This is a genomic window from Agromyces sp. NPDC004153, from assembly GCF_053603635.1.
Genome location: NZ_JBSGFY010000001.1, coordinates 2,189,558 through 2,245,159 on the forward strand (window position 1 = coordinate 2,189,558; position 55,602 = coordinate 2,245,159).

Here is a 55,602-nt window from a genome sequence, read left to right on the forward strand (position 1 = left end):
GAGGCGCATGATGGAGCACGTCGACGGCAACGCCATCGCCGGCCCGCTCGCCGAGTTCTTCAGCTTCGACGTCACGATGGCGACCGGCCGCTGCGTCGGGTGCGGCTCCGTCGCCGAGCTCGCCCGGGCCATGGTCTACCGCAGCGGCGCCGGCACGGTCGTGCGCTGCAGCACGTGCGACACCGTGCTCGCCACGCTCGTCGAGGCCGACGACCGCGCCTGGATCGGCCTCAGGGGCGTGACCGCGATCGAGGTGCGACGGACGCCATCGGAGGGCTGATACTCCACGGGGGAGCACGCCATGTGGATCGGCTGGATCGAGTTCGACCTGCTCCTCGGCGACGTGCACTCGCTGAAGGACAAGCGCGCCGTCATCCGCCCGATCCTCGCCGACCTGCGCCGCGCCACCGAGGCGAGCGTGGCCGAGGTCGCCGAGCAGGACCTGCACCGGCGCGCCGTGCTCGGCGTCGGCGTCGTGGCATCCGGAGCCGAGCGCGTGACCGACACGCTCGACCGCGCCGAGCGGCTCGTCGCCTCGCGGCCCGACGTCATGCTGCTGTCGGCGCGTCGGCGGCTGCGCCGGAGCGACGACGACTGAGCGGATGCACTGCGTGCGCCGGGATCCGGCTCAATCCGGCGTGCCGTCGAGTGCTCTCACGAGGTCGTCGCGGGCGACGAGGAACTGCGGCGTCCCGAGGTAGTCGGTGTGCGTGGCGATCCGCCACAGGTAGCTCGTCGGGGCGGATTCCGTGGCCCCGCGGTCGATCGGATTGCCGGCCGGGGTGCCGTCGGGACTGCGGTCGATGCGGTACGCGTACACCGGGAAGCCCAGGTAGTCGGTGCGTCGCCAGAGGCTGCGCCAGCGCGGCACCTCCTGGTCATGGGCACCCAGCAGGGCCGTGAGCGTGACGTCGTTGCGCTGCGCAGGGCGAGGCAGGGGTTCCGCGAACTCCCGGAGCACCTGGCGGCGCCATGGATCGCTGCGCCAGAGCGATGGCCCGATGAGGCCGGGAACGCCGAGGATGGTCACCCCTCGTCCGGCCGGACCGGGCAGGATCGCGCCGCGCTGCGGCGTCACGTCCTTCACGGTCTCCACCGCCACGCCGAACACGGATGGGAAGAAGCGGCTGAAGTACGCCCGGAGCTGCGTTCCGTAGGAGAGCAGCGCCATGCGTTCGAGGACCAGCGTGCCCTCCAGCGGGCCGGTCTTGATCCGCTCGCCACGCAGCGCGAGGAGCGTCGCGGCGCAGATCGTCGAACCCATCGAGTGGGCGGTCAGGATCACCCCGCGCGGCCGCTTCGTGTCCGTGTCGTCCAGCCACGATTGCGTGCGCGCGGCGAGCTCGGGCACCACGCGCTCGCCGTAGCACGGGGGAGCGAACGGGTGCCCGGCGCGGGGGAAGAACGCGACCACGTCCCAGAACACGCCGAGCGGGCGTTCGCTGCTCGACGCCGCGTGGGTCGCGACGGCAGCGACGGCGGCCAGGGCGACGGCGACGAGCACCGCGGTGGAGCCCGCCGCCAGCTCGGGAGGCAGGGGCTCGAACCCGACCACGACGGCGAGGCTGAAGAATCCGACGGCGGCGAACACGGCGAGCCACGCGAACAGGGGCTCGCCCCGGTGCAGCAGGTGCGAACTCCGTCGTACGGTCACGCGTCGGCGCACCCGTGGCCTCGGGTAGGTCAGGCGAGGGGCGTACGTCTCCGGATCCGTGGAATCGGGCCGCTCGACGCCGCCGACGGCCGCCACATCGCCCTCCTCATCGTCGGGCTCGGAGAGCGGAGGCAGGGAGAACCTCACGAACCGCAGCAGGTTCGCCGCGAGCGCGACGACCACCAGGACCAGCAGCAACGCCGCGATGATGGTGAGCACCACTGCGAACCACTCGTACGCGTCGGGCACGTTCCACAGGTCGGTCGGCAGAGGGTCGCCCGGGGTCCGCCAGATGTCCTCGGTCGGAGCCTTCTCGGCGGGCGTGCCCAGCCAGGAAGCCACGCCCAGCACGAGCAGGCTCGAGAGCGCCATCGACGCGAAGAGCGACAGGATCATCACGACCCCCGCTCCCTGCCCACGCCAGGCCTCGTAGAGATGCTTGCGCGGCCCGAACCACGCGAGGAGGAGGTGGACGAGCACCAAGGCGACCGCGACGCCGACCAGTGCCCATCGCCACACGACGCCGTTGCCGTCGAATGCCCATGCGGGAACCTCAGCGTGACTGGCGAGCAGCGCCGCGCCTCCGAGGACGAGGAGGATCGAGCTGACGCGGCGTCGCCAGGGACTCCGGTTCCTCCATCCCAGTCCCGCGAGGGCGAGGAGCAGCGCCAGCACGATGAGTGCGATCGGCGTGCCGATGAGGCCGAGGAATCCCGGGTCATCGTCCGAGGTGGGTGTGACGAACAGGAACGCGAGGATCATCCACGCGGCATAGCCGGCGATCGACAGTACGAGGCAGGCCATGGCGGCTCCGCGCTTCCAAGCGGTGCGGGGGTCGGCCGCGGAGTCGGTATCGGCGGCGGCGGTGCGAGATGCGCGCTCCGCGAGCCGTCCCGGCATCGTGTCGGTCTTGTCCGACGTGTGCGACGCGAGCGCGACGAGGATGACGATCGCGAGCATGAGGATGACCGCGCCGATACCGAACCAGAACGGCACCGGGTGACTCCACGCGCTCTGGACGCAGCCCCACGTGATCGTCGCCGGGTACCCGCGCCAACAGCCTGCGACGTCGACGTACGCGGCATCCAACGCGAGCACGAACAGTACCAATGTGATCGACGCGGCGACGTGGAGCCATTCCGACGTCTGCCCGATGCGTGCGACGGACCAGAAACCGCGCGTCGCGAGGAGCGGGATGCCCTTCTCCTGCCCCTTCTCGTCGAGGCCTGCTCCGAACTTCTTGACTCGTTCCTCGAAATGCACGCGTCCTCTGCGTCCGATCGCATAGAGCACCAGGATCGTGGCGATCGGCGCGAGTCCGAGGAGTGCAGCGCGACTGTCGCGGTCGATCTCGCGGAGCCCGTCGAAGACCGCGGGCAATGCCGCGCAGACCTGCGTGGTGCCGCGGAAGCACTGGATGGCGACGAGGTCGATGGCGACCGAGCAGAACGCCATCACGGCGATCAGCGTGAGCAGCAGGCCGAAGACCCGGACGGTCGCCGCACCGGCGTCGCCGTTCCAGCTCTTCGACCCCGCGCTGTCCTGCGGCCCGATCCACCGGGTCCAGTAGGCGAGGTTCGCGAGGGCGTACGGAAGCAGGAGGAACCACCCGACGTGCACGAACGCCCGGCCGATGGCTGCGAGCGCGCCGCCGCCCGTCCGCGCCTGGGCGCCCCACGAGAACGCCTCGATCCTCGTGATGCCCCGTGCGGGGCGCGCGCCCCTCCGGTACCAGAACGATCCGAGCTCATCGCCGACTTCGCGCTCGACGTTCTCGGGCGTCGTCTCGAGCATCTCGGCGGGCGGAGTGTTCTGGACGCCGTGGACCCTGATCTCGAGGATCTCGGGCCCGCGAGCCTTCGCGAGCATTCCGAACATCGCCCCTCCCCCCAGAGGTCGGCCGCAATGGCGCGGGCCTGAGCAGATGGTATTCCTGAGGAATGCTGGCGGAGCACCCCCCGAATGGGGGCGCGGTCAGGCGAGGGTCGGCGCGAGGATGAGCCACCACGCCGGGAACGCGAGCCAGGAGAGTCCGACGAGCGACCCGCCCACGATGTAGAGCGTCGTCTGCAGGGCGGACCCCGCCGGCGAGACGTACCCGAGGCCCGCCACGATCCCGCCGGCGACGAAGGCGACGACGATCGCGACGGCGAGGATCGACACCCACGCCGGGACCGCGCCGGCGGCGTGGGCCGCACTCCCGGCGAACGCGATCCACGCGAACGCGACGAGCGCCGCGCCCACCGAGACGACGGCCTGCGCCTGCAGGCCGAGGCTTCCCGCGAGCATGAGCAGCGTCACGATCGCGATCGCCGCGGCTCCGGCGCAGGCGACGACCGTGAGCACCCACAGCCACGGCCCGGCCCTGACGTAGGTCGCGAGCAGGATCATCGCCACGACCCACGGCGCCGCGCCGATCACCGCGAGCCAGTCGTTCACGGGCCCGAGCCAGGCCCATCGCGACGGCTCGGATGCCGACGATCCCCCGAGCAGGAAGAACAGCGCGAGGGCGACGACCGCGGCGAGGCTGATGAAGCCCTGCACGCCCGCCCAGATGCGCACCTGGTCCGTCGAGATCGACGGTTCGATGGCGACGTCCACGATCCACCCCCTTCGGGAACCGATCGGGTCCATCGTCCACCCGATCCGGCGGTCGGCGCAGCCCTAGGCCACGACCTCCCCGTCCTTCCAGACGCGCGCGACGAGCGGCACACCCGGACGGTAGGCGAGGTGCACGTGGCTCGGCGCGTCGAGCAGCACGAGGTCGGCCGGACCGCCCGGGCGGATCGCCCCGACATCCGTGCGCCGCAGCGCCGCCGCACCGCCCGCAGTGGACGCCCAGAGCGCCTCGGCCGGCGTCATGCCCATGTCGCGCACGGCGACCGCGATGCAGAACGGCATCGAGCTCGTGAAGCTCGAGCCCGGATTGCAGTCGCTCGCGAGCGCCACCGTCACGCCCGCGTCGATGAGGCGCCGCGCGTCGGGGAACGGCTGGCGGGTCGAGAACTCGACGCCCGGCAGCAGGGTGGCGACCGTGTCGGATGCCGCGAGCGCTGCGACCTCCGCATCGTCGAGGTAGGTGCAGTGGTCGACGGATGCCGCGCCGAGCTCCACCGCGAGACGCACCCCGTCACCCGCGCCGAGCTGGTTGCCGTGCACCCGCACGCCGAGGCCCATGGCCGCGCCCGCCTCGAGCACCCGCCGGGACTGCTCGGCGGTGAAGGCGCCGCGCTCGCAGAATGCGTCGATCCACTTCGCATGCGGCGCGCAGGCGTCGAGCATCTCGCCGACGACGAGGTCGACGTAGGCGTCGGCGCCCGTGCCGGGGCCGCCCGCCGGGTCGGCGTAGTCGGCCGGCACGACGTGCGCGCCGAGGAACGTGACCTCGTCGGTGACCTCGCGCGCGAGGCGCACGATGCGCTCCTCGTCGCGCACCGAGAGGCCGTAGCCCGACTTCACCTCGAACGTCGTGGTGCCCTGGGCGTGCAGCTCGGCCACGAACCCGGCGAGGCGGGCGCGCAGCTCGTCGTCGGTCGCGGCGCGGGTCGCGGCCACGGTCGAGCGGATGCCGCCCGCCTCGTAGCGGCGCCCGGCCATGCGGGCGGCGAACTCCTCGGCCCGGTCGCCGCCGAACACGAGGTGGGTGTGACTGTCGACGAAGCCGGGGAACACGGCACGGCCGCCCGCGTCGACCACCTCGACGTCGGCGTCCCACAGCGATCGGTGCTCCTCGCCGTCGCGGCGATCGGCACGCTCGTGCCGAAGCTCGTCGTCGTGCGACGGCACGTGCGCAGCCGGTCCGATCCACGCGATGCGGCCGTCCTCCACGAGCACGGCCGCATCGTGCACGATGCCGAGCGGGCCGCCGTCGCGGTCGGGAGCCGGGTCGTTCGTCACCAGTTCGCCGACGTTCGTCAGCAGCATCCGCTTCACTGCACCGCCATCGGTCATGCGTGCCCTCCCGATCGTCGCGTCGATGCCGGGCGAACCGAGACCCGTCATGCGTCCATCATGGGCACGCGGAGGCCGCGCTCGCGAGCCACCTCGACGGCGCGGTCGTAGCCCGCGTCGACGTGCCGCATGACGCCCGTGCCCGGGTCGTTCACGAGCACGCGCGCGATCTTCTCAGCCGCGAGGTCGGTGCCGTCGGCGACGACCACCTGGCCGGCGTGGATCGACCGGCCGATGCCGACGCCGCCGCCGTGGTGGATCGACACCCAGGTCGCGCCCGAAGCCGTGTTGAGCAGCGCGTTGAGCAGCGGCCAGTCGGCGATCGCGTCGGAGCCGTCGGCCATGGCCTCGGTCTCGCGGTAGGGCGACGCCACCGAGCCCGAGTCGAGGTGGTCGCGGCCGATGACGACCGGCGCGCTGAGCTCGCCCGAGGCGACCATCTCGTTGAACTTCAGGCCCGCGAGGTGGCGCTCCTTGTAGCCGAGCCAGCAGATGCGGGCCGGCAGGCCCTCGAAGTGCACCTTCTCGCCGGCCTGCGTGATCCAGCGGCGCAGGTGCTCGTCGTCGGGGAACAGCTCGAGGATCGCGCGGTCGGTCGCGGCGATGTCGGCCGGGTCGCCCGAGAGCGCGGCCCAGCGGAACGGGCCCTTGCCCTCGGCGAAGAGCGGGCGGATGTACGCGGGCACGAAGCCCGGGAACGCGAAGGCGCGGTCGTGCGGGAGACCGCCGAGCTCCGCCTCGCGGCGGATCGAGTTGCCGTAGTCGAACACCTCGGCGCCCGCGTCCTGGAAGCCGACCATCGCGTCGACGTGCTTCGCCATGCTCTCGCGGGCGCGGGTCGTGAAGCCCTCGGGGTCGGATGCCGCGAGCTCGTGCCACTCGTCGACCGAGACGCCCTCGGGCAGGTACGACAGCGGGTCGTGCGCGCTGGTCTGGTCGGTCACGATGTCGATCGCCACGCCGCGCGCGAGCAGCTCGGGGAACACGGTGGCGGCGTTGCCGACGAGGCCGACGCTGAGCGGCGTGCGCGCGGCCTTCGCGGCGAGCACGCGCTCGATCGCGTCGTCGAGGTCGTCGGTCAGCTCGTCGAGGTAGCCGTGGTCGACGCGGCGCGCGAGGCGCGACTCGTCGACGTCGACGATGAGTACGACGCCCTCGTTCATGGTCACGGCGAGCGGCTGGGCGCCGCCCATGCCGCCGCAGCCGGCGGTGAGCGTGAGCGTGCCGGCGAGCGATCCGCCACCGTGCTCATCGAGCCCGCCCTTCCGGGCGGCGAGGTCGCGCGCGATGGCGCCGAAGGTCTCGTAGGTGCCCTGCAGGATGCCCTGCGTGCCGATGTAGATCCAGGAGCCGGCCGTCATCTGGCCGTACATGGTGAGGCCGAGCTGCTCGAGGCGGCGGAACTCGGGCCACGTCGCCCAGTCGCCGACGAGGTTGGAGTTGGCGATGAGCACGCGCGGCGCCCACTCGTGCGTGCGGAAGACGCCCACGGGCTTGCCCGACTGCACGAGCAGGGTCTCGTCGGGCTCGAGGTCCTCGAGCGTGCGGACGATCGCGTCGAACGACTCCCAGTTGCGGGCGGCCTTGCCCGTGCCGCCGTAGACGATCAGGTCGCCGGGGCGCTCGGCCACCTCGGGGTCGAGGGTGTTCATGAGCATGCGCAGCGGCGCCTCGGTCTGCCAGCTCTTCGCGGTCAGCTCCGAGCCGCGGGCGGCGCGGACGGTGCGAGCGGGGGCGGGGGGTGCATCGGTCATGCCTCGATCCCACCGCACGCCGAGCGCTGCGACAACGGATGCCGCGGGGTGCCCGTCCGGGATCCCAGACGAGCCGAATCGCTCGGGCTGAGCTCGGTGAGCCGATCGCGCCGAGCGCCTGGTCGGCGCTGCCGGGTCAGCCGAGCGAGATGCCGCGCGCGGCCATGAACGGGACCGCGTCGATCGCGGCGCCGTCGAGGTGCACCTCGTAGTGCAGGTGGCACCCGGTGGAGGCGCCCGTGCTGCCGACCGCGCCGATGAGCTGGCCCGCGGTCACGGTCTCGCCGGCCGCGACGAAGACGCCGCCGTCGGTCAGGTGCCCGTAACCGGTCTCGACGCCCGAGCCGTGGTCGATCTGGATCCAGTTGCCGAGGCTCCCGTTCGGCCCGGCGAAGTTGACGACGCCCGAGGTGGCGGCGTAGACCGCCGTGCCGCACGCGGCGGCGAGGTCGGTGCCGCGGTGGAAGTCGTTCACGCCCGGCAGCGGCTTGACCGGCCGAGGGCCGAAGTCGGAGGTGATGCGACCGACGACGGGGAGCGCCCAGCCCTGGTCGCTGAGCTGGCCCGCATCGGCGGGCAGGTTGAGCAGGAGCGAGACGCCGCTCGACGCCAGGCGGCTGTCGGATGCGGCGTCGGCCTGCAGGTCGGCGAGCTCCTGGCGCGCGTCGGCCAGCGCCTGCTCGGCGGCCTCGACCTCGGCCTCTGCGGCTTCGACCGGCACCTCGTCGACCGCGGCCCATGCGGCGTCGGCGCGCTCCTGCGCCGCCGCGGCCTCCTCGGTGCGCTTGTCGGCGATCGCGAGGAGCTTCTCGACGTCACCGGCGATCTGCTCGACCCGCGCCACGCCGCCGAGCCCGGCGAGCAGGTCCTTGCCGGCGCCGAACGCGGCTGGGATCGACGAGAGCGTCGCGCCGTCGCCCTGCGCGGCGGCGAAGTACACGCGGCCCGCGGCGTCGGCCTTGGCCTTGGCGTCGTCGGCGAGGCCCTGCATGCGCTCGGCGACGGCCTGCGCCTCGGCCCGCATCGATCGGGCGTCGGCGAGCGCCGCCTCAGCGGCGCGGAGCTGCGACGTGGCGAGCTGGATGCGCGCCTGCGCCCCGGCGAGCGCGGCCGACTGCAGGCTGTTCGTGCCGGCGGTCGACGCGGCGGCCCGAAGCGTCGACCTCGTCGTGGTCGTCGTGGTCGTCGTGGTCGGCGAGGTGGTCGGCGTCGCCGTCGAGCTCGGCGTCGGCTCGGGAGTCGGCGTCGGGATCGGCTCGGGAGTCGGCGTCGGGGTCGGCTCGGGCGTGGGCGTCGGGGTCGGCTCGGGCGTGGGCGTCGGCTCGGGCGTCGGAGTCGGGGTCGGCTCGGGCGCGGGGGTCGGCGCCGGTTCCTCGGTCGCCGGCTCCTCGGTCGTGGGAGCCGCCGGTTCCTCGGTCGCCGTCGAGTCGGTCGGCGCCGTCGGCTCGGTCGTGCTCGTCGTCGTGTCGGTCGTGGTCGTCGTGTCGGTGGTCCCGGTCGCCGGGAGCTCCTCCGCGTAGGAAGGCGCAGCACCCAGGACGCTCAGCAGCACGACGGCCGTGGCCGCGGCGAGCGTGACGCCACCCCGGCGAGCGCTCCGTGCATACCACGGGCGCTGTCGGCCGGGTTCTGAACAGGTCGGCGTCGGCGTCATCAGGTTCCGTTTCGGGTGTCGGCCCGGGGAGCCGATCCCGTCCAGTCTGTCATCGCCGCCCGAGGGAGACAACCGTTCTCCAGCGTCCGTACAGCCCACGTTCGGGGTACATGAGCAAGCCTCACGTCGCCGGGGATGGTGCCCGGCAGGCATCACACCAGTTCGCCGGCCTCCCGCGACGCCCGCGCGACGACCTCGCCCGAGGCCACGAGCCCCGTGATCGCCTCGATCTCGGGGGACAGGAACCGGTCGGGACCGGGCACGGCGCCGACGCCGGCCACGAGCTCCACGACCGCCCCGGTGGCGGCGCCCGGCCGCAGTGGAGCGCGCAGCGAGAGGCCGCGCGAGGCGGTCATGACCTCGATCGCGAGCACGCGCGCGAGGCCGTCGATCGCGCGGCGGAGCTTGCGGGCGGCGGCCCACCCCATCGACACGTGGTCCTCCTGCATCGCCGACGACGGGATCGAGTCGACCGACGCCGGCACCGCGAGGCGCTTGAGCTCCGACACGATCCCGGCGGCCGTGTATTGGGCGATCATCAGTCCCGAGTCCACGCCGACCTCGTCGGCGAGGAACGGCGGCAGCCCCTGGTTGCGAGCGCGGTCGAGGAACCGGTCGGTGCGCCGCTCGCTCATCGACGCGACATCCGCCACCGCGATCGCGAGGAAGTCGAGCACGTACGCGACCGGCGCGCCGTGGAAGTTGCCGTTCGACTCGACGCGGCCGTCGGGCGTGAGCACCGGGTTGTCGATCGCGCTGGCGAGCTCGGCGTCGGCAACGGATGCCGCGTGGGCGAGCGTGTCGCGCGCAGCGCCGTGCACCTGCGGGGCGCAGCGCAGCGAGTAGGCGTCCTGCACGCGCGTGCACTCGGGTCCCTTGTGGCTCGCCACGATGGGCGACCCGGCGAGCATGGCGCGGAGGTTCGACGCGGCGAGCGCCTGGCCGCGCTGCGGGCGCAGGGCGTGCAGGTCCTCGGCGAACACCGCGTCGGTGCCCATGAGGCCCTCGACGCTCATGGCCGCCGCGACGTCGGCGGTCGTGAGCAGGCGACGCAGGTCGTCGATCGCGAGCGCGAGCATGCCGAGCATGCCGTCGGTGCCGTTGATGAGGGCGAGGCCCTCCTTCTCGCCGAGGCGGAGGGGGGTGATGCCGGCGGCGGCGAGTGCCGTCGCGGCATCCGTCGGCTCGCCATCGGCCGTGCGCACGTCGCCCTCGCCCATGGCGACCAGCGCGCAGTGCGCGAGCGGCGCGAGGTCGCCCGAGCAGCCGAGCGAGCCGTACTCGCGCACGACGGGCGCGATGCCGGCGTTCAGGATCGCCGCGTAGGTCTCGGCGGTCTCGCGGCGCACGCCCGTGCGGCCGGTCATGAGCGTCGAGAGGCGCAGCAGCATGAGCGCGCGCACGACCTCGCGCTCCACCTCGGCGCCCGATCCCGCGGCGTGGGAGCGGACGAGGCTCGCCTGCAGCTGCGCGCGGCGGTCCTCGGCGATGAAGGTGGTCGCGAGCGCGCCGAAGCCGGTCGAGATGCCGTAGTGCGGCTCGGGGTCGGCGGCGAGGCTCTCGACGATCGCGCGGCTCGCGGCCACGCCCTCGAGGGCGGCCGGGTCGAGCTCGACGGATGCCCCGTGCCGGGCCACGGCGACGACGTCGTCGATCGTGAGGGGTCCGGTGCCGACGGTGACGGATGCCGCGATGCGGGCGGGTGCGGGCGCGATGGTGCTCATGCCTCCGATTCCACACCGCACCCGCGCGCGCGGGAACGCCGAGGAGTACGCTGGCGTCCGGGATCCCGGACGAGGAGGTCGCATGGAGCCCGGCTCGAAGGTGCCCGCCGCCGACCAGACGCTCGCGATCCTCGCCCACCTGGCCGCGCAGCGCGGGCCCGTGCCCGCCGCGACCATCGCGCAGGCGCTCGAGATCCCGCGCTCGACCGTCTACCACCTGCTCGCGGTCATGCAGGAGCGCGGCTTCGTCGTGCACCTGCCCGAGGAGCGCCGGTACGGGCTCGGCATCGCCGCGTTCGAGCTGTCGAGCGGGTTCAGCCGGCAGCAGCCGCTCTCCCGGCTCGGACGGCCGCTCGTCGCGACCCTCGTCGACCGCCTCGGCGAGTCGGGGCACCTCGCGGTGCTGCACGGACGCGACGTGCTCTACCTCGTCGAGGAGCGCGCGCCACGGCGTCCCTCGCTCGTCACCGACGTGGGCGTGCGCCTGCCCGCGCACCTCACGGCCACCGGGCGGGCCATGCTCGCCGAGCTGCCGCCGGCGCAGCTGCGCGCGCTGTATCCCGACCGGGCGGCGTTCGCCGAGCGGCATCCCGAGGGCGAGGCGGATGCCGCGGAGTGGAGCTACGGGCGCCTGAAGCGCGTGCTCGCCGACGTGCGCGCCCGCGGCTGGGCCGCCGAGGACGGCGAGGTCACGAGCGGACTCGCCTCGGCGGGAGCGGCGGTCGTCGACCACCTCGGCTGGCCTGCCGCGGCGATCGCGGTGACGTTCCCCGACGACGCCGCGACCGGGCTGCGCGAGCGCGCCGTGGAGGGCGTGCGCGAGGCGGCGGCGACGCTCTCACGGCGGATCGGCGGCATCCGCTGATCGGAACCGGTCAGGCCTTCGGTGCGAGCCAGCGCCGCAGCATCCGCGTGACGAGGGGCAGCACCCAGTACGTCATGATCGGCGTCAGCACGAGCGTCGTGCCGAGCGCCCTGAACCAGATCGGCAGCTCGCCCCATCCGGGCACGGGCGCCACGAGGTAGGCGAACAGCAGGTTCACCGGGAAGAACCCGAGCCAGATCGTGACCGCCTGCTTCCAGCGCGGCGGCGCAGGCGGCAGGTCGGATGCGTCGGCGCCGTGCCCCGCGGCATCCGCCACCGGCACCGAGCCCGTGGCCGGCTCGTCGAACCAGCCCTCGATGCCGGTGCGCCGCCGGCTGCGCTCGGAGTGGACGAAGCCCTCGCCCATCGACAGCCACCAGCTGCGCTCGGGCGACCGCTCCCACGCGTCGAGCGTCTCCTCGTTCGCGAAGCGGTAGAGCATGTGCCACACGGTCGACGTCTCGCCCGCGCGCACCCAGCCCGAGCCGAGGAAGCCCGGATATCCGTTCGCGAGGTTGACGCCGGTCTGCACCCAGGCGGTGGCCTCGGAGATCCGGGCCGGGTCCACCTCGCGCCGGATCGACACGGTGATCGGTTCGCTGGCCATGCATCCATCCCACCCCATCGCGGTTTCGGAGTGGTAACGGGCGGCCCTACCCGACCAGTCGGCGCGCTCCGACGAGCACGCGTCGGGAGCCGACGAGCGCGAGGGCGAGCAGCGCGAGCGCGACGACCGCGGGCAGCGGGGCGAAGCCCGCGACGAGCAGGGTCGCGACGGCGCCGACGGCGGCCACGGTGTCGACGACGGTCGCGACGACGGATGCCGCACCGCCGGCCCCGCCGCGACGGCGACCGCGCTCGAACCGTGCGAACACGAGCACGACAGGCACGACGGCGGCGGCCCCTGCGGCGAGCCAGAGCGGACGCGTCGCCCACCACTCCACGCTCAGCGGATCGGGCAGCGGCGTGCCGAACGTCGCGTGCGCCGCGAGGGAGAGGCCTGCGAGGGCGACGAGCACGGGCATGTGCCAGAGGTACACCGTCATGGCCCGCTCGCCGACCGCGGAGATCGGGCCCGAGGCATCCGCGCGGTCGACCCACGCACGGATGCGCGGCCGTGCGAGCTGGAACAGCGCGAGCTGCGCGACGCCGAGCACCACGAGGGTCACGTTCGGCGGGTTGAGGTTCTCGTACATGTCGACCGGGTACGGGCCGGCCACGGTCAGCACGGCGAGGACGCCGAGCGCGGCGCCGGCGGTGCCCCACAGCGCGCGGGGGCGGAACCGGTCGAGCCCGCCGTCGGCGAGGTGGAAGCCGAGCTGCTGCACGAGCAGCCACACGAGCACCAGGTTGAGCAGGCCGATGGCGTCGACGCCCGTCGAGAGGCGCACGACGTCGACGGCGACGACCGCGGCGAGCAGCACGACGGGGGTGAGCAGCCGCGCCCGCTCGTGCGCGCGCACCATGACGGGCACGAGCGCCGAGGTCACGAGGTAGACGCCGAGGAACCACAGCGGCTGGCCGATGCGGAACCCCGCCGTGGCGACGAGGTCCTCGGTCAGGCCGGCGAGCCGGAGCACGACCAGGCCGCTCGCGACGACGGCCACCACGGCGATCGCCGGGCGCACGAGCCGCCCGATGCGCGAGCGGACGTACTCCGACGCCGACGCCCCCTTCGCGCGCATCGACCGCCAGTGGTGGAAGCTCGAGAAGCCGCCGGCGATGAAGAAGAGCGGCATGATCTGCACGACCCAGCTGACGGGGCCGAACCAGGCCTGCCCCTCGAGGGCGTTCTGCAGCACCGGTCCGTCGGGACCCATGCTGACGCCGAACATCATGGCGTGCAGGCCGAAGACGACGACGAGCAGGGCGATGCGGATCGCGTCGACGCTCGTGTCGCGGGCGACTCCGGTGCGCCCGGCGGCGGGCGCGCCGCCGTGGTGGGATGCCGCTGCGGGCGTGCCCGCCGGGCGGCTGAGCGTGTCGGTCATCACCGTGCTCCATCCGGGCGGACCATCCGCCCACGATCAGAGACGGTAGGGATGCGGCACCCCCGGCCACATCACACGGGGGTGCCGTTCCGACCCCTACCCCGGTACCGCCCGGGGGCCCGGCGGATGGGCCGACGGTACGAGGAGGGGAGGGGCGGCCGCCGTTACGCGCCGGGCTGCACGAGCCCGGTGTCGTACGCGAGCACGACGGCGTGCACGCGGTCGCGCAGGCCGAGCTTCTGCAGGATCTTCGACACGTGCGTCTTGACGGTCTGCTCGGCGATGAAGAGCGTCGACGCGATCTCGGCGTTCGACATGCCCCGGCCCACGAGCGTGAGCACCTCGCGCTCGCGCTCGGTGAGACCCGCCAGCCGGGTCTCCGACGTGCGCGGCGGCGGTGCCGACCGGGCGAAGTCCTCGATGAGGCGCCGGGTCACGCTCGGCGCGAGCAGCGCATCGCCGGCGGCGACGACGCGAACGGCGGCCACGAGCTCCTCGGGCGTCGCGTCCTTCAGGAGGAACCCGCTCGCGCCCGCCCGCAGCGCCTCGTAGACGTACTCGTCGATGTCGAACGTCGTGAGCATGAGCACGCGCGGCACGTGGTCGGAGCCGCGCGCGGGCGCCTGCAGGTCGCGGGTCGCCTCGATGCCGTTGCGATGCGGCATCCGCACGTCCATCACCACGACGTCGGGCCGCAGCTCGCGCGCGAGCGCGACCGCTTCGACGCCGTCGGCGGCCTGCCCCACCACGTCGATGCCGGGCTGCGCGGCGAGCACCGCCGCGAACCCGGCACGCACCATCGCCTGGTCGTCGGCGACGAGCACCGTGATCGTCACGTGGTTCCTCCGTCCGACCCGAGCGGGAGGGTCGCAAGCACACGGTATCCCCCGCCCGGCCGCTCGCCGTACTCCGCTCGGCCGCCGAGCAGCGCCGCGCGCTCGCCGATGCCCACGAGGCCGTGTCCGCCGCCGCGCGCGTCGGGACCCGGGGCATCCGTGGCCGGCTCGTTCTCGACCCCGACCACGAGGTCGCCCGCGAGCACCTCGACGGTGACGTGCGTGACGGCGCCCGGGGCGTGGCGCACCACGTTCGAGAGCGCCTCCTGCACGATGCGGTACGCCGTGGTCGCGGTGAGCCCCGAGGCGGGCAGCGCGTCGCCGAGTTCGAGGGTGACGGGCACGCCCGCGCGTTCGACGGAGCCCACGAGGGCGGGCAGGTCGTCGAGGCCGGGCTGCGGCGCCGTGTCGGCGGCGGCGTCCTCGTTGCGCAGCACGCCGAGCAGCTGGCGCATCTCGGTCATGGCGGTGCGAGCGGATGCCGCGATCTCACCGAACTCGGCCGTCGCCTCGTCGCTCAGCCCCGCCAGGCGGTAGGGCGCGCTCGTGGCCTGCACGTGGATGATCGACAGCCCGTGTGCGACGACGTCGTGCAGCTCGCGCGCGATGCGATTGCGCTCCTCGACGAGCACGCGGCGTTCCTGCTCGGAGGCGGTGGCCGCCCGCTCGCGGAACAGCTCCACGCCGATGGTGCGGCGCTGTGCCACGAGCACGGCCACCGCCAGCGCCGACAGCGTGATGGCCGCGGCCGTCACGACGTTGGCCGCGGCGCCCGCGTCGACGAACGCGAACGGCGCGGTCACGACGACCCCGGCGACCCACGCGGCGAAGCCGAGCCACCACGGCAGCATGAGGCCGAGCACGATGAGCAGGGCGGCCTGCGACAGGATCGACGTGACGGGCCAGGGCCAGGGCGCGGCATCCGACGACGCGGAGAGGAGCGCGAACGCGAGCAGGCCGACGGTCGAGAGCGCGGCGCCGAGCCACGGCAGGCGCACGGCGAGCGGGACGGCGCCCGCGAGCGCGAGGCTCGTGGCGAACGCGGCGAGGAGGTGCACGCCGTATGCGGTTGCGGCGATCGGCACCGAGACCGTCACGAGCACGACCGCGAGCAGCGAGGTCGCGAGCCAGGTCCACGCGCGGAAGCGGCGGTCGCCGGAGGGTGGTGCCTGCATTCGGAGGTCCATGGTGGCAGCAGCCTGTCACGCGGGCGGCGGCGCGGCATCCCTCCGCGGAGCGATCCTGCGGCCGTACGCCGGTAGGGTCCGCGTGCCGATCCGGGTGCGCGGTCGTCAGCGCTCGGTCGAGGGCGTGACGATGCCGTCGACGGCGGTGTCGGGCTTCATCGCGGCTGAGGCGAGCCGGTCGGCGTTCCGTCGCTCGCGATTCTTCCGGATCATGCGGTCGTCGCGGAGCGGGAGCTGCAGCCGCTCCTCGGCGTCGATGCCGTTGCGCAGCTGCCGGGCGCGCTCGACCTCGGTGTCGAGCACGGCGCCGAAGAGCAGGGCGAGGTTCGAGAGCCACACCCAGAGCAGGAACGCGACGGCGAACCCGAGCACGCCGTAGGTGCGCTCGTAGGTGCGCACGCCCAGCACGTACGCCGTGAAGAGCGCCGTCGTCGCGAGCCACGTGAGCAGCGCTCCGCCGGCCCCGACGCTCATCCAGCGGATGTTGCGCCGCTTCACGTTCGGCGTCGACCAGTACAGCAGGGCGATGATGACGGCGACGAGGAATGCCACGACGGGGAGCTTCAGGAAGTCCCACCAGATCACGAGGCCCTCGTCGACGCCGAGCGAGCGCGCCAGCGCATCGGCGACCGGACCGCTCACGACCATGAGCACCGCCACGATCGAGCCGAGCAGGACGATCCCGACGGCGACGCCGATGAACATGGGCCGCGACTTCCAGAACGGGCGTCCCTCGTCGATGCCGAGGATGCGGTTCATGCCGCGCCCGAACGTGCCCAGGTAGCCCGACACCGTCCACAGGGTGAGCACGAGCCCGGTCGCGAACGCGAGCGCGGCGTGCGACGCGTCGAGCAACTGCTCGATCGGATCGTCGACCGCCGTCGCGACCTCGTCGCCGGCGAGGTCGCCGATCACGTCGAGTGCGGTGCGCGCCACCGACTCCGCGCTGCCGAAGATGCCGATGAGCGCGAAGGCGCCGAGCAGGGCGGGGAAGACCGAGAGCACCGCGTGGTAGGTCAGGGCCGCCGCGAGGTCCCAGCTCTGGCTGATGCGGAACTCGTGCAGCGTGCGACGGAAGATCGTCTGCCAGTCGTCGCGCGTCAGCTCGACGGGGGAGTCGGCACGGGAACTCATCTCGCCTCCTCGGGCTGGACGGATGACGCTCGTGCCGAGCCTATGTCCGCGGATGCCGCGGTCGGCAGGGGTTGCGCGACCGCGCTCGCCCGGTCAGCCGAGGTGGGCGTGCAGGAAGGCGGCGACGCGCGGCCGGAGTGCGTCGTCGAGGATGCCGATCGAGTGCGCATCGCCCGGCACGACGACCAGCTGCGCTGGCACGCCCGCGGCGCCGAGCGTTGCGATGAAGCGCTGCGACTGCCCGAGCGGCACGACCTCCTGCTCGGCGTGCCCGATGAAGAACGGCGGGTCGCTCGGGTCGACCCGACTCGTCGGCGAGGCATCCGCCGACTGCGGGCATGCGTCGAGGCCGGCGCCCGGGTCGCAGCCGAGGTACTCGCCGACGATGCCCTCGAGCCACGGCGAGGCGCCGTCGGCGGCGAGCTCGGCCGCGCTCAGGCCGACGGGACCCGACAGCTCGGCGACGGCGGCCACGCGCGACCCCTCGTCGAGCGGGCCTTCGCCCGTGGTGCCGAGGAGCGCGGCGAGGTTGCCGCCGGCCGACCCGCCGAACGCGCCGATGCGCGCGGGGTCGATGCCGAAGCGCTCGACCTGCTCGGGCGAGCGCAGCCACTCCACCGCGAGCGCCACGTCGTCGATCGCGGCCGGGAACCGCGCGTCGGGCACGAGCCGGAAGTTGACGGATGCCGCGACGAAGCCCTCGCTCGCGAGCCACAGGCACACGTTGCGCCAGTCGGCGTTCGCCTTGTCGCCGCGCGCCCAGCTGCCGCCGTGGATCGACACGACCGCCGGACGCTGCTGCTCGAGCGCGTCGGCGGCGGGCAGGCAGACGTCGAGTGTGAGGAGCGTGCCGTCCTCGCGCGTGCCGTACTCGAGGTCGGCCTCGACGTCGAGGCCTGCGGGCGGGGTGAACCTGCGGATGCCGATGATCTCCGCGCTCGCGACCTCGCTGGCCGCGTCGGGACCCGTGGGGTCGATCTCGCGCAGCTGCGTGTGGAAGCCGGAGAGCGCGACCACGCCGGTGATCGCCGCGATGGCGGCGAGCGCGGCTGCGACGATCCGCCTGGCGCGGATGCCGGAGCCGCCTGTGATTCGGGTCGAGGTCACACCGGGCTCCGGGTTCAGGGGTGGAGTGATGCTAACCCACGATCCGGCGATCGCAAACGCGTGATCCCCGCCCGGATCCGCGGCCTGCTCGGGGCTTTCCCAGCCGCGATCCGGTATCGTTGCCGAGTCGGTTCTGGACACCGCGCCACGGTGCGGATGGGTTTGTGAGTCCTGAGGGCCGGATTCGAGGGCGGCTTGTCCTCGGAAGTCACCGTATGTGAACGGCCCCGGTCGACGATGTTCCGGGTTCTCAGCCATGCCGAGCGCACTCCTGCGCCCGGCCGGCTGCCATGTACTCAGTACAACCCAGGAAGCAAGATCGTGCCCAAGAACAAGAAGCCCGCCGGCGGACGACCCGCCAAGAACTTCGATCCCTCGTACGCGAAGGGCGGCCGCAAGGGCGGCCCTGCCGCGCGCAACGGCTCGTCGACGCAGAAGCCCGGATCGCGCAGCGCCGGCCACCGCGGCTACCGCCCCGAGGAGGAGGCCCCCCGCAAGGAGCGCTGGTCCCGCGAGGAGCGCGTCGCCACCGGCCGCACGCCGCACCGCGCCGTGCGCGATGGTCGCCCCGTTCGCGACGAGCGGCCCGCGCGGGACGAGCGCGCGCCGCGCACGCACTACCGGGAGGACCGCCCGACTCGTTCGCACGACCGCGATGACCGCGCGCCGCGTCGGTTCGAGCGCGACGAGCGTCCTGCACGTTCGTACGACCGGGACGAGCGTGCGCCGCGCCGGTTCGACCGGGATGAGCGTGCGCCGCGTCGGTTCGACCGTGACGACCGTGCGCCCCGTCGCAACGACCGCGACGAGCGGGCCCCGCGTCGCTTCGACCGTGACGACCGCCCCACGCGTTCGTACGACCGCGACGACCGCCCCACGCGTCGCTTCGACCGTGACGACCGACCCGCTCGCTCCTACGACCGCGACGACCGTGCGCCGCGCCGCTTCGACCGCGACGACCGCGCCCCGCGTCGCTTCGACCGTGACGAGCGCCCGGCTCGCCGCGAGTTCGACCGGCCCGGCTTCCGCGACTCCGAGCGTCGCGCATCGAGCTTCTACCCCTCCCGCGAGGCGGAGGCCCGCTTCACGCCGCAGGACGACGTCGTGCTCGAGCGCCTCGAGGCCGAGGCGATCCAGGCCGACGCCGTCGAGGGTGTGACCTTCGCCGACCTCGGGCTCGGCGGCAATGTCGTGCGCGCGCTCGCCGAGCTCGGCGCCGAGTCGCCGTTCCCGATCCAGGCGGCGACGATCCCGGTCGTGCTCGAGGGCCGTGACGTGCTCGGCCGCGGCCGCACGGGCTCGGGCAAGACCATCGCCTTCGGCGCGCCCACGGTGGAGCGCCTCATGCAGCTGTGGGCGGCCTCCGGCAAGTCGGGTGGCAAGCGGCAGATGGGCCGCAGCCCGCGCGCCCTCATCCTCGCCCCGACGCGCGAGCTCGCCCTGCAGATCGACCGCACGGTGCAGCCGATCGCGCAGAGCGTCGGCCTGTTCACCACGCAGGTCTACGGCGGCGTCCCGCAGGGCCGCCAGGTCGGCGCGCTCCAGCGCGGCGTCGACATCGTGATCGGCACGCCCGGTCGCATCGAGGACCTCGTGGAGCAGGGCCGCCTCGACCTCAGCCAGGTCGTCGTCACCGTGCTCGACGAGGCCGACCACATGTGCGACCTCGGCTTCCTCGAGCCGGTGCAGCGCATCATCCGGCGCACCTCCGAAGGCGGCCAGAAGCTGTTGTTCTCCGCGACGCTCGACACCGGCGTCGCCGCCCTCGTCGAGGAGTTCCTCGTCGACCCGGCGGTGCATGAAGTGGCCGGCGAGGACCAGGCGTCCTCGACGATCGACCACCGCGTGTTCGTCATCGACAACCGCGACAAGCGGGACATCGTGGCCCAGCTCGCCCAGCGCGACGGCAAGACCCTCGTCTTCTCGCGCACCCGCGCGTTCGCCGAGGACCTCACCGACCACCTGGAGGACTACGGCATCCGCGCGGTGGCACTGCACGGCGACCTCAACCAGTCGCGCCGCACGCGCAACCTGCAGCAGCTCACGAGCGGCCGGGTCGACGTCCTGGTGGCCACGGATGTCGCGGCACGCGGCATCCACGTCGACGACATCGACCTCGTGATCCAGGCCGACGCGCCCGACGAGTACAAGACCTACCTGCACCGCGCCGGCCGCACCGGCCGCGCCGGCAAGGAAGGACGCGTCGTCACGCTCATCCCGCGCAACCGCCAGCGTCGCATGGCCGACCTCCTCGGCCGCGCCGAGATCGACGTCGATTTCGAGGACGTGCAGCTCGGCGACGAACTGCTCACCGACCTCGACGCCGTCGAGGTCGCGCCGGTGGAGACCGAGCTCGAGCCCCAGGAGGTCGTCTCCTAGGAGACCCGCGCCGACCGGCTCGAACAGGCCCGCGACCCGCCAGGTCGCGGGCCTTCTCGCGTGTCGCACGCGGGGCTACCATGAGCGCACGCGCGATGCCGTGCACGACTGGGCGTGGGCGAGGGCGCGAGGTGTGGAGGGCATCGACATGAGCGACGACCAGAACGCGCAAGCCGGATCGCCGGACTCGCCGACGCCGGGCGCGTCGCCGGGCGCACCGACGGCGGGGGCGTCGCCATCGCCCGGCGGTTCACCGACGGTGAGCCGCGCGATGCTGCTCTGGGTCGGCGCCGCGGTGGTCGTCCTCTCGTTCGTCGCGGCATTCCTCGGGTCGTGGCTCGCGCGATCGGCCGATGCGGACCAGGCCGCCGCCACCCCGACGCCCACCGCCGAGGAGGTCGACGAGGCCGCGTACGAGGAGGCGATCGAGGAGATCCTGCCCGCCGGCTCGGCCGTTCGCGCCGGCACCGGAGTACCCGAAGCAGGCAAGGGCTACGAGGGGGACGTCTACATCGACATCTCGAACTCCGACGTCTACCTGTTCCAGGACGGCGAGTGGACGCTCGTCGGGAACATCCGCCAGAACGCCGCCGAGAACCTGACCGGCGCGCAGGGCCCGCAGGGCGAACAGGGAGCCCAGGGCGAGCAGGGCGCCCAGGGAGAACAGGGCGAGTCCGGTACGCCCGGTACGCAGGTGAGCCTTGGCCTCGGCGTGCCCGATCCCGAGACGTGCACGACCGACGGCGACATCTACATCGACACCGAGACCGTGCAGTTCTACTCCTGCATCTCGGGCGACTGGATCCTGTTCGGGCCGCCCACTACGCCGACGCCGGCGCCCGAACCCACGGTGGAGCCGACGGAGCCGCCCGCCGAGGGCTGATCCGACCCCCGGCTCGCCGGTCGGCGCCCGCCGAGTGGCGCCCTGCCCGAGCCTGGGGCATAATTACTGACTGAACGGTCGGTTGCCAATTCCGAGCTCGAGCTGCCGCTCGGCCGGGAGGACCCGTCGGCGAATACGCTGGGCGGGCGAGCGTTCCCGGACGATGCAGTCAGGAGTGAGCATGGCGGAGGCCTTCCTCGTCGGCGGGGTGCGCACCCCCGTCGGACGCTACGGCGGTGCGCTCGCGAGCGTACGGCCCGACGACCTCGCCGCACTCGTCGTCGGCGAGCTCGTGCGTCGCACCGACCTCGACCGCGCCGGCGAGCTCGGCGCGATCGACGAGGTCATCCTCGGCGCGGCCAACCAGGCCGGCGAGGACAACCGCAACGTCGGGCGCATGTCGGTGCTGCTCGCCGGACTGCCCGACGAGGTGCCCGGTATCACGGTCAACCGGCTCTGCGCGTCGGGCATGTCGGCCATCACCATGGCTTCCCAGGCGATCCGCGCGGGCGACGCCGACCTCATCATCGCGGGCGGCGTCGAGTCGATGACCCGCGCGCCGTGGGTGCAGGCCAAGCCCGACCGACCGTGGGCGAAGCCGGGCGCCGCGTATGACACCTCGATCGGCTGGCGCTTCCCGAACCCGCAGCTGCTCGCCCGCGAGAAGGCGACGTACGCGATGCCCGAGACCGCCGAGGAGGTCGCCCGCGTCGACGGCATCACGCGCGAGGACGCCGACGCGTTCGCCCTGCGTTCCCAGCAGCGCGCCGCCGCGGCGATCGCCGCCGGCCGCTTCGAGCCCGAGATCGTCGGCGTGCAGACCCACAGGGGCGAGGTGCTCGTCGACGAGGGCCCGCGCCCCGAGACGACCCTCGAGGTCCTCGCCGGGCTGCGTCCCGTGGTGCACGGCGGCTCGGTCGTGACGGCGGGCAACTCGAGCGCGCTCAACGACGGTGCGTCCGCGATCCTCGTCGCGAGCGGCGAGGCGGTCGAGCGCTACGGCCTCACGCCGCGCGCCCGCGTCGTCGTCGGCACGAGCGCCGGGCTCGCGCCCGAGATCATGGGCCTCGGGCCCGTGCCCGCGACCGAGAAGGCGCTCGAGCGATCGGGCATCGACCTCGACGACATCGGCTCGGTGGAGCTCAACGAGGCGTTCGCGACGCAGTCCATCGCGTGCATGCGCCGGCTCGGCCTCGACGAGGCGCGCGTGAACGCCGACGGCGGCGCGATCGCCCTGGGGCATCCGCTCGGCTCGTCGGGCTCTCGGCTCGTCGTGACGCTGCTCGGTCGCATGGAGCGCGAGGGCTCGCGCTACGGCCTCGCGACGATGTGCGTGGGCGTCGGCCAGGGCACCGCGCTCATCGTGGAGCGCGTGTGATGGCCGAGGTTCCCCCGCTGTCGGATGCCGCGGGCGGGCCGCTGCGCGTCGAGCGGTTCGACGACCGCGTGGTCGCCACGCTCAACCGGCCCGAGAAGCGGAACGCGATCGACCAGGCCACGATCGACGCGCTGCACCTGCTGTGCGCCGAGCTCGAGGCGATCCCGCGGATCCTTATCCTCACGGGCGCCGGCGGCGTGTTCGCGTCGGGCGCCGACATCGGCGAGCTGCGGGAGCGCCGGGCCGACGACGCGCGGCGGGGCATCAACGCGAACGCGTTCGTGCGCGTGCACGAGCTGCCCATGCCCGTCATCGCCGCCCTCGACGGCTATGCGCTCGGCGGCGGCGCCGAGCTCGCGTACGCGGCCGACATCCGCATCGCGACGCCGCGCCTGCGGATCGGCAACCCCGAGACGGGGCTCGGCATCATCGCCGCGGCCGGCGCGAGCTGGCGCCTGAAGGAGATCGTCGGCGAGGCGCGGGCGATCGAGCTGCTGCTCACGGGGCGGGCGATCGGCGCCGACGAGGCGCGCGACCTCGGCCTCGTGACCGAGCTGCACCCGGTCGACGAGCTCCTGCCCGCGGCGCACGCGATCGCCGACCGGATCGCCGCGAACGACCGGGCCGCGACGATCGCCACGAAGCGCGTGTTCCGTGCGCCGCGCGCGGACCACCCCGCCGTCGACCTCGAGGCGCAGGCCGAGCTGTTCGAGAGCCCGGAGAAGTTCCGGCGCATGACCGAGTTCCTCGAGCGCCGGTCGAAGGACCGCAGGCACTCCGAATCCAAGCCGACCGAGAGGACCCAGCGATGAGCGAGACCTCGACCGGAGCCCCGTCCGACGTCGGCGTGCTCGGCGGCGGGCGCATGGGCGCGGGCATCGCGCACGCGTTCCTGCTGGCGGGTTCGCGCGTGACGGTCGTCGAGCGCGACGCGGCTGCCGCGGGCGCGGCGTCGGCGCGCGTGCTCGAGTCCGTCGCGGCATCCGTGGCCCGCGGCACCGCCGACGACGACGAGGCGGCGATCGCCGCGCGATTCGCCACGAGCACCGACGTCGCGGACTTCGCCCGCGCGGGCCTCGTGATCGAGGCGGTGCCCGAGGACCTCGAGCTGAAGATCGACGCGCTGACCCGTGTCGAGGGGGTGCTGCCGCCCGAGGCCGCACTCGCGTCGAACACCTCGTCGATCTCGATCGACCAGCTCGCCGCGCTGCTCGACCGGCCCGACCGGTTCCTCGGCATGCACTTCTTCAACCCCGTGCCCGCGTCGTCGCTCGTCGAGATCGTGCGCGGCGATGCCACCGAGGGCACGCTCGTGGCCGAGGCGCGCGAGTGGGTGCACGCCATCGGCAAGACACCCATCGTCGTCGCGGACGCCCCGGGCTTCGCGTCGTCGCGGCTGGGGGTCGCGCTCGGACTCGAGGCGATCCGCATGCTCGAGGACGGCGTGGCCAGCGCCGAGGACATCGACGCGGCCATGACGCTCGGGTACAAGCATCCGGTGGGTCCGCTGCGGCTCACCGACATCGTCGGCCTCGACGTGCGGCTCGGCATCGCCGAGTACCTCTCGTCGACGCTCGGCGAGCGATTCGCGCCGCCCGCGCTGCTGCGCCGCATGGTGGCCGAGGGCAAGCTCGGCCGCAAGACGGGCGAGGGCTTCTACCTGTGGGATGCGCCGTGACGCGCGTCGCCGCCATGCTCACCGCGCCGCTGCGCCAGTTCGCGCGGCTCCGCACCAGTCGTAATGGCGCAGCGCGCGCCGAAGTGGCGCACCGCGCGCCGGGAGGAATGCAATGACCGAGACGATGACCGAGATCCTGCCGAGCTACGTCCAGGGCCAGTGGTGGACTCCGGATGCCGCGGCCGCCGCATCGGCGACCGAGGTGCGCGACGCGTCGACGGGCGACGTGATCGCCCGCGTGTCGACCGAGGGGCTCGACCTCGCGGGCGCGCTCGAGTACGCCCGCACCGTCGGCCAGGCGAGCCTCGGCGAGCTGACCTTCCACCAGCGGGCGGTGCTGCTCAAGCAGTTCGCGCTCGCGCTCACCGAGCGCAAGGCCGAGCTGTACGAGCTGTCGAGCCGAACCGGTGCGACGAAGCAGGACTCCTGGGTCGACATCGACGGCGGCATCGGGGTGCTCTTCACGTACTCGGGCAAGGGCCGCCGCGAGATGCCGAACAGCAAGGTCTACATCGACGGGAACGTCGAGAACCTGTCGAAGGACGGCTCATTCCTCGGACGGCATATCTACACCCGGCTCCCCGGCGTGGCCGTGCAGATCAACGCGTTCAACTTCCCGGTGTGGGGCTCGCTCGAGAAGTTCGCCCCGGCATTCCTCGCCGGCGTCCCGACGATCGTGAAGCCCGCGACCCCGACGGGCTACCTCGCCGAGGCGATGGTCCGGATCCTCGTCGAATCGGGCCTGCTGCCCGAGGGCTCGCTCCAGCTCGTGTCGGGCAGCGTGCCCGACCTCTTCGACCACCTCCGCCTCGGCGACCTCGTCGCGTTCACGGGGTCGGCGTCGACCGCAGAGCGGCTGCGCGCCCACGACTCCGTGCAGACGGGCGGCGTGCGGTTCACGAGCGAGACCGACTCGATCAACGCCTCGATCCTCGGCACCGACGCGGTGTCGGGCACGCCCGAGTTCGACGCGTACGTGAAGCAGCTCGTCGTCGAGATGACCACGAAGGCGGGCCAGAAGTGCACCGCCATCCGCCGCGCGATCGTGCCCGAGGCATCCGTCGACGCGGTCATCGACGCCGTGCGCGCCCGCATCGCCGAGCGCGTGGTCGTCGGCGACCCACGCGCCGAGGGCGTCACGATGGGCCCGCTCGCGTCGATCGCGCAGCGCGACGAGGTGCTCCGCCAGGTCGGCAGGCTCGAAGAGGCGGGCGGCGAGCTCGTCATCGGGTCGACGGATGCCCCGAGCGTCATGCACGCCGACGGCAGCACCGGCGCGGCATCCGACGGCGCCTTCGTCGCGCCCATGCTGCTGCGGTTCGCGGATGCCGCGAGCCCCGCGCTGCACGAGGTCGAGGCGTTCGGACCGGTCGCGTCGATCGTCGGCTACGGCTCGCTCGACGAGGCATCCGGGCTCGTGGCCCGCGGCGGCGGATCGCTCGTGACGAGCGTCGCGACGCACGACCCGTCGGTCGCCGTCGCGCTCGCGTCGGGCATCGCCGCGTACAACGGTCGCGTGCTCTTCCTCGACCGCGACGACGCGCGCAGCTCGACGGGCCACGGCTCGCCGCTGCCGAACCTCGTGCACGGCGGACCGGGTCGCGCCGGCGGCGGCGAGGAGCTCGGCGGCATCCGCGCCGTGCTGCACCACATGCAGCGCACGGCCGTGCAGGGCTCGCCCGAGATGCTCACCGCGCTCACCGGCGTGTGGCACCAGGGCGCGGCGTCGCAGCCGGGCGGCGTGCACCCGTTCCGCAAGTCGCTCGCGGAGTTGCGCATCGGCGACCAGGTCGTCTCGGCGTCGCGAACGGTGACGCTCGAGGACATCGAGACGTTCGCGGAGTTCACGGGCGACACGTTCTACGCGCACATGGACGAGGAGGCCGCCGCGGCGAACCCGTTCTTCCCCGGCCGCGTCGCGCACGGGTACCTGCTCGTGTCGTGGGCCGCCGGACTGTTCGTCGACGCCGCGCCCGGCCCGGTGCTCGCGAACTACGGGCTCGAGAACCTGCGGTTCATCACGCCGGTGTCGCCCGGCGACTCGATCCGCGTCGAGCTCACGGCGAAGCAGATCTCGCCGCGGGAGACCGACGAGTACGGCGAGGTGCGCTGGGACGCGGTGCTGAAGAACCAGGACGACGAGATCGTCGCGACCTACGACGTGCTCACGCTCGTCGCGAAGGAGCAGGCGCCGCAGCCGGCGTAGCGAACGCAGGCCAAGGGACGCGCGTCAGCCGCGCAATGCGAGCACGAACGGGAGCACCGCAGTCGCGCCCCGCTGCCGAAGCGTGCGCGCGGCGACGGTCAGCGTCCAGCGGCTGTCGGCCTGGTCGTCGACGAGCAGGATGCCACCGTCGGGCACGTCGATCGCGTCGGCGGTGAACCGGTCCCAGACTCCGGCGAGCCGGAACGCGCTGTTGCCGCCGGGCCGACCAGCGGGGCCGCCGTTCGCGGGCGCGAGCGCACCGAGGTACGGCATGCGCCCGACCTCGGCGATGCCGCGGGCGAGCGAGTCGACGAACTGCGGCCGGGACCGCGAGGGGATCGAGGCGACGGCGACGGGCCGCTCGGCCCAGCCCCAGTCGGCGAGCACCCGAACGCACGCTGCCAGCACTTGCGGCGGAACCGGTGCGTCGGGCGTGCCGGGCGCGAGCAGCTCGCGCATGGCCCCGCCCCATCCGAGGTCGGTCAGCCGGGTGAGCGCACGGCCCTCGTCGGCCTGCTCGCCGGCCGGGATGCGCCCCTTCACCGGGACGCCCAGCCGGTCGGCGCCCGTCGGCCAGGCGCGACGCGGGTCGACGGGCACGCCCACCCGGTCGAGCGCGCCGGCGGCCGCCTCGGCGGCCCCGTCGGCCAGGCCGCCCGGGTACCAGGCGCCGGCGCAGGTGTCGCACCGGCCGCAGGGCATCGCCGTCTCGTCGTCGAGCGAGCGCTGCAGGAACGCCATGCGGCATCCGTCGGTCTGCTCGTACTCGATCATGTGCCGCTGCTCCGCCTCGCGCTCCTGGGCGATGCGCGCGTAGCGCTCGGCGTCGTAGCTCCATGGCTGGCCGGTCGCGACCCAGCCGCCCTGCACGCGTCGCACGGCGCCGTCGACGTCGAGCACCTTGAGCAGCAGCTCGAGCGGCGTGCGGCGGATGTCGACCCGCGCCTCGAGCGCCGGCGTCGACAGCGGGACGTCGGACAGCTCGTCGATCACGCGGCGGGCGCGCTCCTCGTCGGGCATCGACGCGGTCGCGAAGTAGTGCCAGATCGCCGGATCCTCGTTGCCGGGGAGCAGGAGCACGTCGGCGCGTTCGGTGGCTCGGCCGGCTCGCCCGACCTGCTGGTAGTACGCGACGGGCGACGACGGCGCCCCGAGGTGCACAACAAAGCCGAGGTCGGGCTTGTCGAATCCCATGCCGAGCGCGCTCGTGGCGATGAGGGCCTTCACCTCGTTGCGCTTGAGCAGGGCCTCGGACTCCTCGCGCTCGTCGGGATCGGTCTGGCCCGTGTACGTCCGCACGTCGTGCCCGCGCTCGCGCAGGAGGCGCGCCGTGTCGTTCGCCGCCGACACGGTCAGCGTGTAGATGATGCCCGAGCCGGGGAGGTCGTCGAGGTGGCTCAGCAGCCAGGCGAGGCGGGTCGTGGAGTCGGGCAGTCGCAGGACGCCGAGGCGCAGCGACGAGCGGGCCAGCGGGCCGCGGATCGTGAGCACCTCGCTCCCGCCGAGCTGCTCCGCGACGTCCGCCACCACCCGGCTGTTCGCCGTCGCCGTCGTCGCGAGGACCGGCACGTCGGCCGGGATGCGGGCGATGAGGTCGCGGAGCCGCCGGTAGTCGGGCCGGAAGTCGTGACCCCAGTCGCTGATGCAGTGCGCCTCGTCGACGACGAGGAGGCCGATGCGTCGCACGAGCGCGGGCAGCTGCTCCTCTCGGAACGAGGGGTTGTTGAGCCGCTCGGGCGAGACCAGCAGCACGTCGACCTCGTCGGCGTCGAGCCGGCGCAGCACGTCGTCCCACTCGTGGGGGTTCGTCGAGTTGATCGCCACGGCCCGCACGCCCGCTCGCTCGGCCGCGGCGATCTGGTCGCGCATGAGGGCGAGCAGCGGCGAGACGAGCACGGTCGGGCCGCCGCCCCTGCGGCGCAGCAGCGCGGTGGCCACGAAGTAGACCGCCGACTTGCCCCACCCGGTGCGCTGCACCACGAGGGCGCGCCGTCGCCCGTCGACGAGCGCCTCGATCGCCTCGAACTGCCCGTCGTGGAACTCCGCGTCGGGCCGGCCCACGAGCTCGCGGAGCGCGGCGAGGGCGTCGGCGCGCGTGGCATCGGTCGCGACGAGGGGGCTCATGCGTCCACTCTCGCCGATGCGGCCGACATCCGCGGGTGCGTTCAGTCGCCGCGACGGATGAACCGGGCCACGAGCTCCCCGATGAGCACGGCCGTGGCCGCCGGCCCGCGCGACGGCGCATCCGGCAGCATCGAGGTGTCGGCGACCCGCAGCCCGGCGACGCCGCGGACGCGGCCGGCCCCGTCGAGCACCGCGTTCGCGTCGTCGGCCCCACCCATCGGCACGCTGCCGCAGAGGTGGATCGCGGTGCCCAGGTGCGCGAGCATCCAGGCGTCGAGGGCCGCGTCGTCGTCGAGGTTGGCGTCGTCGAGCTCGGTGAGGCGCTCGAAGAGGTGGGCGAATGCCCGCGAGCGCAGCAGCGCCACGGCCGTGCGGATGCCGAGCCGCAGGCGCTCGCGGTCGTGCGGGGTCGAGAGGTACCGGTAGTCGATCCGCGGGTGGATGTCGGGGTCCGCGGATTCGAGCGTGATCGAGCCGCGCGCCGCCTCGCGCTGCAGGCCCACGAGCAGCACGAGATCGCGGCCGTGGGCGACCTGCTCGCGTACGCGGCGCAGCGAGGTCCCGCGCAGCGCGCGGGCGGTCGCGAGCGGATGCCGCAGCGCCGACCGCGCTCCACCGGCGACGGCGCTCGACGAGCCGGTGAGCAGGTGGCCCATGGTCGTCACGCACGCCATGATCTCGAGGTCGCCCGCGGCATCCGCGTCGGAGGAGGCGAAGTTCAGCGCGGTCGTGAACGTCTCGGGGGCGGTCGGGTCGACCACGTCGCGTCGAGCGCGCCAGCCGACGGAGAGGTCGGGGTGGTCGGTGAACGCGCGCCCCACGCCAGGTGCGTGAAGGACGACGGGCACGCCGACGCCCTCGAGCTGCGCGGCCGGGCCGATGCCCGACACGAGCAGCAGGTGCGGCGTGCCGATGCCGCCCGCGCTGAGCACGACCTCGTCCGCCTCGACGACGTGCGGCGCGTCCACGGCGCCACCGTGCCGAGCGCCCGACTCGACGACCTCGACCCCGATCGCTCGCGCTCCGTCGAACACGACGCGACGCACGCGGCATCCGCCCCGCACCTCGAGGTTCTCGCGGTCGCGCACGGGCGACAGGTACGCGAGCGCGGTGTTCACGCGCACCCCGTCGACGACGTTCTGCGGCACCGGGCCGACGCCCGCCGCGCCCGGTGCGTTCTTGTCGGCCTCCTCGGCGAACCCGAGCTCGACCGCCGCGGCGGTGAACGCGCGGGCCACCGGATTCCGCTGGGGGGCGCGGCGCACCGGCATGGGCCCGGCGTCGCCGTGGAACGGCCCGGCGCCGAGGTCGAGGTCGCGTTCGAGCTCGCGCAGCACGGGGAGGACGCGCTCGAACGACCAGTCGGGACCCGCGACCTCCGCCCAGCGCGCGAAGTCCTCGGGGCGCGCCCGCACGAAGTAGCCGCCGTTGATCGTCGACGAGCCGCCGACGATGCGGCCGCGCGCGATCGTGTACGGCAGGTCGGGCGTGAGGTGGCCGAGGTACGACCAGTTCGCCGGATGCCCCGGCATCGCGCCCTGCACGGTCGACGCGTCGAGCAGGTCGGCCGGGAACTCCTCGACGGTTCGCGGTGCCGGGCCCGCCTCGAGCAGCACGACGTGGTGCGACGGATCCTCGCTCAGCCGGGCGGCGAGCGCCGCGCCCGCGGCCCCGGCGCCCACGACGACCGTCGTGCGGGCGGGCCGTCGGCCGTCCGTCACGCGTGCGAGTCCCGGTGCGCGCGCACCACGTCGGTGTCGATCCGCTCGTCGATGAGCCGGAACGCCTCGTCGAGCAGGTCGAGCAGCTGCGCGTCGGCGTCGACGAGCCACTGCTCGTAGGCCGCGAGGCAGACCCCGAGGCAGGTCCACGCCATGGTCTGCGGGATGAGGTCGTCCTCGGGGAGTCCCAGCCGGCGGGCGACGTGCTCGGCGACGACCTGGCGCCACGACGCGTACCGCAGCGTCGAGTGCGCGAGCAGCGTGGGCACGTGCAGCAGCAGGTCCATGCGGCGGCGGTGGTACTCCCACTCCGACTCGGGGAAGCGGTTGAACTCGAGGATCGAGCGGCGCAGCTGCTCCATGAGCGGCAGGTCGTCGGGCAGCGACGCGAGGTGGCTGCGCATGCGGGCAAGGAGCACGTCGAAGTCGCCCCACGGCACGTCGTTCTTCGAGGGGAAGTAGCGGAAGAAGGTGCGGCGTCCGATGCCGGCCTCCCGGGCGATGTCGTCGACGGTCGTCGCGTCGAAGCCGCGCTCCATGAACATCCGCAGCGCCACGTGGCTGAGGTCGGCGTGCGTGGTGGACGGGGCGCGGCCGAGTCGTGGTCGCGTCGCGGCATCGTCGCCGGCGAACACCATCGCGGGAACCCCCTTCCCTAACGGCACTGAGTGTCATTAGTATCGCAATATCACGAGAGATCGCCAACGACGGCGATCGCACATGAGGAGCATCCCATGAGTCGAAGTGAAGAGCTCGTCGCACCGCAGGGTGAGGTCGAGGACGTGATCGAGACGGATTCCCTCGTCGAGGAGGTCTCGATCGACGGCATGTGCGGCGTGTACTGATCCCGCCATGACCGCCGTCGCACCCGACACCGCCTGGCAGCTCCACCCGCAGGTCTCGGTCCGGCCCGAGCCGTTCGGCGCGCTGCTCTACCACTTCGGCACCCGCAAGCTGTCGTTCCTGAAGGACCGCACGCTGCTCACCGTCGTCGAGGGGCTGGCGGATGCCGCAACCGCGCGCGAGGCGTGCGAGGCCGCCGGCGTGGCGCCCGAGCACCTCCCCACCTACCTGCGCGCGCTCGGCACGCTCGCCGAGTCGCGGATGCTCGTGGAGCGGGCCGCATGAGCATCGTCGAGGCGCCCGCCACCGGCATCCGCCCTGCAGCACCGCCGCCCGCGGCGATGCGACTGGTCGACCACTTCGAGCTCGGGCTCGACGCCCCCATCTGCCTCACCTGGGAGCTCACCTACGCGTGCAACCTGTCGTGCGTGCACTGCCTGTCGAGCTCGGGCCGCCGCGACCCGGGCGAGCTGAGCACCGAGGAGTGCAAGGCGGTCATCGACGAGCTCGAGCGCATGCAGGTGTTCTACGTGAACATCGGCGGCGGCGAGCCCACGGTGCGCAGCGACTTCTGGGAGCTCGTCGACTACGCGACGGCCCACCACGTCGGCGTGAAGTTCTCGACGAACGGCGTGAAGATCACGCCCGAGGTGGCCGCCCGGCTCGCCGCGAACGACTACGTCGACGTGCAGGTCTCCCTCGACGGCGCGACCGCCGAGGTGAACGACTTCGTGCGCGGACCGCGGTCGTACGAGACGGCGCTGCGCGCCATGCAGCACCTGTCCGATGCGGGGATGCGCAACTTCAAGCTCTCGGTCGTCTGCACCCGGCAGAACATCCCGCAGCTCGACGAGTTCAAGGCGATCGCCGACCGCTACGGCGCGCAGTTGCGACTCACGCGCTTGCGTCCCTCGGGGCGCGGCGCCGATGTCTGGGACGAGCTGCACCCGACGCGCGAGCAGCAGCGCGAGCTCTACGACTGGCTGGTCGCCCACGGCGACGACGTGCTGACGGGCGACTCGTTCTTCCACCTCTCGGCGTACGGGCAGGCGCTCCCCGGGCTCAACCTGTGCGGCGCCGGGCGCGTGGTGTGCCTCATCGACCCGATCGGCGACGTCTACGCCTGCCCCTTCGCGATCCACGAGGAGTTCCTCGCCGGCAACGTGCGCGGCGAGGGCGGCTTCCAGTCGGTGTGGCGCGACTCGTCGCTCTTCGCCGAGCTGCGCTCGCCGCAGTCGGGCGGTGCGTGCAGCTCGTGCCAGTTCTTCGACACGTGCAAGGGCGGATGCATGGCCGCGAAGTTCTTCACCGGCCTCCCGCTCGACGGGCCCGATCCCGAGTGCGTGCAGGGGTACGGCGAGCAGCTGCTCGCCGAGCGGTCGGAGACCCGCAGCATCCCCAGGCACGCCGGCGACCACTCGCACCGCACGACGCCGCCGCGTCCGCGAACCGGCATGGGTCCCGTACGGCTCACGCTCTCGCGACGCGAGGACCTGCAGGCGCCGCCCGTGAGCGCGTGCGCGGAGGACCCGCTCGCGGGCTTCGTGCCCGACGCGGCATCCGATCTCGAGACCGAACGAACGGGCGCCGACCGGCGCCACCAGGGAGGCATCCGCTCCGAACTCGCGTGAGGCCCTGCGCTCCGAGACGACCGCGATGACGCGGCCGCAGTGAGGCGTGCGCCCGCGGTGAGGCGGTTCGGCGTGCCCGGAACAGGAAGGGAGAGCACCGATGGGGATGCTCGACGGAAAGGTCGCCCTCGTCACGGGCGGATCTCGCGGCCAGGGACGCGCGCACGCCGTGACCTGTGCGAGGGAGGGCGCCGACGTCGTCATCGTCGACACGCTCGACCAGATCAGCTCGGTCGTCTACCCGATGGCCAGGCAGGAGGACATCGACGAGACCGTCCGCCAGGTCGAGGCGCTCGACCGTCGGATCGTGCCGGTCGTCGGCGACGTGCGCAAGCAGGGCGACCTGGACGCCGCAGTCGAGCGGGGCGTCGCCGAGCTCGGCCGGATCGACATCCTGATCGCGAACGCCGGCATCTTCTCGCTCGCGCCCGCGCACGAGCTCACCGACGAGCAGTGGGACGACATGATCGCCGTCAACCTCACCGGCGTCTGGAAGTCGGCCAAGGCGGTGCTCCCGCAGATGATGGAGCAGGGCGGCGGCTCGATCGTGATGACCTCGTCGATCAACGGGCTCGAGCCCGGTGCCAACTACGTGCACTACTGCGCCGCGAAGTTCGGCGTCGTCGGCGTCATGAAGACGCTCGCCCTCGAGTACGCGCCGCACGGCATCCGGGTGAACAGCGTCCACCCCGGCGCCGTGCTCACGCCCATGACGAGCTGGCAGGGCGCCTGGGACATGATGTCGGGCAAGCCGGCCGGTGAGGGCACCGAGGAGGACATGCTCGAGGCCGGCTACCACTTCCACGCGCTGAAGGGCGTCGGGTTCATGGACCCGCAGCGGATCGCGGATGCCGCGCTCTACCTCAACTCCGACCTCGCGTCGGCGGTCACCGGGGTCGCGCTTCCCGTCGACGCGGGCCACCTGCTCATCCCCGGCGTGAACGCGAACCCCGTCAAGTAGCGGGCGGAACGCCGAACACCACCCCCAACGAAGAACCCGAACAGGAAGGACATCGAGGACCATGGCTGGACGTGTGGAGGGCAAGGTCGCCTTCGTCACCGGAGCCGCTCGCGGACAGGGACGGTCGCACGCGCTGCGGCTCGCCGAGGAGGGCGCCGACATCATCGCGGTCGACCTCTGCGGACCCGTGCCCGGGCTGCAGTACTCGCATGCGACCGAGGAGGACCTGCAGGAGACGGTCCGGCAGGTCGAGGCGCTCGACCGCCGCATCGTGGCCCGCAAGGCCGACGTGCGCGATCGCGACGCCATGAAGGCGGCGATCGACGAGGGCGTGGCCGAGCTCGGCCGGCTCGACATCGTCGTCGGCAACGCGGGCATCTGCATCCTCGCCCCGTGGGACGAGGTCACGCCCGAGATCTGGAACGAGACGATCTCGATCAACCTCACCGGGGTGTTCAACACCGTGCAGCTCACGGCGCCGCACCTCATCGAGGCAGGCGGCGGATCGATCATCCTGACGAGCTCGGCGGCCGGCCTCAAGGGGCTGCCGTTCCTCACGCCGTACGTCGCGTCGAAGTTCGGCGTGACCGGGCTGACGAAGGCGTTCGCGCACGAGCTGGCGAAGCACAGCATCCGCGTGAACTCGCTGCACCCGACGGGCGTCGACACCGCGATGGGCGAGATGGGCGGCGAGTACCCGAGGCTGCTCGAGGGGAACGAGCGCCTGGCGGGCATGCTCACCAATTCGCTGCCCATCGACGTGACGGAGCCCCGCGACCAGTCGAACGCGGTGCTCTTCCTCGCGTCCGACGAGTCGCGCTACATCACCGCGATGGCCATGACGGTCGACGCGGGCAACACGCAGTACTGACGAACCGGAGCGGGAGATCCCCGCAGAGGGAAGGAGGCACGCGATGGGGCGTGTGGAAGGCAAGGTCGCGTTCATCACGGGCGCGGCGCGCGGACAGGGTCGCAGCCATGCGGTGCGACTGGCCCAGGAGGGCGCCGACATCATCGCGATCGACGTGTGCGAGGCGGTGCCGACGAACAACATCCCACCGGCCACCGAGGAGGACCTCGCCGACACGGTGCGCCAGGTCGAGGCGCTCGACCGGCGGATCGTCGCCTCGAAGGCCGACGTGCGCGACTACGACGCGCTGAAGGCCGCGGTCGACGCGGGCGTGGCGGAGCTCGGACGGCTCGACATCGTCGCGGCCAACGCGGGGATCGCCGGGACGCCGGCACAGGCGGCGGACATCCCCGACGACCACTGGACGACGATGATCGACATCAACCTGTCGGGCGTCTGGCACACCGCCAAGGCGACGATCCCGCACCTGCGGGCCTCGGGCGGCGGATCGATCATCATCACGAGCTCGGATGCGGGACTGTTCGCCTACCCGAACATGTCGCACTACGTCTCGGCCAAGCACGGGCTCGTCGGGCTCATGCGCACGCTGGCGCTCGAGCTCGCGCCCGACATGATCCGGGTGAACAGCGTGCACCCGACGACGGTCGCCACCGACATGGTGCTGAACGACTCGATCTACCGCCTGTTCCGGCCCGACCTCGAGAACCCGACGCAGGAGGACTTCGCGAACGCGGCGGTGGCGATGAACGCGCTGCCGATCCCGTGGGTCGAGGCGGTGGACATCTCGAACGCCGTGCTGTTCCTCGCGAGCGACGAATCGCGATACGTCACGGGAGTCCCCCTGCCGGTGGATGCCGGCGCACTGGTCAAGTAGCGACACGACGGAAGACGAGAACGGAGAACGAACATGGGACGACTCGACGGCAAGGTCGCGTTCATCACCGGCGCGGCCCGCGGGCAGGGCCGCAGCCACGCGCTGCGCATGGCGCAGGAGGGCGCGGACATCATCGCGGTCGACGTGGTGAAGCAGCTGCCCTCGGTGGAATACCCGATGTCCACGCCCGACGACCTCGCGGAGACCGTCCGCCAGGTCGAGGCGCTCGACCGGCGCATCGTGGCCCGCGAGGCCGACGTGCGCGACTACGGCGCCCTCAAGGCCGCGCTCGACGAGGGCGTCGCGGAGCTCGGGCGACTCGACATCGTCTCGGCGAACGCCGGCATCTTCTCGCAGGGCCGGGCCGACGAGCTCAGCGACGAGTCGTGGGACGAGATGATCGGCGTCAACCTCACGGGAGTGTGGCACACCGCCAAGGCGGCGATCCCGCACCTCCGGGCGGCGGGCGGTGGCGCCATCGTCATCACGAGCTCGACGGCGGGCATCCAGGGCTTCGAGAACTTCGCGCACTACGTGTCCGCGAAGCACGGCGTCGTGGGCCTCATGCGCACGCTCGCCCTCGAGCTCGCGCCCGACATGATCCGCGTCAACACCGTGCACCCCACGAGCGTCGACACCGACATGATCCAGAACGACATGCTCTACGCCCTCTTCGCGCCCGACCTCGAGCCGGCCGACCGCACGCGCGAGACGCTCGGCGACCGGTTCCAGGCGATGAACGCGCTGCCCGTGCCGTGGGTCGAGCCGGTCGACATCTCGAATGCGGTGCTCTGGCTCGCGTCCGACGAGGCGCGGTACGTGACGGGCGTCATGCTGCCGGTCGACGCCGGGTCGACGACGAAGTGAGGTGGGAGTGGTGACCGACACGACCCGAGCGGATGCCGCGCCGGGCGAGCTCGCGGCGAATCGCGAACGCATCGCGGCGCACATCGTCGGCCGAGAGCGCGAGCTCGAGCTGACGCTCGCCGCCGTCGCGGCCGGGCGCGACATCCTGCTCGAGGGACCGCCGGGCACCAGCAAGACGACGATGCTCACCGCCATCACGCAGGAGTGGGGCATCCCGCTGCTGTTCGTCGAGGGCAACGCCGACCTGACGCCGGCGAAGCTCGTCGGTCACCACAACCCCGCCCGCGTGCTGAAGGAGGACTACAGCCCCGACAACTTCGTGGCCGGCCCGCTCGTCGAGGCCATGCGCGAGGGCGGGTTCCTCTACATCGAGGAGTTCAACCGCGCACCCGAGGACACGCTCAACACGCTGCTCACGGCGATGGCCGACCGGTCGATCGCGGTGCCGCGTGTGGGCCGCATCGCGGCCAGGCCGACGTTCCGCGTCATCGCCTCGATGAACCCGTACGACAACGTCGGCACGACCCGGCTGTCGACGAGCGTGCACGACCGCCTCAACCGGCTCGCCGTCGACTACCAGGACGCGCCGAGCGAGGAGGCGATCGTGCGGCTGCGCACGGGCGCTCACGGCGCGGTCGGCGACCGGCTCGTCGTCGACGCGGTCGCGGTCACGCGGGCCACCCGGACGCACCCCGATGTGCGGCAGGGATCGAGCGTGCGCGGCGCGATCGACCTCGTGCTCGTCGCGATGAAGCTCGCCGAGCTGCGCGACCTCCGCTCGCCCGAGCAGGAGGGGTACGCCCAGCTCGTGTTCGACGCGATGATCGTGTCGCTGTCGGGCCGCATCCACCTCGACGAGGCGATCGAGACGACGCCCGAACGCGTGCTGCGCGAGATCTGGGAGGACCGCTTCATCCTGGAGCCGGCCACGGCCGCGCCGGGATGAAGGGAGGTCCCGGCCGACTCGCCGATCCGGCGCGAGCGCCCCGACCGGCGCACCGCGAACGGGGCGCCGCTCCGGCGACGACCCAAGCAGCTCGAGGAGGACCCCACCGTGTACGACGCCACCGCCGGATCCGGGGGTGCGCCGCTGCGCGCGTCGGGCGCGCGTGACGGCCGTCCGTCGGCGAAGCCGCTGCCCGGGAGCAGCGCGACGGGGTTCACCGACGAGGCGGCATCCGTCGTGGTCGCCGACGCGGATGCCGCGATCGACCCGCTCGCCCGTGCGCGGGCGCGGCAGATCGCCGCGCGACTCGCGGTGCGGCGGCCGCGTCGTGACGCCACGAGCCGGCGCGGCATCGGGGAGCTCGGCAGCATGCCGTATCGCGGCGGCTCCGACGAGATCGACCTCGATCGCACGATCGAGGTGCTCACCGAGCGGCCCGTTCCCGAGGACGAGGACATCGTCGTGCGCGACCGCATCCGCACGAAGCGCTCGGTCGTGCTCGCGGTCGACGTCTCGGGCTCGATGCGGGGCGAGCGGGTCGCGACCGCCGCGGCGACGGTCGGCGCGCTGGCCGGCGAGCTCGAGCACGACGACCTCGCGGTCATCGCGTTCTGGTCGGATGCCGCGATCCTGCTCAACCTCGGCGAGCCCGTGAAGCCCATGGACCTCCTCGACGCGATCATGCGGATGCCGGCGCAGGGCCTCACGAACGTGGCCTTCCCGCTGGAGCTCGCCGCGAAGCAGCTGTCCCGCGCGCCCGTGAAGGACGCACGCGTGGTGCTGCTGTCCGATTGCGTCCACAACGCGGGTCCCGACCCGCGCACGGTCGCCGCCCGACTCCCCAGGCTCGACGTGCTGCTCGACGCGAGCGGCGAGCGCGACGTCGAGCTGGGCCGCGACCTCGCGCGCCTCGGCCGGGGCACGCTCCACGTCGTGCAGGACTACCGGGGCGTCGCGCCGGCGGTGAGCGGGATGTTCGCCGCATGAGCCCGCCACCGGCATCCGCCGCACGCACGACCACCGCAGACGCACCCGCGAAGGGAGACGAACGATGAGCAACGACTGGTTCGAGACGGTCGCCGAGGCCCAACGGCGCGCGAAGCGCCGGCTGCCGAAGTCCGTATACGGGGCCCTCGTCGCCGGATCGGAGCGCGGCCTCACGATCGAGGACAACCTGGCGGCGTTCGCGGAGATCCAGTTCGCGCCGCACGTCGCCGGCCACCAGCCCGACCGCAGGCTGGACACCACCGTCATGGGCATCCCGATCTCGCTGCCCGTGATCATCTCGCCGACGGGCGTGCAGGCGGTGCATCCCGACGGCGAGGTCGCGGTCGCGCGCGCGGCGGCGAACCGCGGCACGATCATGGGCCTCAGCTCGTTCGCGTCGAAGCCGGTCGAGGAGGTCGTGGCCGCCAACGCGAACACGTTCTTCCAGGTGTACTGGAGCGGCAGCCGCGAGACGATGGTGCAGCGCCTCGACCGCGCCCGAGCAGCCGGGGCGAAGGGGCTCATCGCGACCCTCGACTGGTCGTTCTCGAACGGCCGGGACTGGGGGAGCCCATGGATCCCCGAGCGGCTCACGCTCAAGGCCGCGATGCGGTTCGCCCCGCAGGCCGTGACCCGGCCGGCATGGCTCACCGACTACCTGAAGACGGGCCACGTGCCCGATCTCACCACGCCGAACCTCGCACCGCCCGACGGCGGCCCCGCGCCGACGTTCTTCGGGGCGTACGGCGAGTGGATGTCGACGCCGCCGCCCACCTGGGAGGACGTCGCGTGGCTGCGGGAGGAGTGGGGCGGTCCGTTCCTGCTGAAGGGCGTCTCGCGCATCGACGACGCGAAACGCGCGGTCGACGCGGGCGTCACGGCGATCTCGGTGTCGAACCACGGCGGCAATAACCTTGATTCGACGCCCGCAACGATCCGCATGCTCCCGGGCATCGCGGAGGCGGTCGGCGGCCAGGTCGAGGTGCTCCTCGACGGCGGCATCCGGCGCGGCGGGGACGTCGCGAAGGCGCTCGCGTTCGGTGCGCGCGCCGTGATGATCGGTCGGGCGTACCTCTGGGGGTTGGCGGCGAATGGACAGGCGGGCGTCGAGAACGTGCTCGACATCCTGCGCGGGGGGCTCGACTCGGCGGTGCTCGGCCTCGGGCATCGCTCGATCGAGGAGCTCTCGCCTGCGGACTTCTACGTGCCGCCGGGGTTCCGCCGCGAGCTCGGCGCGGAGTCCGAGGCGGGGTCGGCCGCTGCCGCGACGAGGCCGGCCCGCAAGCCGGCCGCCCGCAAGCCCCGGCCGGCGACCCGGCGGACGCCCGAACCCGCCGAGCCACGCCCCGACGACGCGGTCGCGCTCGGCAACCTCTGAGGCGGCCGCGTGACCGGCACGGGCGCCGGCGCGCCACGACTCGTCGACCGACCGTGGCCCGAGGTGGGTCGCCCGGTCGTGCTGGTGCCCGTCGGCTCGACCGAGCAGCACGGTCCGCACCTGCCGCTCGACACCGACACCGTCGTGGCGTCGGTCGTCGCCGACGCGCTCGCCGATCGCCTCCGCACCGACGGCGTCGACGCGGTCGTGACGCCGGCCGTCGCCTTCGGCGCGAGCGGCGAGCACCAGGCGTTCCCCGGCACCACCTCGATCGGCACGCCGGCACTCACGTTCCTGCTGCTCGAGCTCGGCCGGTCGGCGTGCGAGTGGGCCGACCGCGTGGTGTTCGTGAACGGCCACGGCGGCAACGTCGAGGCCCTCGAGGCCGCCGTCCCGGTGCTCATCGACGAGGAGCGCGCGGTCGCGTGGCTGCCGTGCGTGCCGGATCCCGACGCCCTCGGTCCCGACGTGCCGATCGACGCGCATGCCGGGCGATCCGAGACGTCGATCGTGCTCGCGCTCGACCACGACCGCGTTCGGGCCGACCGCATCGAGCAGGGCAACGTCGCCCCGATCGGCGAGCTCATGCCCGCGCTGCGCGAGCACGGGATGCGACCCGTCGCGCCGAACGGCGTGCTCGGCGATCCGCGCGCGGCGTCGTCGGACGAGGGCGCCGCGCTCGTCGCGGCCATCGTCGACGAGGCGTGGGCGCGCCTCCAGGGCGGACGCGTCGACGCCCGCGGTCGGCTCGCACGGCCCGACAGCGAGCCGGGGCCCGACGTCGATCCGACCGCCGGGGCGGTGTCGTGACGGTACGCCTGCCCGACGGCTTCACCGTGCGACTCAACCGGCACACGCGGGTCGTCGACGACGGCGCGGTGCTCGTCGGGGGCTCACCGACCCGCATCTCGCGGCTGAAGCCGCTGGCCCGCGACCGCCTCCGCGACGGCGAGCTGAGGGTGACGGATGCCGCATCGCGCGCGCTCGCCGACCACCTCCTCGCGACGGGCATGGCCGACCCCGTCGTGCACGCGCTGCCGCCGGTGGACCTCGCCCTCGCGACGGTCGTGGTCCCCGTGCGCGATCGCGCACGCCAGCTCGACCGCCTCCTCGCCGGACTCGGCGGCGCGCTGCGGGTGATCGTGGTCGACGACGCGTCGGACGACGCGGCATCCGTTCGCGCCGTCGCCGAGCTGCACGGGGCCGAGGCCGTCGTGCTCGTTCGCAACCTCGGACCCGCGGCGGCGCGGAACGCCGGACTCGCCCGGGTGTCGACCCCGTACGTCGTGTTCGTCGACTCGGACGTCGTCGTGGAGCCCGACGCCATCGCGCTCATGCTGCGGCACTTCGCCGACCCGGGGCTCGCGATGGTCGCGCCGCGCGTGCTCGGCCTCGAGGGCCCCGATGCCAACTGGATCACCCGCTACGAGGACGCCCGATCGTCGCTCGACCTCGGCAGCGACTCCTCGAGCGTGCGGCCCCGGTCGCCGGTGACGTGGGTGTCGAGCACGTGCCTCGTCGCGCGCGTCGACGCGCTCGGCGACGGGTTCGACGCGGACATGCGGGTCGGCGAGGACGTCGACCTGGTCTGGCGCCTCGTGGACCGCGGGCTCCGCGTGCGGTTCGAGCCCGCCGCGACCGTCCGGCACGAGCACCGGTCGACCCTGCGCGCGTGGCTCGGCCGCAAGTTCTTCTACGGCACGGGAGCGAATCCGCTGGCCCAGCGGCACCCCGACGACATCGCGCCGGTCGTGCTGCCGCCGTGGGGTGCGGCCGTCCTCGTCGCGCTCGCGGCCCAGCGCCGGTGGTCCCTGCCCGTCGCCGCGATGGTGCTGATCGCCACGGTGCTGCGCATCGGGCGCCGGGCGACCGCGGTGCGGCATCCGTACCGCCTCGCGTCGCGACTCACGGCCTACGGGTTCATCGGGGCGATCGCGCAGGGCTTCGCGCTGCTGCTCCGGCACTGGTGGCCGCTGACCGCGATCGGATGCCTCATCTCACGGCGCGTGCGGCGGGCCGTGGTCATGGCGGCGCTCGCCGACACCGCGTGGGAGTTCGCCCGCACCAGGCCCCGCCTCGACCCGGTGCGCTTCGGCGTCGCGCGCCGCCTCGACGACGCGGCGTACGGGGCGGGCGTGTGGTGGAGCGCGATCCGGGGTCGCTCGGCGCGGGCGCTGCTGCCCGACGTGCGCCGTCGCGGTTGAGCCGTCTCGGGGCGGGGACTCAGCGGTTGGGCGTCCACCCGATCGCCGGGCCGACGTGCTCGGCGATCGCGGCGAGAAGTCGCGTGTTGTAGTCGACACCGAGCTGGTTCGGCACCGTGACGAGCAGCGTGTCGGCGGCCGCCACGGCCTTGTCGTTCGCGAGGTCCTCGGCGATCTCGTCGGGCTCGCCGATGTAGCTCTTGCCGAAGCGCGCGAGCCCGCCGTCGAGGAAGCCGACCTGGTCCTTGGTGTCGCTGCCGACCCGGGGGCCGAAGTACTCGCGGTCCTCGTCGCTCACGAGCGGGATCACGCTGCGCGACACCGAGACGCGCGGCGTTCGCTCCCAGCCGGCGGCCTCCCACGCGTCGCGGTAGAGCTGGATCTGCTCGTACTGCAGCTCGTCGAACGGCACGCCCGTGTCCTCGGTGAGCAGGGTCGAGCTCATGAGGTTCATGCCCTGCTCGGCGGTCCACTCGGCCGTGGCGCGGGTGCCGCTGCCCCACCAGATGCGGTCGGCGAGGCCGGGCGACTGCGGCTGGATCGGCAGCGCGGCCGTGGAGCCCGTCATCTGCGGGTTGCCGGCCACGACGCCCGCACCCGCGATCGCTGCGCGGAACACCTCGGTCTTCTGGCGCGCGAGGTCGGCGTCGGTCTCGCCCTCGGGCGGCACGAACCCGAACGCGTGCGATCCGTTCTGCGCGGGCTCGGGTGAACCGCGGCTCACGCCCAGCTGCAGCCGGCCCTCGCCGCCGGCGTGGGCGCTGATGAGGTCGGCGGCCGCGGCATCCTCGGCCATGTACAGCGGGTTCTCGTAGCGCATGTCGATGACGCCCGTGCCGATCTCGATGCGGCTCGTGCGGGCGCCGATCGCGGCGAGCAGCGGGAACGGGCTCGCGAGCTGCCGCGCGAAGTGGTGCACGCGGAAGAACGCGCCGTCGATGCCGAGCTCCTCGGCCGCGACCGCGAGCTCGATGGACTGCACGAGCGCATCGCGCCCCGAGCGAGTCGACGACTGCGGGGAGGGATGCCAGTGGCCGAACGAGAGGAATCCGATGCGCTGCTTCACGACGGGTACAGCATCCTGCGGCATCCGCTCATTCCCCTCTGCTGCGCGGCCGTGAGGAATAGGGCATCTGCCGGATGCCGGGCGGCCACCTCAGACAGGAGTCTAGGGTCAACCACGCACGGAACCGGAGTCGACATGTTGATCTCGGAACTCACCTTCCCGCACCTCGCCGAGGCCCGTGAGGCACAGCTCGCGCTGGAGCTCGAGCGCCGCAGGGTCGTGGCCGAACGACTCGCCGAGGCCTCGGCCGGCGCCGCTGCACCCGCGCGCCGTCGTCGTCGCGAGCGGATGCCGCGCTCCCGCGTCGCGGCGAACTCGCCCTGCCCGGCGTAGGCCTCAGCCCGCCGGCGTCGCGACGCCCTCGGCGACCCAGGCGACCGCCTCGTCCTGCCGGTCGATCGGGAACACGCGGAAGTCGCCCGGCACGAGGCCGCCGAGTGCGGTCGCGATGCCGGCGAGCACGTCGTGGTTCGTGACGAACGCGGCCCGGTTCCACGCCGACAGCGGGCGCCCGATGAGCTTCGCGTCCTCGAACATCGCGCCGACCGAGTAGTGGTCGAACTCCGGGCCGAGCACCACCACGCAGTTGATCTTCCCGCCGGAGGCGATCGCGGCGTCGAACGCCGGGTCGAGCACGTCGCGGTAGTCGGATGCCTCGATGGTGCCCACGGCCCGGAAGCCGATGACGCCGGCCGGCAGGCCCTCGAGCGGTTCGATCATGGTGTTCCCCTCCACCCCGGCGGGACCTCCGCCGGAAGGCCTCGCCCCGGACTCAGCCGAGCAGCTCCTCCACCCGGTTCGACGTCGGCATGCGCAGCCCGTCGAGCGCGATCGCGATGACGTCGTCGGCGAGGCGGTCGGCGTCCTCGGCGCCGCCCGGCCGGTACCACTCGACGATCGAGTTGATCATGCCGAAGAGCAGCCGCTCCACGACGCGCACGTCGATGTCGCTGCGCAGCGAGCCCTCGGCCTGCGCCTCGGACACGAGCGCCGTGACCCGCTTGTCGAACGCGCGCCGGCGGGCGAGCGCGCGTCGCTCCACCTCGGTGTTGCCGCGGACGCGCAGCAGCAGCGTCACGTAGGGCAGCTTCTCGACGAGCACGTGCACGGCGCCGCGCAGCACGTGGTCGAGCCGGTCGGCGGCGCGGCCGTGCGCGGCATCCGATTGCTCGAGGACCCCCTCGAGCGCGCCGAGCGCCGTGTCGAGGGCGCGGTCGAGGATCTCGTCCTTCGACGCGAAGTGGTGGTAGATCGCGGACTTCGACAGGCCGAGCCGGTCGGCGAGCACGCCCATCGACGTCGCGTCGTAGCCGTACTGGTTGAACGCGGCGACGGCGACGTCGAGGATGCCCTGCTGGTCGTAGCCGGGGCGTCCCCGTCGGAGGCTTCCGTTCTCTGACATCGCCCCCAGTCTCCCATCGGATGCGTCGCGATCAGCGCAGGTCGTAGACCCGCTTGTACTTGCCCTCGCTGCGCGGCAGTGCGCCGGGCTCCTCGAGCTGCACGGCGACGGTCGAGCCGACGTGCACCTTGATGCGCTGCGCGAGCACGACCGCGGCGGCCTCGCACGTCTCGACCGAGAGGTCGGGATGCCGCTCGATCCGCACCTTCAGCGCGTCCATGCGGCCCTCCTTCGAGAGCTCGAGCACGAAGTGCGGCGTGAGCTGCTCGATGCCGAGCACGAGCTCCTCGATCTGCGTGGGGAACAGGTTCACGCCGCGCAGGATGATCATGTCGTCGTTGCGACCCGTGATCTTCTCCATGCGGCGCATGCCGGGGCGGGCGGTGCCGGGCAGCAGGCGCGTGAGGTCGCGCGTGCGGTACCGGATGACCGGGAACGCCTCCTTGGTGAGCGAGGTGAACACGAGCTCGCCGAGCTCGCCGTCGGCCAGCACCGCGCCGGTGTCGCCGTCGATGATCTCGGGCAGGAAGTGGTCCTCCCAGAGGTGGGGGCCGTCCTTCGTCTCGAGGCACTCGTTGCCGACGCCCGGTCCCATGACCTCGCTGAGTCCGTAGATGTCGAGCGCGTCGAGGCCGAGCCGCTGCTCGAGCTCGTGGCGCATCTCGTTCGTCCACGGCTCGGCGCCGAGCACGGCGACCTTCAGCGAGGTCGAGCGCGGGTCGATGCCCTGCTCGACCATCGCGTCGGCGATCGTGAGCAGGTAGCTCGGCGTGCAGAGGATCGCGTCGGGCTCGAAGTCCTGGATGAGCTGCACCTGGCGCGCGGTCTGGCCGCCCGACATCGGGATGACGGTCGCGCCGAGCTTCTCGATGCCCGCGTGGGCGCCGAGGCCGCCGGTGAAGAGGCCGTAGCCGTAGGCGTTGTGCACCTTCATGCCGGGTCGGATGCCGCTGGCCCGCAGCGAGCGCGCCACGAGCGTCGCCCAGCGGTCGAGGTCGCCGGCGGTGTAGCCGACCACGGTCGGCCGACCGGTGGTGCCGCTCGACGCGTGGATGCGCGCGACCCGCTCCATGGGCACGGCGAACATGCCGAAGGGGTAGGTCTCGCGCAGGTCGGCCTTCGTCGTGAACGGCAGCTTCGCGACATCCGCCAGCGAACGGATGTCGTCGGGGTGCACGCCGGCCTCGTCGAACTTGCGCGTGTAGAGCGGCACGTGCTCGTAGGCGTGCCGCACGGTCTGCTGCAGCCGCTCGAGCTGGAGCGCCTCGATCTCGGCGCGGGACATCCGCTCCTCGGGGTCGAGGTCGGCGGCGGGCACGGGCTCGAGGCCCGAGATGCTGGGGGAGATGGTCGTCGTCGACACGGGTGGCTCCGAGGGTTCAGATCGTTCGGTTCGTGGAGATGGATCGGCCGCGGAACTCGGCGACCGCGTCGCCGTGCTCGTCGACGACCGTGACGTCGTAGAGTCCGGTGCGGCCCGACCGGGTGCGGCGGACGGCGGTCGCGGTGAGGGTCTGCCCCGCGCGAGTGGACTTCAGGAACGTGATGTCGGCGCCCGCCGCGACGGTGACGGTGTCGTCCTCGTTGCAGGCGATGGCGAAGGCCGTGTCGGCCAGGGTGAAGACGAGGCCCCCGTGGGTGATGTGGAAGCCGTTCGTCATGTCCTCGCGCACGCGCATGGACACGACCGCGTGACCGGGGTCGTCGCGCTCGACGACCATGCCGAGGGCGGCGGACGCGAGGTCGCGGTCCATCATGGCGCGATTCGCCCGGCTCGCGGCATCCGTCATGGCGTCGGTCGTGGCATCCGTCATGCGCTGCTCCTCGTCGAGTTGCGCGCCGTTGCTGCGGCGCTGAAGATGACTATATACTAACTGAACGATCGGTTAGTAATACCGGATGCCTCGGCGTACCTGCCCGGCCCGGATTCCGCCAGAACACAGGAGTCGACGATGACCGCACCCGCAGACCTCAGCGTCGCCAGTCGTGAGGAGCACGACGAGGCCGCCCAGGCGCTGTTCGACGACCTCATCGCCAAGGACTCGCGCATCGAGCCGCGCGACTGGATGCCCGAGGCGTACCGCAAGACGCTCATCCGCCAGATCAGCCAGCACGCGCACTCCGAGATCATCGGCATGCAGCCCGAGTCGAACTGGATCACGCGCGCGCCGAGCCTGAAGCGGAAGGCGATCCTCATGGCCAAGGTGCAGGACGAGGCGGGCCACGGGCTCTACCTCTACTCGGCGGCGCAGACGCTCGGCATTTCGCGCGAGGAGATGATGCTCCAGCTCATCGAGGGCCGGGCGCGCTACTCGTCGATCTTCAACTACACGACGCCGACCTGGGCCGACATGGGCGCCATCGGGTGGCTCGTCGACGGCGCGGCGATCTGCAACCAGGTGCCGCTGTGCCGTGCGTCCTACGGTCCGTACGGCCGCGCGATGGTGCGCATCTGCAAGGAGGAGTCGTTCCACCAGCGGCAGGGCTTCGAGATCCTCCTCGAGCTCATGCAGGGCACCGAGGCGCAGCGCGAGATGGCGCAGGACGCCGTGAACCGCTGGTACTGGCCGAGCCTCATGATGTTCGGCCCGCCCGACGACGAGTCGCCGAACTCGGCGCAGTCGATGGCGTGGAACATCAAGCGCTTCTCGAACGACGACCTGCGGCAGCGCTTCGTCGGCATGCTCGTGCCGCAGGCCGAGGTGCTCGGCGTGACGCTGCCCGATCCGAACCTGGCGTGGAACGAGGAGGCCGGGCGGTACGACATGAGCGAGATCGACTGGGACGAGTTCCACGAGGTGCTCGCCGGCCGCGGCCCGGCCAACGCCGAGCGCCTGCGCCGCCGGCGCGAGGCCCACGAAGACGGTGCCTGGGTGCGCGAGGCGGCCGCCGAGTACGCCCGCAAGCAGGCCGAGCGCGAGAAGGCGGTGGCGTGATGTCGACTCCCGGTGAGACGGGCACCGAGGCCTGGCCCCTCTGGGAGGTCTTCGTGCGGGCCAACCGCGGCCTCAGCCACGTGCACGTCGGGTCGCTGCACGCGCCCGACGCCGACATGGCCGTGCGCAACGCGCGCGACCTCTACACGCGCCGCAACGAGGGCATCTCGATCTGGGTCGTGCCCGCCGATGCGATCACCACGAGCGACCCCGACGCGAAGGGCGCGTTCTTCGAGAGCCCGGCCGGCAAGAACTACCGCCACGCGGTGTACTACACGAAGTCCGAGGGGGTGAAGCACCTGTGAGCGACCACCAGGACGCGCACGGCGACGTCTCCGTCGACCAGGTCGAGCTCGTCGAGGAGCTCGCGGGCGCCGGCGCCGAGGGCCACGGCGCGGTCGCGTCGGCGGATGCCGCGGAGTACGCGATGCGGCTCGGCGACGACGCCCTCGTGCTCGCCCAGCAGCTCGGCATGTGGATCACCCGCGCGCCCGAGCTCGAGGAGGACGTGGCGCTCGGCAACATCGGCCTCGACCTCATCGGCCACGCCCGGTCGCTGCTGCACTACGCGGGCAGCGCAACCGGCCGCAGCGAAGACGACCTCGCCTACTGGCGCGACGAGCCGGAGTGGCGCAACGCGTGGATCTTCGAGCAGCCGAACGGCGACTTCGCGCACACGATCGCACGGCAGCTCGTGGTGTCGACCTACCTGCTCGAGCTCTACGGCGAGCTCTCGGCGTCGACCGACCCGACCCTCGCGGCGATCGCGGCGAAGGCGGCCAAGGAGGTCGACTACCACCGCGACCACGCCGTGCAGTGGACGCTCCGCCTCGCGCACGGCACCGACGAGTCGCGTCGCCGCATGATCGTGGCGATCGCCGACACCTGGCCCTACCTCGACGAGCTCTTCGAGGACGACGAGCTCACCGAGCGCCTCGCCGCCGCCGGGGTGGCTGTGCTGCCGTCGACGCTGCGCGACCGGTTCGACGAGGTCATCGCCGCGGTGCTCGCCGAGGCCGAGCTCGAGCCGCCGACCGGGCGCACGGCGTTCATCGCCGCCGGCCGCGGGCGCTCCGGCAGCCACACCGAGCACCTCGGTCCGCTGCTCGCGGAGATGCAGGTGCTCGCCCGCCAGCACCCGGGGGCGTCGTGGTGAGCGCGGTCGTTCGTCGAGTAGCGACGCCGCAGGCGACGCGTATCGAGACGCAGTCCGTCGCCCGGCCGATGCCGAGCGACCCGATGGCCCGACGCGCCTGGGAGGTCGCCGCCACCGTGACCGACCCCGAGATCCCCGTGCTCACGATCGAGGACCTCGGCGTGCTGCGCTCGGTCGAGGTCGGCGACGACGGCGCCGTGCGCGTGCAGCTGACCCCCACGTACAGCGGATGCCCCGCGCTCGACGCGATGCGCGACGACGTGCTCGTGGCGCTCACCCACGCCGGCTACGACGAGGTGCAGGTCGACCTCGTGCTCGCGCCCGCGTGGACGACCGACTGGATGAGCGACGCCGGCAAGGAGAAGCTGCGCCGCTACGGCATCCAGGCGCCGACCGGGCAAGCCGCCGCGAAGCAGGGCCCCGTGCGCCTGCAGCTCGCGGTGAAGTGCCCGCGATGCGACTCGCTGAACACCCGCGAGCTCGCCCGCTTCGGCTCGACGTCGTGCAAGGCGCTCTACGAGTGCCGCGACTGCCTCGAGCCCTTCGACTACTTCAAGGTGCTCTGATGGCCGCGCGCAACCTGGGGTCGACGGGACTCGGATTCGGCACGTCGACCGCCCCCGCCCCGAGCACCGCGCAGCCCGCGGACGCCTCCGTCGCCGAGGCGTTCCTCGCCTCCACGGTCGGCGGCGAACACCTCGCGAAGCGCCATCGCGCGCGGTTCCACGAGCTCGCGGTCGCCGAGGTGCGGCCGCTCACGGCCGACGCCGTCGAGGTGACCTTCACGGTGCCCGAGGAGCTCGCCGACGACTACACCTACCTGCCCGGCCAGTACGTCGCGCTCCGCAAGGAGCTCGACGGGCACGAACGCCGCCGGAGCTACTCGATCTGCCGGCCGCCCGAGCGCGGCAGCATCTCGGTCGCCATCAAGCGCGACCTCGGCGGCATCTTCTCGTCGTGGGCGAACTCCGAGCTGCAGGCGGGCGACACGCTCGACGTGATGAGCCCGCAGGGCACGTTCACCTCGACGCTCGACGCCCTCGACGGCAAGCACATCGTCGGCATCGCCGCCGGCAGCGGCATCACGCCGCTCATGGCGCTCGCGCACACCGTGCTCTCGCGCTCGGCGACGGCGGAGTTCGAGCTCGTCTACACGAACCGCTCGACGCTCGACGTGATGTTCCTCGAGGAGCTCGCCGAGCTGAAGGACCGCTACCCGTCGCGACTTGCCGTGCACCACGTGCTCTCGCGCGAGCAGCGCACGGCGCCGCTCCTGTCGGGCCGCATCGACGCGGAGAAGCTCGGCACGATGCTCGACGTGCTCATCCGGCCCGAGACGGTCGATGAGTGGTTCCTCTGCGGGCCGTTCGAGCTCGTGCAGCTCGCCCGCGACACCCTCGCGGCGAAGGGCGTGCCGGTCGACCACGTGCGCTACGAATTGTTCACGACCGACGCCGACCGCGTCGAGCCGCGGCACGGGCGCCCCGTCGAGGTGAAGCAGGGCGAGGAGACCGTCGCGATCGAGTTCACGCTCGACGGGCAGTCCTCGACGGTCGAGAGCCCCGTGTCGGCGAACGAGTCGATCCTCAACGCTGCGCTGCGCGTGCGTCCCGACGTGCCGTTCGCGTGCGCGGGCGGCGTGTGCGGCACGTGCCGGGCTCGCCTCGTCGAGGGCAGCGTGAACATGACCGAGAACTACGCCCTGGAGCCCGACGAGCTGGAGCGCGGCTACGTGCTCACCTGCCAGTCGCACCCGAAGTCCGACCGCGTGGTCGTCGACTACGACGTCTGACCCCGGTACCCTGCGAGCGGGCCCGACACCGACGTCGGGCCGCGCCCCCACGAAGGAGCATCATGATCGAACTCAGCGTTGCCGACGGCGTGGCGGAGGTCGTGCTGAACGCCCCCGAGAAGCTCAACGCGCTCGACGTCGCGGCGCTCGCCGAGCTGACCGAGGCGTACGCGTCGGCCGAGCGCGCGGCCGAGGCGGGCGACGTGCGGGCGCTCGTGCTGCGCGGCGAGGGTCGCGCGTTCTGCGCCGGCCGCGACATCTCGGGCGTCGACCCGCGCGATGACGACGTGATCGGGTACCTCGGCGGGCGCGTGCAGCCGCTGCTCGAGCGCATGGCATCCTTCCCGGCTCCCACGTTCGCCGTCGCGCACGGCGCGTGCCTCGGTGTCGGGCTCGGACTGCTCATCGCGAGCGACATCGTGTACGTCGCCGACACCGCGAAGATCGGCTCGCCGTTCGCCAACCTCGGGGCGACCCTCGACTCGGGCGGCCACGCGCTGTTCTTCGAACGGCTCGGCGCGCACAGGACCATGGACCTCATCGTCACGGGCCGGCTCATGTCGGGCACCGAGGCGGTCGCCGCGGGCCTGTTCTCGCAGGTGTTCCCCGCCGACGACGTGACGGATGCCACCCGCGCAGCGGCCCGCGCCGCGGCATCCGGGGCCACCCAGGCGTTCGTGGCGTCGAAGTCGCTCATCGCGTCGCTGCGCGACGACCGCCTCGGGCTCTGGCAGTCGATGGACCAGGAGAACCGGGCGCAGGCGGCCCTGTGCGACACCGACGACTATCGCGAGGGCTTCGCGGCGTTCCAGCAGAAGCGCAGGCCGGAGTTCACCGGCCGCGGCTGAGCCCCGTTCGCGGCGATCACTCGAGGAGCGGTCGCTCCTGCCCGGCGAGCCGGGCCTCCTCGAACAGCACGCGGCCCGCTCGCTCGTAGAGCTCCATCGCCTGGTCGGGGGTGTCGCCGACGGCGGTCATGCCCACGCGGCCGTGCTCGGTGATCGAGCTGATCATGTGGAACACGATCCCGGTCTGTCGCGACTGGTCGAAGTGCAGGCCGTGCCGCGCGACCACGTCGAACAGGTCGCCGATCGAGAGCGCGCGCAGCTCCTCGCCCTCGAGGTGGTCGGTGGCCACGAGGTGCTTCTCGGCGCCCTCGGGCGTGAGGAACCGGCCCGTCTCCGCGTCGTACCGTCCGTCGGTCAGGAACTGCAGGGTGAGGAACGGGTGCGTCGTGCCGCCCTTGCGGAGGTTGAGCTCGATCGCGTACGCCGACCATCCGCCCGCGGCATCCCGCATCGTGACGAAGTCGACCGCGAACCGCCCGAGCACGCCCGCGGCGGCCAGCCGCTCGCCGATCGCGGTCGCCGGCTCGCTGATGAGGCGCGAGTAGGCCGGATCGGCCGGGAAGACGCAGCCCAGGTAGCTCTGCCCGCTCGCCCCGCCGAGCAGCTGGTCGTGCGTCGACAGGAGCTCGACCGTGCCGTCGGGCAGCGAGCGCAGCTGCACGCTCGGGCTCAGCAGCTCCTCGCCCACGATGCGCTCCTCGACGATGCCGCCGTCGGACTCGAGCTTCGCCACGTAGGCCGGGAACGGCACGTCCTGCGCCTCGAGCTGCATGCCGTCGACGCGCTCGGCGATCGCCGAGCGCCGCTCCGACGCCGGCAGCCCGCCGACGCCGCCGAGGTCGACGAGCGCGTTGCCGGCTCCCGAGACGCCGTCGTTGAGCTTCACGATGACCTGGCCGATGGTCGGCCGCGCGTCGAGCAGCCCGCCGATCGCGTCGACCACCTCGTCGAGGCCGTGCAGGTCCTCGGCACCGAGCGGATACGGCACGCCGACCTCGCCGAAGAGCCGACGGCATCCGGTCTTGGTGCCGAGGTCGGCCAGCCGGGGGTCGGAGCCGTACATCGGGATGCCGAGCGTGAGCGCGAGGTCGCGCTCGAGCTCGGTCGTGTTGTACGGGATGAGGTGGCTGCGGCCGCGGTTCGGGATGAGACCCGCGATCTTCTCGAGCAGCCTCGGGCGCTCGAGCAGCTTCACGCTGAGCGGTCGCGGCGACGCGTCGCCCACCGAAACCATCGTGAGCCGGGCGTGCGCATGGCTCGGGATGACGCCCGGCAGGAGCGCGAGGTAGTACTCGATGATCCGCGGGTCGATGGGCATCGACGAGACGTAGATCATGCGGAGCCGCGGCTGGCGGAGCAGGAGCAGCAGGAAGAGGAACCGCTCCTCGAACGCCTGCCCCATGCTGCCGCTGCCGCTCCCCGGGACCGCCCGGCTCAACGTCACCGACGGGATGACGACGACGGACTCGTCCTCGAGCCCCAGTCGCATCGCGTCCCACACCGACGGCATCCGGCCCTGCAGCCGATCGAAGCGCAGGTTCCGGGCGTCCTCGTCCAGCTCGGAGAGCGTCGTCGTCGTCGGGTCGGCCCTCGTCGCGTCATCCACCGTGGTCATGTCCCCACCTCCGCCTTCGGCTCGTCGATGCCCGTGATGGCGAACGCCCGCACCGGCCGGCTGAAGCCGCGCAGGTCGAGCTCGCCGACCGGCTCGCCCGTGGCCAGTCCCTCGGCCGCCGAGTACACGCGCTGGGCGACGAGGATCTGCCCGGCCTCCGCCACGGCGCACAGCCGGGCGGCCAGGTTCGTGACGCTGCCGATCGCGGCGTAGTCGAAGCGCCCCTCGAAGCCGATGCGGCCGAGGGTCGCGTAGCCCTGGGCGATCCCGATGCCGAAGCCGAGGTCGTTGCCCCGACGGCTCCATCCGTGGGCGAGCTCGGCGACGCGCTCGCGCATGGCGACCGCCATCGCCACCGCCCGCTCTGCCGGATCGTCGACCGGGAGCGGGTCGTTGAAGAACACCATGAGCCCGTCGCCCGTGAACCGCTCGAGCGTGCCCTCGAACCGGTAGATCAGCTCGCCGAGCGCGTGGTGGTACTCGGCGAGCACGCCCATGACCTCCTCGGGCTCGCTCGCCTCGGCGAACGAGGTGAAGCCCCTGAGGTCGCAGAACACCACGACGATCTCGCGCCGGTGGCTGGCGAGCACGCCCTCCTCGCCCGAATCGAGCACGACGTCGACGAGTTGCGGCGACAGGAAGCGGCGGAGTCGGTTGACGCGCTCGAGCTCGGCGACCTGCGCGTCCACGCGGGCCTCGAGCTCGACGTTCCACGCCGCGAGCTCCTCGGCCTGCCGCTCGATGGTGTCGTGGTAGCGCTTGATGCGGGCGAGCGACGCGACGCGGGCGAGGAGCTCGCCCTGGTCGAACGGCTTGCTCACGAAGTCGTCGGCGCCGGCTTCGATGGCACGGACCTTCTCCTGCTCGCCGCTCGCCGTGATCATCACGACCGGCAGGTAGGCGAACGCCTCGCTGGCCCGGATGCGGCGGCACACCTCGTAGCCGTCGAGGCCGGGCATCACGATGTCGAGCAGCACGAGGTCGGCGCCGGCCGTCGGCAGCATCGCGAGCGCCTCCTCTCCCGAGGACGCCGTGAGCACCCGGTAGCCGCGCGGGCTCAGGACCGCGTCGAGCAGCCGGAGGTTCTGGGGCAGGTCGTCCACCGCGAGGATGGTGACCTCGTCACTGGCCATCGGTCCGTCCGTTGTGCAGGAAGGCGTCCACCTGAGCGGGCAGCGCCCGCACGCTGATGGGCTTGCCGAGGTACCCGTCGAAGCCCTCGCGGGCGGTGCGCTCCCGGTCCTCCTGCATGGCGAACGCGGTGACCGCAACCACGGGCACCGAGCCGAGCCGGGGATCCTGCCGCAGGAGGCGCAGCGCCTCGTACCCGTCGATGCCGGGCAGCTGCAGGTCCATGAGCACGAGGTCGGGCGAGCAGGTGCCCGCGAGCTCCACGCCCTCCTCGCCGCTGTGCGCCTCGACCACGTCGTACTCGAAGGCCGTTAGCACGTCGCGCACGAGCTTGAGGTTCAGCGGGTTGTCCTCGACGACGAGGATGCGTCGTCCGGGCATCATCCCGTCTCCTCCGGCGCCTGCGCAGGTCGCCCGTCGCGCCCCGAGAGCGAACCCGAGTGCACCGCGCCGACCCGCCGGAGCGCACCGACGAGCTCCTCGCGGCCGACGGGCTTCACGAGGTAGTCCGACGCGCCGAGGGTGATGCCGCGCGAGCGCTCGTCGAGGATCGACACGATGATCACGGGGACCGCGCTCATCGCCTCGTCCTCGCGCACGCGCGTGAGCACCTGCCAGCCGTCGAGTCCCGGCATCCGGATGTCGAGCACCACCGCGGCCGGCCCATGGACCCGGATCAGCTCGAGGCCCTCCTCGCCATCGCGCGCGTGCACCACCTGCACCCCGAGCCCGTCGAGGTACGCGGTCATGAGGTCGAGCGACGCGCGGTCGTCGTCGATCACGACCACGACCGGGAGGTTCGCGTGGTCGGCGGACGGGGGTGCGGTCTCGACGACGGGTCCGTCGAGGGGGAGGGTGAAGCCGAACGTGCTGCCGCGCCCGACCTCCGACTCGAGCCACATCCGACCGCCGAGCAGCGAGACGATGCGCCGGCACAGCGTGAGGCCGAGGCCGGTCCCCTCCTCGCGCTGCGTGCCGCGTCCGCCCTGCTGGAACGACTCGAAGATGCGCTCGCGGTCCTCGGCGGGGATGCCGTCGCCGTCGTCGGTCACGGTCACGGCGAGCTCGTCGCCGTCGCGACGGGCGACCACCGCGATGCGGCCGCCGTCGGGGGTGAACTTCACCGCGTTGCTCAGCAGGTTGAGGAGCACCTGCTTGACGCGCAGCTCGTCGGAGTCGATCACGTCGACGGTCGGGTCGACCTCGAGGGTCAGCGTCAGCCCGTGCATCGCCGCGCGCTCGCGCACCATCGAGATGCCGTACTCCATGGCCGACGACACCGAGAACGTCGACGGCGCGAGCTCCATCCGCCCCGCCTCGACCTTCGAGAGGTCGAGGATGTCGTTGAGCAGGTTGAGCAAGTGCCGGCCCGAGCTCAGGATGTCTCGGAGGTACTCGTCCTGGCGGTCGTTGAGCTCGCCGAACATCCGCTCCAGCAGCACCTCCGAGAAGCCGATCACCGCGTTGAGCGGCGTGCGGAGCTCGTGCGACATGCTCGCGAGGAACTCGGACTTGTGCTGGCTCACGACCTCGAGCTCGGCGGTCTTCGTCTCGAGCTCGCGGAAGAGCCGCGCGTTCCAGACCGCGAGCGCCGACTGGCTCGCGAACGTCTCGAGGAACTCGATCGTCTCGTTCGAGAACCCGCCCGTGCGCTTGCGGCGCACGACGAGCGCGCCGATGATCTGCGCGCCGCGGAGCACCGGCACGGTGAGCACCGACCGCCAGCCGTCGTCGTGCAGGAGCTGCAGGTGCGGGTCGAGCTCGACGGTGTCGAGGTCCGCGACCGACATCGGGTGGCCCTCGAGCGCCGCGCGGCCGACGAGCGTGGTCTCGACGTCGATGCGGATGCCGCGGAGCTTGCGCAGGAG

At 72.7% G+C, this 55,602-nt stretch carries 54 protein-coding genes (2 of these 54 only partly in view); 30 read left to right on the forward strand and 24 right to left on the reverse strand.

Annotated features, from left to right (window positions below):
* The 3 genes in view from ACWEOH_RS10325 to ACWEOH_RS10335 are tightly spaced (at most 21 nt apart) and all read left to right on the forward strand, a layout consistent with a single transcriptional unit that may run on beyond the window.
* Positions 1 to 11 carry the end of an FAD-binding oxidoreductase gene (locus tag ACWEOH_RS10325; protein WP_452030619.1) on the forward strand. 784 nt of this gene lie to the left of the window's left edge, so 11 of the gene's 795 nt are visible here — the last part of the coding sequence; the start codon falls outside the window, past its left edge; it ends in the stop codon at positions 9 to 11.
* Entirely contained in the window at positions 8 to 280 is a 273-nt protein-coding gene (locus tag ACWEOH_RS10330) for a DUF6510 family protein (protein ID WP_452030621.1), read from the forward strand. Before ACWEOH_RS10325 ends, ACWEOH_RS10330 begins: the two co-directional genes overlap by 4 nt.
* Positions 281 to 301: 21 nt before the next feature.
* Positions 302 to 598 carry a DUF503 domain-containing protein gene (locus ACWEOH_RS10335; RefSeq protein WP_148733377.1) on the forward strand — a complete coding sequence of 99 codons (297 nt, stop codon included), beginning with the start codon at positions 302 to 304 and terminating at the stop codon, positions 596 to 598.
* Between the two features lie 30 nt (positions 599 to 628).
* Here ACWEOH_RS10335 and ACWEOH_RS10340 read toward each other — a convergent pair whose 3' ends face one another.
* The 5 genes from ACWEOH_RS10340 to ACWEOH_RS10360 all read right to left on the reverse strand — a co-directional run bounded on the left by ACWEOH_RS10340 (position 629) and on the right by ACWEOH_RS10360 (position 8,383).
* Positions 629 to 3,532, reverse strand: coding sequence for a hypothetical protein (locus ACWEOH_RS10340; RefSeq protein WP_452030623.1), 2,904 nt, complete (start codon positions 3,530 to 3,532; stop codon positions 629 to 631).
* A 96-nt stretch (positions 3,533 to 3,628) separates the two neighbouring features.
* Positions 3,629 to 4,255, reverse strand: a complete 627-nt coding sequence (locus ACWEOH_RS10345; protein WP_452030625.1) for a hypothetical protein — start codon at positions 4,253 to 4,255, stop codon at positions 3,629 to 3,631.
* A 63-nt stretch (positions 4,256 to 4,318) separates the two neighbouring features.
* Entirely contained in the window at positions 4,319 to 5,605 is a 1,287-nt protein-coding gene (gene hutI / locus ACWEOH_RS10350; RefSeq protein WP_452031908.1) for an imidazolonepropionase, read from the reverse strand.
* A 47-nt stretch (positions 5,606 to 5,652) separates the two neighbouring features.
* Complete coding sequence (hutU, locus tag ACWEOH_RS10355) at positions 5,653 to 7,359, reverse strand: urocanate hydratase (protein ID WP_452030627.1); 1,707 nt, start codon at positions 7,357 to 7,359, stop codon at positions 5,653 to 5,655.
* 136 nt (positions 7,360 to 7,495) lie between these two features.
* A complete protein-coding gene (locus ACWEOH_RS10360) occupies positions 7,496 to 8,383 on the reverse strand; it encodes a M23 family metallopeptidase (protein WP_452030629.1) in 888 nt (295 codons plus the stop codon).
* 46 nt (positions 8,384 to 8,429) lie between these two features.
* On the opposite strand from ACWEOH_RS10360, the gene ACWEOH_RS10365 reads away from it, so the two are divergent.
* Entirely contained in the window at positions 8,430 to 8,879 is a 450-nt protein-coding gene (locus tag ACWEOH_RS10365) for a hypothetical protein (RefSeq protein WP_452030631.1), read from the forward strand.
* A 286-nt stretch (positions 8,880 to 9,165) separates the two neighbouring features.
* Here ACWEOH_RS10365 and hutH read toward each other — a convergent pair whose 3' ends face one another.
* Positions 9,166 to 10,737 (reverse strand): histidine ammonia-lyase, encoded by a 1,572-nt coding sequence (hutH, locus tag ACWEOH_RS10370; RefSeq protein WP_452030633.1) that lies wholly within the window; start codon positions 10,735 to 10,737, stop codon positions 9,166 to 9,168.
* An 82-nt stretch (positions 10,738 to 10,819) separates the two neighbouring features.
* Between hutH and ACWEOH_RS10375 the strand changes: the two genes are divergently transcribed.
* Entirely contained in the window at positions 10,820 to 11,602 is a 783-nt protein-coding gene (locus tag ACWEOH_RS10375) for an IclR family transcriptional regulator (RefSeq protein WP_148733381.1), read from the forward strand.
* Between the two features lie 10 nt (positions 11,603 to 11,612).
* On the opposite strand, the gene ACWEOH_RS10380 is transcribed toward ACWEOH_RS10375, so the two are convergent.
* From ACWEOH_RS10380 to ACWEOH_RS10405, 6 genes are all read right to left on the reverse strand, one after another.
* Positions 11,613 to 12,209: an antibiotic biosynthesis monooxygenase gene (locus ACWEOH_RS10380; protein WP_452030635.1), complete on the reverse strand. Its 597-nt coding sequence runs from the start codon at positions 12,207 to 12,209 to the stop codon at positions 11,613 to 11,615.
* A 46-nt stretch (positions 12,210 to 12,255) separates the two neighbouring features.
* Positions 12,256 to 13,593: an acyltransferase family protein gene (locus tag ACWEOH_RS10385; protein ID WP_452030637.1), complete on the reverse strand. Its 1,338-nt coding sequence runs from the start codon at positions 13,591 to 13,593 to the stop codon at positions 12,256 to 12,258.
* A gap of 164 nt (positions 13,594 to 13,757) precedes the next feature.
* Positions 13,758 to 14,429, reverse strand: coding sequence for a response regulator (locus ACWEOH_RS10390; RefSeq protein WP_452030639.1), 672 nt, complete (start codon positions 14,427 to 14,429; stop codon positions 13,758 to 13,760).
* The gene (locus ACWEOH_RS10395; RefSeq protein WP_452030641.1) at positions 14,426 to 15,604 is read right to left on the reverse strand and encodes a sensor histidine kinase; all 1,179 of its coding nucleotides are present in this window, start codon (positions 15,602 to 15,604) and stop codon (positions 14,426 to 14,428) included. The genes ACWEOH_RS10390 and ACWEOH_RS10395 overlap by 4 nt, the downstream gene beginning before the upstream one ends.
* Before the next feature lie 117 nt (positions 15,605 to 15,721).
* The gene (locus tag ACWEOH_RS10400) at positions 15,722 to 16,750 is read right to left on the reverse strand and encodes a YihY/virulence factor BrkB family protein (protein WP_452030643.1); all 1,029 of its coding nucleotides are present in this window, start codon (positions 16,748 to 16,750) and stop codon (positions 15,722 to 15,724) included.
* 93 nt (positions 16,751 to 16,843) lie between these two features.
* A complete protein-coding gene (locus tag ACWEOH_RS10405) occupies positions 16,844 to 17,857 on the reverse strand; it encodes an alpha/beta hydrolase fold domain-containing protein (RefSeq protein WP_452030645.1) in 1,014 nt (337 codons plus the stop codon).
* Between the two features lie 321 nt (positions 17,858 to 18,178).
* Here ACWEOH_RS10405 and ACWEOH_RS10410 point away from each other — a divergent pair, with 321 nt between their 5' ends.
* From ACWEOH_RS10410 to paaZ, 6 genes are all read left to right on the forward strand, one after another.
* Positions 18,179 to 20,236, forward strand: coding sequence for a DEAD/DEAH box helicase (locus ACWEOH_RS10410; RefSeq protein WP_452030647.1), 2,058 nt, complete (start codon positions 18,179 to 18,181; stop codon positions 20,234 to 20,236).
* 148 nt (positions 20,237 to 20,384) lie between these two features.
* Positions 20,385 to 21,119 (forward strand): hypothetical protein, encoded by a 735-nt coding sequence (locus ACWEOH_RS10415; RefSeq protein ID WP_452030649.1) that lies wholly within the window; start codon positions 20,385 to 20,387, stop codon positions 21,117 to 21,119.
* Between the two features lie 181 nt (positions 21,120 to 21,300).
* A complete protein-coding gene (locus ACWEOH_RS10420) occupies positions 21,301 to 22,497 on the forward strand; it encodes an acetyl-CoA C-acyltransferase (protein WP_452030651.1) in 1,197 nt (398 codons plus the stop codon).
* Complete coding sequence (locus ACWEOH_RS10425; RefSeq protein ID WP_452030653.1) at positions 22,497 to 23,309, forward strand: enoyl-CoA hydratase/isomerase family protein; 813 nt, start codon at positions 22,497 to 22,499, stop codon at positions 23,307 to 23,309. Before ACWEOH_RS10420 ends, ACWEOH_RS10425 begins: the two co-directional genes overlap by 1 nt.
* Positions 23,306 to 24,175 carry a 3-hydroxyacyl-CoA dehydrogenase family protein gene (locus ACWEOH_RS10430; protein WP_452030654.1) on the forward strand — a complete coding sequence of 290 codons (870 nt, stop codon included), beginning with the start codon at positions 23,306 to 23,308 and terminating at the stop codon, positions 24,173 to 24,175. The genes ACWEOH_RS10425 and ACWEOH_RS10430 overlap by 4 nt, the downstream gene beginning before the upstream one ends.
* 112 nt (positions 24,176 to 24,287) lie before the next feature.
* Positions 24,288 to 26,381: a phenylacetic acid degradation bifunctional protein PaaZ gene (paaZ, locus tag ACWEOH_RS10435; RefSeq protein ID WP_452030656.1), complete on the forward strand. Its 2,094-nt coding sequence runs from the start codon at positions 24,288 to 24,290 to the stop codon at positions 26,379 to 26,381.
* Positions 26,382 to 26,405: 24 nt separating this feature from the next.
* Here paaZ and ACWEOH_RS10440 read toward each other — a convergent pair whose 3' ends face one another.
* The 3 genes from ACWEOH_RS10440 to mftR are packed head-to-tail and all read right to left on the reverse strand — an operon-like array spanning position 26,406 to position 30,864.
* Complete coding sequence (locus ACWEOH_RS10440; protein WP_452030658.1) at positions 26,406 to 28,505, reverse strand: RecQ family ATP-dependent DNA helicase; 2,100 nt, start codon at positions 28,503 to 28,505, stop codon at positions 26,406 to 26,408.
* Positions 28,506 to 28,546: 41 nt separating this feature from the next.
* Positions 28,547 to 30,226: a GMC family oxidoreductase N-terminal domain-containing protein gene (locus ACWEOH_RS10445; RefSeq protein ID WP_452030660.1), complete on the reverse strand. Its 1,680-nt coding sequence runs from the start codon at positions 30,224 to 30,226 to the stop codon at positions 28,547 to 28,549.
* Entirely contained in the window at positions 30,223 to 30,864 is a 642-nt protein-coding gene (gene mftR / locus ACWEOH_RS10450) for a mycofactocin system transcriptional regulator (RefSeq protein WP_452030662.1), read from the reverse strand. Before mftR ends, ACWEOH_RS10445 begins: the two co-directional genes overlap by 4 nt.
* Positions 30,865 to 30,960: 96 nt before the next feature.
* On the opposite strand from mftR, the gene mftA reads away from it, so the two are divergent.
* The 12 genes from mftA (at position 30,961) to mftF (ending at position 41,788) form a co-directional block, all read left to right on the forward strand.
* Positions 30,961 to 31,071: a mycofactocin precursor MftA gene (mftA, locus tag ACWEOH_RS10455; protein ID WP_130353870.1), complete on the forward strand. Its 111-nt coding sequence runs from the start codon at positions 30,961 to 30,963 to the stop codon at positions 31,069 to 31,071.
* Between the two features lie 7 nt (positions 31,072 to 31,078).
* Entirely contained in the window at positions 31,079 to 31,354 is a 276-nt protein-coding gene (gene mftB / locus ACWEOH_RS10460; protein ID WP_452030664.1) for a mycofactocin biosynthesis chaperone MftB, read from the forward strand.
* Positions 31,351 to 32,700: a mycofactocin radical SAM maturase gene (gene mftC / locus ACWEOH_RS10465; RefSeq protein WP_452030665.1), complete on the forward strand. Its 1,350-nt coding sequence runs from the start codon at positions 31,351 to 31,353 to the stop codon at positions 32,698 to 32,700. Before mftB ends, mftC begins: the two co-directional genes overlap by 4 nt.
* Positions 32,701 to 32,800: 100 nt before the next feature.
* Positions 32,801 to 33,661, forward strand: coding sequence for a mycofactocin-coupled SDR family oxidoreductase (locus tag ACWEOH_RS10470; RefSeq protein ID WP_452030667.1), 861 nt, complete (start codon positions 32,801 to 32,803; stop codon positions 33,659 to 33,661).
* Between the two features lie 61 nt (positions 33,662 to 33,722).
* On the forward strand, positions 33,723 to 34,532 hold the full coding sequence (locus ACWEOH_RS10475) for a mycofactocin-coupled SDR family oxidoreductase (protein WP_452030668.1): 810 nt from the start codon (positions 33,723 to 33,725) through the stop codon (positions 34,530 to 34,532).
* A gap of 43 nt (positions 34,533 to 34,575) precedes the next feature.
* Complete coding sequence (locus ACWEOH_RS10480; RefSeq protein ID WP_352175294.1) at positions 34,576 to 35,406, forward strand: mycofactocin-coupled SDR family oxidoreductase; 831 nt, start codon at positions 34,576 to 34,578, stop codon at positions 35,404 to 35,406.
* A 33-nt stretch (positions 35,407 to 35,439) separates the two neighbouring features.
* Positions 35,440 to 36,273 carry a mycofactocin-coupled SDR family oxidoreductase gene (locus ACWEOH_RS10485; protein WP_452030671.1) on the forward strand — a complete coding sequence of 278 codons (834 nt, stop codon included), beginning with the start codon at positions 35,440 to 35,442 and terminating at the stop codon, positions 36,271 to 36,273.
* 10 nt (positions 36,274 to 36,283) lie between these two features.
* Complete coding sequence (locus tag ACWEOH_RS10490; protein WP_452030673.1) at positions 36,284 to 37,219, forward strand: AAA family ATPase; 936 nt, start codon at positions 36,284 to 36,286, stop codon at positions 37,217 to 37,219.
* Between the two features lie 108 nt (positions 37,220 to 37,327).
* Positions 37,328 to 38,206 (forward strand): vWA domain-containing protein, encoded by an 879-nt coding sequence (locus ACWEOH_RS10495; RefSeq protein ID WP_452030675.1) that lies wholly within the window; start codon positions 37,328 to 37,330, stop codon positions 38,204 to 38,206.
* A 64-nt stretch (positions 38,207 to 38,270) separates the two neighbouring features.
* Complete coding sequence (gene mftD, locus ACWEOH_RS10500; RefSeq protein WP_452030676.1) at positions 38,271 to 39,584, forward strand: pre-mycofactocin synthase MftD; 1,314 nt, start codon at positions 38,271 to 38,273, stop codon at positions 39,582 to 39,584.
* A gap of 9 nt (positions 39,585 to 39,593) precedes the next feature.
* Entirely contained in the window at positions 39,594 to 40,394 is an 801-nt protein-coding gene (gene mftE, locus ACWEOH_RS10505; protein WP_452030678.1) for a mycofactocin biosynthesis peptidyl-dipeptidase MftE, read from the forward strand.
* Entirely contained in the window at positions 40,391 to 41,788 is a 1,398-nt protein-coding gene (mftF, locus tag ACWEOH_RS10510; RefSeq protein ID WP_452030680.1) for a mycofactocin biosynthesis glycosyltransferase MftF, read from the forward strand. The genes mftE and mftF overlap by 4 nt, the downstream gene beginning before the upstream one ends.
* Before the next feature lie 19 nt (positions 41,789 to 41,807).
* On the opposite strand, the gene ACWEOH_RS10515 is transcribed toward mftF, so the two are convergent.
* On the reverse strand, positions 41,808 to 42,878 hold the full coding sequence (locus tag ACWEOH_RS10515) for an LLM class flavin-dependent oxidoreductase (protein ID WP_452030683.1): 1,071 nt from the start codon (positions 42,876 to 42,878) through the stop codon (positions 41,808 to 41,810).
* 111 nt (positions 42,879 to 42,989) lie between these two features.
* On the opposite strand from ACWEOH_RS10515, the gene ACWEOH_RS10520 reads away from it, so the two are divergent.
* Positions 42,990 to 43,187 (forward strand): hypothetical protein, encoded by a 198-nt coding sequence (locus tag ACWEOH_RS10520; protein ID WP_452030685.1) that lies wholly within the window; start codon positions 42,990 to 42,992, stop codon positions 43,185 to 43,187.
* Between the two features lie 3 nt (positions 43,188 to 43,190).
* Here the strand turns inward: ACWEOH_RS10520 and ACWEOH_RS10525 are convergent, their stop codons facing one another.
* The 4 genes from ACWEOH_RS10525 to paaI form a co-directional block, all read right to left on the reverse strand.
* Positions 43,191 to 43,574 carry an STAS/SEC14 domain-containing protein gene (locus ACWEOH_RS10525; protein ID WP_452030687.1) on the reverse strand — a complete coding sequence of 128 codons (384 nt, stop codon included), beginning with the start codon at positions 43,572 to 43,574 and terminating at the stop codon, positions 43,191 to 43,193.
* Between the two features lie 52 nt (positions 43,575 to 43,626).
* Entirely contained in the window at positions 43,627 to 44,256 is a 630-nt protein-coding gene (locus tag ACWEOH_RS10530) for a TetR/AcrR family transcriptional regulator (RefSeq protein ID WP_452030689.1), read from the reverse strand.
* Between the two features lie 31 nt (positions 44,257 to 44,287).
* Entirely contained in the window at positions 44,288 to 45,541 is a 1,254-nt protein-coding gene (gene paaK / locus ACWEOH_RS10535; RefSeq protein ID WP_452031910.1) for a phenylacetate--CoA ligase PaaK, read from the reverse strand.
* A gap of 94 nt (positions 45,542 to 45,635) precedes the next feature.
* Positions 45,636 to 46,070 (reverse strand): hydroxyphenylacetyl-CoA thioesterase PaaI, encoded by a 435-nt coding sequence (paaI, locus tag ACWEOH_RS10540; protein ID WP_148733395.1) that lies wholly within the window; start codon positions 46,068 to 46,070, stop codon positions 45,636 to 45,638.
* A 138-nt stretch (positions 46,071 to 46,208) separates the two neighbouring features.
* Between paaI and paaA the strand changes: the two genes are divergently transcribed.
* The 6 genes from paaA to ACWEOH_RS10570 all read left to right on the forward strand — a co-directional run bounded on the left by paaA (position 46,209) and on the right by ACWEOH_RS10570 (position 50,988).
* Positions 46,209 to 47,192, forward strand: a complete 984-nt coding sequence (paaA, locus tag ACWEOH_RS10545) for a 1,2-phenylacetyl-CoA epoxidase subunit PaaA (protein WP_452030691.1) — start codon at positions 46,209 to 46,211, stop codon at positions 47,190 to 47,192.
* Entirely contained in the window at positions 47,192 to 47,497 is a 306-nt protein-coding gene (gene paaB / locus ACWEOH_RS10550) for a 1,2-phenylacetyl-CoA epoxidase subunit PaaB (protein WP_452030693.1), read from the forward strand. Before paaA ends, paaB begins: the two co-directional genes overlap by 1 nt.
* The gene (gene paaC / locus ACWEOH_RS10555; protein ID WP_452030695.1) at positions 47,494 to 48,348 is read left to right on the forward strand and encodes a 1,2-phenylacetyl-CoA epoxidase subunit PaaC; all 855 of its coding nucleotides are present in this window, start codon (positions 47,494 to 47,496) and stop codon (positions 48,346 to 48,348) included. Before paaB ends, paaC begins: the two co-directional genes overlap by 4 nt.
* Positions 48,349 to 48,431: 83 nt before the next feature.
* Complete coding sequence (paaD, locus tag ACWEOH_RS10560; RefSeq protein ID WP_452030696.1) at positions 48,432 to 48,914, forward strand: 1,2-phenylacetyl-CoA epoxidase subunit PaaD; 483 nt, start codon at positions 48,432 to 48,434, stop codon at positions 48,912 to 48,914.
* The gene (gene paaE, locus ACWEOH_RS10565) at positions 48,914 to 50,140 is read left to right on the forward strand and encodes a 1,2-phenylacetyl-CoA epoxidase subunit PaaE (protein ID WP_452030697.1); all 1,227 of its coding nucleotides are present in this window, start codon (positions 48,914 to 48,916) and stop codon (positions 50,138 to 50,140) included. The genes paaD and paaE overlap by 1 nt, the downstream gene beginning before the upstream one ends.
* 62 nt (positions 50,141 to 50,202) lie before the next feature.
* Positions 50,203 to 50,988 (forward strand): enoyl-CoA hydratase/isomerase family protein, encoded by a 786-nt coding sequence (locus ACWEOH_RS10570; protein WP_452030699.1) that lies wholly within the window; start codon positions 50,203 to 50,205, stop codon positions 50,986 to 50,988.
* A 16-nt stretch (positions 50,989 to 51,004) separates the two neighbouring features.
* Here the strand turns inward: ACWEOH_RS10570 and ACWEOH_RS10575 are convergent, their stop codons facing one another.
* The 4 genes in view from ACWEOH_RS10575 to ACWEOH_RS10590 are tightly spaced (each overlapping or abutting the next) and all read right to left on the reverse strand, a layout consistent with a single transcriptional unit that may run on beyond the window.
* Positions 51,005 to 52,603 carry a peptide ligase PGM1-related protein gene (locus ACWEOH_RS10575; RefSeq protein ID WP_452030701.1) on the reverse strand — a complete coding sequence of 533 codons (1,599 nt, stop codon included), beginning with the start codon at positions 52,601 to 52,603 and terminating at the stop codon, positions 51,005 to 51,007.
* Positions 52,600 to 53,736 carry an adenylate/guanylate cyclase domain-containing protein gene (locus ACWEOH_RS10580; protein WP_452030703.1) on the reverse strand — a complete coding sequence of 379 codons (1,137 nt, stop codon included), beginning with the start codon at positions 53,734 to 53,736 and terminating at the stop codon, positions 52,600 to 52,602. Before ACWEOH_RS10580 ends, ACWEOH_RS10575 begins: the two co-directional genes overlap by 4 nt.
* A complete protein-coding gene (locus ACWEOH_RS10585; protein WP_452030704.1) occupies positions 53,726 to 54,118 on the reverse strand; it encodes a response regulator in 393 nt (130 codons plus the stop codon). Before ACWEOH_RS10585 ends, ACWEOH_RS10580 begins: the two co-directional genes overlap by 11 nt.
* A protein-coding gene (locus ACWEOH_RS10590) for an ATP-binding protein (RefSeq protein WP_452030706.1) crosses the window boundary here: on the reverse strand, positions 54,115 to 55,602 show its 3' portion. Its footprint extends 795 nt past the window's final position; 1,488 of the gene's 2,283 nt are visible here — the last part of the coding sequence; its start codon lies off the right edge, out of view — the gene reads right to left on this strand; it ends in the stop codon at positions 54,115 to 54,117. Before ACWEOH_RS10590 ends, ACWEOH_RS10585 begins: the two co-directional genes overlap by 4 nt.

Bases quoted from the DNA above. Each gene is read 5' to 3' on its own strand.
- ACWEOH_RS10570 (WP_452030699.1), top strand. From the start codon at position 50,203: ATGATCGAACTCAGCGTTGCCGACGGCGTGGCGGAGGTCGTGCTGAAC.
- ACWEOH_RS10440 (WP_452030658.1), bottom strand. From the start codon at position 28,505: ATGAGCCCCCTCGTCGCGACCGATGCCACGCGCGCCGACGCCCTCGCC.
- hutU (WP_452030627.1), bottom strand. From the start codon at position 7,359: ATGACCGATGCACCCCCCGCCCCCGCTCGCACCGTCCGCGCCGCCCGC.
- paaA (WP_452030691.1), top strand. From the start codon at position 46,209: ATGACCGCACCCGCAGACCTCAGCGTCGCCAGTCGTGAGGAGCACGAC.
- ACWEOH_RS10340 (WP_452030623.1), bottom strand. From the start codon at position 3,532: ATGTTCGGAATGCTCGCGAAGGCTCGCGGGCCCGAGATCCTCGAGATC.
- ACWEOH_RS10480 (WP_352175294.1), top strand. From the start codon at position 34,576: ATGGGGCGTGTGGAAGGCAAGGTCGCGTTCATCACGGGCGCGGCGCGC.
- ACWEOH_RS10400 (WP_452030643.1), bottom strand. From the start codon at position 16,750: ATGAGTTCCCGTGCCGACTCCCCCGTCGAGCTGACGCGCGACGACTGG.
- ACWEOH_RS10395 (WP_452030641.1), bottom strand. From the start codon at position 15,604: ATGCAGGCACCACCCTCCGGCGACCGCCGCTTCCGCGCGTGGACCTGG.
- ACWEOH_RS10420 (WP_452030651.1), top strand. From the start codon at position 21,301: ATGGCGGAGGCCTTCCTCGTCGGCGGGGTGCGCACCCCCGTCGGACGC.
- ACWEOH_RS10360 (WP_452030629.1), bottom strand. From the start codon at position 8,383: ATGCGGGCCGAGGCGCAGGCCGTCGCCGAGCGCATGCAGGGCCTCGCC.
- ACWEOH_RS10385 (WP_452030637.1), bottom strand. From the start codon at position 13,593: ATGACCGACACGCTCAGCCGCCCGGCGGGCACGCCCGCAGCGGCATCC.
- mftD (WP_452030676.1), top strand. From the start codon at position 38,271: ATGAGCAACGACTGGTTCGAGACGGTCGCCGAGGCCCAACGGCGCGCG.
- ACWEOH_RS10475 (WP_452030668.1), top strand. From the start codon at position 33,723: ATGGCTGGACGTGTGGAGGGCAAGGTCGCCTTCGTCACCGGAGCCGCT.
- paaZ (WP_452030656.1), top strand. From the start codon at position 24,288: ATGACCGAGACGATGACCGAGATCCTGCCGAGCTACGTCCAGGGCCAG.
- ACWEOH_RS10585 (WP_452030704.1), bottom strand. From the start codon at position 54,118: ATGATGCCCGGACGACGCATCCTCGTCGTCGAGGACAACCCGCTGAAC.
- mftR (WP_452030662.1), bottom strand. From the start codon at position 30,864: ATGGTGTTCGCCGGCGACGATGCCGCGACGCGACCACGACTCGGCCGC.
- ACWEOH_RS10430 (WP_452030654.1), top strand. From the start codon at position 23,306: ATGAGCGAGACCTCGACCGGAGCCCCGTCCGACGTCGGCGTGCTCGGC.
- ACWEOH_RS10530 (WP_452030689.1), bottom strand. From the start codon at position 44,256: ATGTCAGAGAACGGAAGCCTCCGACGGGGACGCCCCGGCTACGACCAG.
- mftB (WP_452030664.1), top strand. From the start codon at position 31,079: ATGACCGCCGTCGCACCCGACACCGCCTGGCAGCTCCACCCGCAGGTC.
- ACWEOH_RS10375 (WP_148733381.1), top strand. From the start codon at position 10,820: ATGGAGCCCGGCTCGAAGGTGCCCGCCGCCGACCAGACGCTCGCGATC.
- mftA (WP_130353870.1), top strand. From the start codon at position 30,961: ATGAGTCGAAGTGAAGAGCTCGTCGCACCGCAGGGTGAGGTCGAGGAC.
- ACWEOH_RS10485 (WP_452030671.1), top strand. From the start codon at position 35,440: ATGGGACGACTCGACGGCAAGGTCGCGTTCATCACCGGCGCGGCCCGC.
- paaK (WP_452031910.1), bottom strand. From the start codon at position 45,541: ATGTCCCGCGCCGAGATCGAGGCGCTCCAGCTCGAGCGGCTGCAGCAG.
- ACWEOH_RS10575 (WP_452030701.1), bottom strand. From the start codon at position 52,603: ATGACCACGGTGGATGACGCGACGAGGGCCGACCCGACGACGACGACG.
- hutI (WP_452031908.1), bottom strand. From the start codon at position 5,605: ATGACCGATGGCGGTGCAGTGAAGCGGATGCTGCTGACGAACGTCGGC.
- ACWEOH_RS10580 (WP_452030703.1), bottom strand. From the start codon at position 53,736: ATGGCCAGTGACGAGGTCACCATCCTCGCGGTGGACGACCTGCCCCAG.
- paaE (WP_452030697.1), top strand. From the start codon at position 48,914: ATGGCCGCGCGCAACCTGGGGTCGACGGGACTCGGATTCGGCACGTCG.
- ACWEOH_RS10335 (WP_148733377.1), top strand. From the start codon at position 302: ATGTGGATCGGCTGGATCGAGTTCGACCTGCTCCTCGGCGACGTGCAC.
- paaI (WP_148733395.1), bottom strand. From the start codon at position 46,070: ATGACGGATGCCACGACCGACGCCATGACGGATGCCGCGAGCCGGGCG.
- paaD (WP_452030696.1), top strand. From the start codon at position 48,432: ATGGCCCGACGCGCCTGGGAGGTCGCCGCCACCGTGACCGACCCCGAG.
- ACWEOH_RS10425 (WP_452030653.1), top strand. From the start codon at position 22,497: ATGGCCGAGGTTCCCCCGCTGTCGGATGCCGCGGGCGGGCCGCTGCGC.
- ACWEOH_RS10470 (WP_452030667.1), top strand. From the start codon at position 32,801: ATGGGGATGCTCGACGGAAAGGTCGCCCTCGTCACGGGCGGATCTCGC.
- ACWEOH_RS10380 (WP_452030635.1), bottom strand. From the start codon at position 12,209: ATGGCCAGCGAACCGATCACCGTGTCGATCCGGCGCGAGGTGGACCCG.
- ACWEOH_RS10415 (WP_452030649.1), top strand. From the start codon at position 20,385: ATGAGCGACGACCAGAACGCGCAAGCCGGATCGCCGGACTCGCCGACG.
- ACWEOH_RS10515 (WP_452030683.1), bottom strand. From the start codon at position 42,878: ATGCCGCAGGATGCTGTACCCGTCGTGAAGCAGCGCATCGGATTCCTC.
- mftC (WP_452030665.1), top strand. From the start codon at position 31,351: ATGAGCATCGTCGAGGCGCCCGCCACCGGCATCCGCCCTGCAGCACCG.
- ACWEOH_RS10525 (WP_452030687.1), bottom strand. From the start codon at position 43,574: ATGATCGAACCGCTCGAGGGCCTGCCGGCCGGCGTCATCGGCTTCCGG.
- ACWEOH_RS10330 (WP_452030621.1), top strand. From the start codon at position 8: ATGATGGAGCACGTCGACGGCAACGCCATCGCCGGCCCGCTCGCCGAG.
- hutH (WP_452030633.1), bottom strand. From the start codon at position 10,737: ATGAGCACCATCGCGCCCGCACCCGCCCGCATCGCGGCATCCGTCACC.
- paaB (WP_452030693.1), top strand. From the start codon at position 47,192: ATGTCGACTCCCGGTGAGACGGGCACCGAGGCCTGGCCCCTCTGGGAG.
- ACWEOH_RS10520 (WP_452030685.1), top strand. From the start codon at position 42,990: ATGTTGATCTCGGAACTCACCTTCCCGCACCTCGCCGAGGCCCGTGAG.